Genomic DNA, 57,671 nt, shown 5'->3' with positions numbered 1-57,671 from the left:
TACAATTTCCCGGGCAATCGACAGCCCTAATCCTGTACCGCCCATATTTCGCGATCTCGCCTTGTCTACACGATAAAACCGTTCAAAAATCCGGTCTAGGTCCTTTTTCGGAATACCAATTCCGGTATCCTGTACCGAAATGGACAGCATCCCCTCATTGTTGCGGCGAGCTTCAATCCGAATACTTCCGCCCTCCGGCGTATATTTCAACGCATTGGACATCAGATTGTCCAATACCTGCTCAATTTGATCGCGGTCGATGACGACCTTGCCGATCCCCTGTTCTACGAACATTCCTGAGCGAATGTGCTTTTGCTTCATTTGAAAAGAGAATCGATCCGCCACTTCGTCCAGCATCTCCATCACATCCGCAGGCTGCATCCGCAAGGGCGCTTCATTGGAATCCAGCCGCGACAGATGCAGCAAATCCGTGACCAGCCGGATCATACGCTCCGTCTCGTTGCGAATTACGCCCACGAAGCGCTCCGCAAGCTGCGGCTCACTCAGAGCGCCATCATCCAGCGCTTCGGCATAGCTGCGGATCGTCGTCAACGGAGTGCGCAGCTCATGGGATACATTCGCTACGAATTCCCGTCGTGTCGTCTCCATCTCCTCCTGCTCCGTCACGTCCTGGAGCACGGCAATCGTGCCCGTAATGCCAAATTCACGCCGATGAATCGGCGTGAACGTCACGCGGATCACGATCGGCTCATCCTGACCCGCAGGCTCCAGCTGCAGCAGCGTGGAGGCCGAAGAGCCGCTATACAGGGCCTCGGTTTCCTCCGGATCGATCCCCAGCAGTACCGCGATATGTCTACCGGTCATTTCGTTCTCGTTCACGCCCAGCATAGCGCTGGCCCGGCGGTTAACCAGAATGACCCGGCCATGATCATCTGTAGCGACTACACCGTCGCTCATATTGGTCAGGATGGAGGAGAGCTTCTCCTTCTCCTCCTCATTTTGGGACAGCGCCTCACGCAAGCGGCCTGTCATATAGTTAAAGGCCACGCTGAGCCTGCCGATCTCATCTTCGCCAAACACCGGCATCTGCTGGTCAAACTTGCCCTCTGCGACCTCTGTCGCATGGCGTGTCATCACCTTGATCGGGTGTGTAATGGTATGCGCCAGCACTACGCCCAGCACAGCCGTCAACGCCAGCGCAATCAGCATACCGGACAGAAACACATTGTTAATGCGTTTCATCGTATCGTACAGCTCGGTCATCGAAGCGGCGATATACACTGCGCCAACAATTTTGCCCTGACTGATGACAGGCTTGGCGACGACCTTTTTACGGACGTTATCCTCGTCCACCATGTACTCCTCATTATCGCGAATCCCCTGGAGTGCGCGACTGACGACGGTCTGCGTGTTTTTACGCCCGACATAATCGGCGTGTGAGCCTTGGGAGGTAATCAATACCTTGCCGCTGGCATCCAGCACCTGAATTTCCGCGCCGCTGAAATCGAACAGATTGTTCACCCGCGCGCGCAGACTTTCAACGCTGTCCTCCTCCATTTTACCGTCACTGCCGCTCAAATCCTGCTCTGCCAGCACAGACAGCATTTCTGCCCGTGCCTGTAAATCCTGTGTAAAATTACTCGTCAGAGAGTTCTTCATGGAGCTGACAAAATAGACTCCGATCAGCTGCATCGCCACCAAAATCAGCAGCACATAAATAATAATCAGCTTGGCATGAATGGTGCGAAAGAAAGACAGCCATCTCATGCCCGCAGGCCACCTTTGCTCCCGCTAACAATATATCCGAGCCCACGGCGTGTCAGAATGGTCTCCGGTTTGCTCGGATTTTCCTCGATCTTCTCGCGCAGTCTCCGAATCGTCACATCCACTGTCCGTACATCCCCGTAGTATTCGAACCCCCACACCGCCTGCAGCAAATGCTCGCGGGTCATGACTTTTCCGGTATTCTTCGCCATGTAGTGCAGAAGCTCATACTCTCGGTGTGTCAGATCAAGCGGCGTCCCGTTTTTGTAAGCTGTATACATATCTGTATCAAAAAAGAGGTCCCCCACGCGCAGCCCCTGCTTGTCCTCCTGCGGACGACTTTCCGGCGTACTTGCCCCGCCGCGCTGCTGTCTGCGCATCTGTGCCTTTACCCGTGCCAGCAATTCCCGTGTACTGAACGGCTTCGTCACATAATCGTCCGCACCCAGCTCCAGCCCCAGCACCTTATCAATCTCGCCGTCTTTGGCGGTCAGCATAATAATCGGCGTCTGGAGCTGATGCCCGCGCACCTCGCGGCATACGTCCATGCCGTCCATGCCCGGCAGCATCAGGTCCAGCAAAATCAGGTCAGGCTGCTGCTTGACCGCAATATCCACCGCGCTGATTCCATCAAACGCGCAAATTACCTGGTAGCCCTCTTTTTCCAAATTAAATTTCAAAATATCAGCGATAGGCTGTTCATCATCCACGACCAGAATCGTCCCCTGCATACAGCGTTCACCTCTTCTCACGGATCGTCATTTATATTGATCTTTCGTATGTTAATACCCTATAAGATGCTGATTCTATTCTATCATACCCGCGCGCCATTCCATTACTTCTTCGGACCCTTTTCTTTACGCAGAAAAAACCATGCCTGCACCTGACCTTAGTCATGCAGAAAAACATGGCCTTTCCCCTTGATCTTCATGAATCATGTACATTCCGATATCATCGATAAATCTATCTTAAATACGTCATTGGATTTTGTGCAGTATTATTTTTGCGAATCTCAAAGTGAACATGTGTGCCTGTTGAACGTCCGGTGCTTCCCATGATGCCAATCGCTTCACCCTGCTGTACGACCTGTCCCACACGAACACCAATACTGCTCAAATGCCCGTATACCGTTTGGTAGCCGTTGCGATGGTCAATGATAATGACATTACCGTATCCATTCTGTTGGCCTGCAAATGTGACCACACCATCATCCGAGGCTTGAATCGTATGATTGCCGACCAAATCAACGCCTTCATGCATACGTCCCCAGCGTCCTCCGAAGCTGCTCGTCATGATTGCACCCGCCGTCGGCCAGGCAAATTGCCCCGAGCCTTCTCCCATGACCTTCGTGCCTCTCAGAACCACCTCGGTAACAGACGGCTGCAGCACCTTTTGACCGAGCCATTCCTCTTGCACAACCTCACCGTTCTCCTTGGTCAAACGATAGTCCATCTCTTTAAGACCCGCTTGTCCCGGTCTGACGACTTTGGTGACCCCTGCCTTCAATTCATCACTCTGGCGAATCTCAACCTCAGGCTCGATGGCAATCTGCTCGGCAACCTTCTCTACCGTCCGTACCGTGACTGGCGCCTTGGGTGCAGTGACCTTCAATTCGTCCCCAATTTGCAGATACAGCTCGCGCACGCCAGGATTATTCTGCTTAATATCCCAAGCCGTCATATTGAATTTAGTAGCGATGGACGACAACGAATCGCCTTCCTGTACCGTGTACGTTACAGGCTCCTCGCGCCCCTCGATCAGCACCTTGACCGCTTCTGCCTCCGTCAGCACCTTGTTAGGGTCAGCTTTCACAGGCTCATATGCAATTTTCTCACGGATACTGGCAGACTCCAGCCATGCTTTAGGAGTTTTGGTGCTGGCACTAGCATGACTGCTGCCCACCGACGTCTTGCGAACCAGCCCTTTAATACCTGCAGCCTTACTCTCACCCGCAGGTATGTATTTTTTCTGTACTTGCTTTAACGCCGCCTGTGCCGTAGCTTTATCCTTCACAATGCCAACCGTCTTTCCGTTGACCTTCACTTCAACCCCTTTGGCATATGCTGTCAGCATGCCGTCCAGCTTTTTTAGCGTGGCAGCACTGTCGATTTCCGCTTTATATGCCTTCTCCGTGCTTGTTGTTACCGCACTGGTATTAAGTACCATGTCCACGCCGGGATACTTGTCCTTATACTGTTTGGTCTTGGTAGCATACAGCTGCTTTAGCTGCTGCTCATTCAGGATATTGCCGACCTCGACGCCCTTTACATACACTTTATAATAAGGAACCGTGTTGGCTCCAACATACTGATTGCCAGCAAAAATAAGAATGCCTGCAATCACTACGCCGCCTGCCGTCCAGCTCAGCCATCTTTTCCGTCCGCTCCACAATGCTGCTATTTTCCCTGCTTGTCCAGCAGCATTGCTTTCAACGCTTGAAACCTCATTGCTGTGATCTGGTGAATACTTTCCCTTAGAAACCTCCATGGTCCTCTCCTTTTCAGCATATCCTCTCTCTATTAAATGCGTTCGTTATTGTTCTTTTCCACGATAAAAGTAGTCATTTTGCAAGTCTATATAAGTAATTAGTCGCTATATATCATTACGTAGTTGCGTAAAAGGTTTCAAAATTTTAACCTTTTCGCAACACAGTTTACTTTAACATAGCTTTTACAAAGAATTCAACTGCACCCCAGTTTCTTCCTGACACGCAAAAAAATCCGCGCCAGGCGCGGACTCCTCAGTGTTATGTTGAGCATAAGCTTTGCCCATAATATCATCGTTATTATTTGAGCATACTCATCAGCTTGTTGTACTCTTCTTTCGTCAAATACTTCGCAAGCACCTGCTGAATATCCTGAAGCTCTTGTTCGGTCAGGCCGCCTTCCATGGCGGCTGATATTTTCTGCATCTCCTCCGGCGGCAGCTTATTCATCAGAATCGCAAAAATCTCCTGTTTCTGCGCCGTAGGCAAATTGTTCTTCTTCTCCGTTAAATGATCGGGCGTAATCACCAAGTCATGGCCCTCAATACTGGTCGACTGACCTGTTTCAGGTGTAGCGGCACCTGTACCGCCTCCACCCTCGTCCAATCCCTGTCCCATGACGGGCAGAGCACCATCCGGTGGGGTTGCATTTTCCGAGCTTCCGCCCGTTGCCTTGCTTTTCCCTGTGTCTGTACTTTTACCTGTATCTGTGCTTTTACCTATATCCGTGCTTTTATCTGCGCCCGAGTTCCCATTGAGCCAGCCCAATCCCCATATCGGTTGATGATCGAGCTGAATGTTGAATTGCCGCAGCAGCGATTGAACATAGGCATTCACGACCATACCTGTCACAGCCAGTGTCAGAACGCTGACCAGCACCACCGTCATTCCTTTTTTGAGCAGCCATCCAAGCCATCTCATATCCCGTTACCTCCTTCATACGCAGCTTGCCATGTGTACATCATCATGAAGTGCATATCAATCAGTATTGACGAGATATGACGATTTTTAACCCTTGGAATATGTAAAACTAGCACGCTTGAATAGTAGATGTGACCTAGCAGTGGATCAGCGGGTCCGGCGTACCCAAAAGCGGAAAATATCATTGCGGACATAATCCAGTGAATACAGCACCTGTCTGTTCAGCTCATCGTAATGAAGCTGCTTGAGCAGTAATACCGTAGCCTGTGGCTGTTGGAGCAAACGTGCCGCGTGGGCATCGTGATCATTCGGAACGGTAAGCTCTGAATATGCCCCTACAATTCGTACCCCGGCCTGAAGCTCCAGGCTCTGAAATAAGGACCCTGAAAAAGAGCCGTTATCCAAAATTGGATTCGCTAACTTCTCCGGCATCCAGTTTATAGAGTGCGCCACCGCCTCTCCGTCCGCGGTACGCGTACGCTCCAGTACAATCATCGGCTCATGCTCGGAAAGCTCCATTCGGTCGGCAATATCCGGGGGACACGCCGAAATCCTCTGGATGGATTTCAGCTGCTCTTCCTCCCGCAGCCCTGCAGAACGGATCATATCCCCGATGCTGTACAAGCGATCCAACGAACTGGGAATGCTGGGGAGCGGACGAGTGGCGAACGTACCGCTCCCGTGCTTCACCAGCAGCTTTCCTTCCGCTTCCAGCTGGCGAATGGCTCCACGCAGCGTCGTACGCGACACTCGGAACGATTGAGAAAGCGCGGCTTCCGAAGGCAGCCTGTCACCCGGGCCAATCTGGTTAGCCTCTATATATTCCTCTATGAGCAACTTAATGCTCTCTTGTTTGGTCGACACCGTCCAATGCCCAGCCTTTCTATCATAATGATTGGATTCCAGCGATATAAATCGGATTCGTAAAAGCAATCATAGTAACGCAGTCTTCCATACATCCATATAGCTCAGCTCGTACCCAGCCCTTTTCTGCCGGGTCTTGCAGTGTTATCGTATATTCTCCGGATTGAGCAGGAATGTGGATTTCAGAGCATGTCCCCTGACGGCTGGTCAGCAGCAGACGAAGGCTTTGCGGCTCCAGACGGTAATGGGCGGCTCTGGTCTCTGTATCCAACTGTATCGTCACCGACAGCGAATCTTCCACCATCGGTCCTACACATTCCCCGATACGATAGCGCTTGTCATCCCCCTTAACCTGTGCCTGCATCGTCAGCAACGGCCCCATCGTAACCGATGCAGAGCCATTGCGAATCGCCTCAACGGCCCGGATCGCCAAGGTCCCCTGTTCTCCTGTCTCCTCCTGCACACCCAGATAAGTGACCGCCGGAAGGGCATCATCCGGTTTGGATACGTGCCAGTCCCGACCGCTTACCGCCGTGATGCGATAACCCTGATTCAGCAAATCCGTCCACATCGCGAATGCTCGCTGGCTGTCACGCTTGATCGACGGCATGAGCGTTGACCATACCTCGATATAATCGACCTCATGCCAATCCTGAATGGTATATTCCCAAAAACACCCCGTACAGATCGGACTTCCAATCCGGAACGGATGGGCAATCCCTGCAATCCCTCCCTGCTCATGCACCTTCCGAATCCCCTCGTGAATATCGTCCGGCCCGAGAACACGCCAGTCGATAAAACAGTCTACCCCAAGCGTCAGCATATGCCCGTAAAAGGTGGTCCATTCCATCCCTGAAATGATCGGGACACCAAACTGCTGCTCGACCCACTCCTGATCTACAAGTGCAGATTGGGTATTGTGATCTGTCATGGCGATGCATTCAAGCCCGAGATTGGCTGCGCTTTGAGCCAGCTCCTCCAGTGTTTGCTTGCCATCGCTGTGAAGCGTATGGGTATGAAGCTCCGCTGGAATCCATTTAACCATGTGCAGCGTCCTCCCCCCATACCTGAATGCTGTATGCCAGCTTCTCTGTTACAATGGCATGCAGACTGACGGTTATCCTCCACATTCCTGCGGGATTGTCGCCTGCGACAAATCCCGGCGAAGCCGCGGAAGGACCCAGTCGATGCTCCTGCTGCATCTCGGGGCGGTGCGCATTGCCCCGATGGCGAACAGGATCATCGACAGACAGCGTTAATAAATTTTGCAGTGGCGCATACTTCTTCCACGCATCCTCGGCATGACCCGGTTCATCGTATCCGTATCGGCTCATGCTCGCTTCAATCATGCTTCGAGCCTGCTCCTGATCCTCCAGCAGCTTGGGGGTGTACGAAAATTGAATGCGAATGATGTCTGCCGACTGTGAAATATGAAAAGAGTACGTAATATGGCTTTGGGTACAGGAACGATCAACTGTTCCTTCTACATACAGCAGCTTGCTCATACATGCTCATCCTTGCCTGCCTGGTAATTCTCAGCATTAGCACCTGGGTCTGCCTCATCTGCCGATGCCCATAGAATACCTGCTGGGATATCCCTTGTTAGCTCAAGCACCCGGTTGGTACGAATCCCCGACTGCTGCGGCAAATAATTTTCGTTCAGCATAAAAGCATACAATCCCGCCACCTTCATACGATCGGCACCGCCTTCCAGCAGTACTGCTCTGATTTCCGCTATATCATCCAGCGCAGGCTCTCCCGATAGCTTGATCGTCGTGGAAAAATGTGACTCAGCCCCCTCATAAGCGGCTCTAAAATCTCCGAGTCTCAGATCATGATGGCACGATGAATACCACTGCTCGGAGCCATGCAGGCGAAGCTGGATATCGACACAGGCATCCTCTTCACGTCGATTAAAGCCCGGTCTGGATGGCAAAGCGCGTTCACCGTCGGAACTGGGCACAGGATATTTGGACGTCTGGATAAAGACGTAGCTTCGCTGAGAAGCAAGGGCGATAGATGACGCAAGCGATGGCATTTCCAGCTCCTGCTGGCGCTCCATTTCCCACCCGGTGACCTGATAGGCAAAAGGAAAACGACTCATAACCGCCTCACGCGGCTCTTCCTCTGGCTTCCACTGGAAGGAAGGCGCCAGCATAAAACGGTAGCCTGACGTAATATGATCTGTAAAGTTGCCATTGGTCGTAGCCGATTGAAGAACAGGATGCCCGCCCAAAGCATATTTTCCCTGGAAAGGAGTAGTGATGTGATGAGGGCCTTGGAAAACAGCACTCAGCACATGGCCTTCCGCATCCAGTTCAACCCGATACATCCATTCAATATCTGTTGTTCTTCCCCACTTGCTCATTAACAGCGGTGCTGGCGTTCCTTCATCCTCATGGCTGAACATCATCTGATATTCGATGATCGTTCGTTCTTCCTCCTCTGCCACCGAATAAAACAGAACCAGCGGCGTATCCGTGAAACGATTTTCATAGGGATGGGACAGATTGCGACCATACAAAAGAGGGGTGTGGCGATAGACAAGCGATCTGGCCGAAGAATCAGCCACACAGCGCAGCTCGACCCCGTCGATCCAGGCTCTGGACACCAGCGGAGCAGACTCCAGTTCGCGGAATTCCGCATACACCTCATAATCGCCTTCCTTCAAATACCCCAACAAACGAGTGTACACACCCAGGCTGCTGCCATAATACAAAATAACGTCCTGATTATAGACATCGTTCAGGTAGAGGCGCACGAAGGCTGATTCCCGATCTGCCGCAGCCCAGTCGCTCTCCGAGCGGGCCAGCAAATCCAGCTCTGCGAATCCGTCTTCCGGCATGGAAAACGTAAATCGGAACCCGTTCCCCGTGCTGAGCTCGACCTCGGCTTTGTGTAAGGCAATCCGATACCCGCAATCCAGCAGGTCTTTTTCCTGTAATTCCCCGCGAAACCCGGTCATCTGCACTTCTGCTTGGCTGTTCATCCCTGTAACCTCCTTAGTGTATAGCGGCCCTCTAGCCCGCATCCGCATCCTTCACCATGGTTCGAATATAAAAGTAGCCCATGAAAGAACACAGTAAAAACATAAACACTGCCATAGCGCTTGCCGTATGCGTTTCCTGATAGCTGGAAAATACCTGCTGCATGGCGACACCCAATACCTGCGGCGAGTTGGCACCGATCAGGAACGGAGCTGTGAAGCTGCCCATGATTCCCATAAAAATGAAAGTCACCGCGACCCACATCGTTTTGTAGGAAAGGGGTAAAATAAAGCGCCCAAACAGCTGCATCGTGCTGGCGCCCGCATCTCTGGCACTTTCGACCACAGCGTTCGGAATGCTGGCAAGTGCCGAGCTGAGCAGCATGGTTGCAAACGGGATGTTGAACCACAAATTAGCCAGCACCAGCCCTTTGTAGTCATAAATAATCCTGGGAATGGTTTCAATGCCGAGCGGCAGCAAAAGACGTGCAGCCCAGCCGTGATTGCCATACATCGTAATAATCGCATACGTTGCAATTACTCCGGGAACAAACATCGGAATAAAATACAATCGGCCTATCCATTTCACGACGACCCCTTTGCCAAATCTCAGGTAAATCGCCAAAGCATAGCTGATGACCAGCGTAAGGGCTGTCGAGACTAGCGTGATATTGATCGTATATATGATGTTTCTGCGCATGGCAGGCTCTGTGAACAGCCGAATATAGTTCGCCAGGCCGTAGCCGGTTCCATGCTGATCAATCAAGCTTTCCTTCACGGCATAGAGAATGGGAATAATAACGACCACCAGCAAAATGAGAAAAGACGGGATGACCAGGGCAAGCCCCACCATCCCTCTTTTAGAAGATGAACTCATGATCAGCCGCCTGCGACTTCACTTTGCCAGCGTTTGTAGATTTCCTGCTGAAGCTCGCCGCTGTTGAAGCTGCGGTAGCCTGAAGATACGCTGTTGAATTTCTCTTGCAGCTCACTTGGCATCAGACTCCACTTGATTCCCGGATATCCATACATTTTATTGATAACAACCTTCTGTGCTTCCGGTGTCAGCACATAGTTCAGAAATTCTTGTGTCGCTTCCTTCTTGGAGGAAAGGGAAGGAACCATCAGATAAGACGGGCCGCCTGTAAAAGCAGGATCAATCTGCGTCAGCTTGATTGTGTCAGGAAGCAGTCCTTTCGCCAATTGCTCCAAAGCCATATCGGACCAGGCTGGAATCATATCCACCTCTCCGCTCGCGAGAATATCAAGCGTTCCCTGATTCTTTTTCGGATAGACACCCTTTTGATACATCGAAGGTCCCAGTTCCTTGAGCAGCGAGAAGCCTTGATCCCATTTCTTCATATTAGCCGGATCATTGCTGTTCATGGCCTCTGGCGGGAGGAAGTTATAAATGACGGTATTTACAAACGAACTGCCTGAACCACCCGTGGACGGGTCGTTATAAGCAAACTTGCCGGGATGCTGGCGAATCCACGTATACAGCTCATCCGCTGTTTTGGGAGGCGTAGCCACCTTCGCACTATTATAGGCAAGAACTACCGAAGATGCCCGGTATGGAATAGCCTGATTATTTACTTGCTTCAGGTAGGTTTCATCGACATTGGTCAGGTTCGGAACCTTCTTGGCGTCCATCGTGTCCCACAGTTGTTCACCTGCGCCTCTGGTGATGTCATCCAGACTGCCCTCGTACAGATCGATATCCACATCGGTTTGTCCGCTCTTTTTGGCTGCGATCAGACGATCCAGCGTCGATGCGCCTCCGGTTCCGGCTGGCAAATATACCAGTTTGACCTTAATGCGATCATTTTTAGCTTCAAAATCTTTAATTAAGGTTTCCCATAACTCTTTGACGTTCAAAGATCCGCCAGTGTACAAGGAAATCTCCGTTGTGCCTGCAGCTGCCCCTGCTTTCGTGTCCTTGGCCTCTCCTGTCGTGGTTGCGGCTTTGCCGCTGTTCCCACATCCAGCCAATAACGATAGGCTGAGCACCCCAGCCAAAATCAGACTCATCTTCTTTTTCCCAAACACGTTGTTTCCTCCTTTAGATGGTTGCACAAGTTCGCAACACCGCTAGATGATGCGTTCATGATGGATTGATATTGAAGCAATGTAGAAGGTTGATGGTAGACATTCACTGTGCTGCTGGAAAAGTAACAATTTTATTGAAGCTGAATCTGATTTGCTCTCCACTGCGCAGCTCGGCAGCCCGTTCACGCGGCACAAACATTTTCAGATGATCCGTACCACTGTCCAGCGACACCTCGGCATAATGCCCGAGAACCATCACCTGCCGGATCGTTCCAGACAGAGACGGGTTGTCCTCATTCGTCAGAACAACATCCTCCGGCCTTACACCTACCATGGATTCACCTGTGTATTCATGCTCTTGCGGAAAAGGTATTCCACTCACGGAGACACTGCGGCCTTTGCTCACCCCCCTTAATAAATTGATACGGCCGATAAATCCTGCCACAAACAGCGACTGCGGATGGTCATAAATCTCCTGCGGCGTCGAAAGCTGCTCAATCCGGCCTGCATTCATGACTACAATCCGGTCCGAAATGGACAAAGCCTCTTCCTGATCGTGGGTGACGAACACCATCGTCATTCCCGTCCGCATCTGGATGTCGCGCAGCTCCTCCCGCATCTCCATCCGCAGCTTGGCATCCAGTGCGGAGAAAGGCTCGTCCAGCAGCAATACTTCCGGCTTTAGCAGCAGAGCACGGGCAAGTGCTACCCGCTGCTGTTGGCCGCCTGAGAGCTGACCGGGCGTTTTGCGTTCCGCCGTCTCCAGCCGAACCAGCGCCAGCGCTTCCTTGACCTGGCGGTCGATCTCCGCCTTTTTCACCTTGCGGATCTTCAGTCCGAAGGCCAGATTGTCATACACCGTCATATGCGGCCACAGATTATAGCTTTGGAACACCATGGCTGTCGGGCGCTTTTCGGGAGGCAGCTTCAGTACGCTTTTACCTTGAATCCGGATGTCACCAGCGTCTGGGTCAAGAAAGCCGCCAATCGAGCGAAGCACGGTTGTTTTGCCGCAGCCGGACGGCCCAAGCAGCGTCACCAGTTCCCCCTTCATTACGTCAAGTGAAATGCCTTTGACTCCGTCTCCTGTCTTGAAGCGTTTGGTTAGCTCTTGAATGGATAGTTGAATGGACATGATCTAGGCTCCTTTTGACCAGTTACGTTATTTCACCTGAAATCCGCCTGCCAGTACATCCGCACTTACAAAACGCTTGGCGGCCAATAGCAGAATAATCGTTGGCAGAGTAAGAATGACCGAGAACACAGCACCCGTTGTGCTCGGATAATCGGCAATAATGGAATACATAATGACTGGCATCGTTTTATAGTCCGGTGTTCCGACCAGCAGTGTCCCCTGTGCCTCATCCAGTGAAGCGAGAAAGGTAAAAATGGAAGCAACCACAATACCGGGCAACGCCATGGGAAAGGTGATTTTCCAGAACACCCGAAACGGTCCGGCTCCGGCATCCCGTGCGGATTCCTCCTGTGCGCGATGTACGCTGCGGAACGCAGAGGAAGGAATCCATGTCATATACATGAGCGTGTTCACCATATGGATGAGTACAATGCCTGCAAAGGTGTTCATCAACCCGAATTGGTAAAACAGCACGGCAATAGATACATACAAACCCATTTTCGGAAAAGCATGCGTGAGCAGGAATGAGAATAGAAACCACTTGCTGAGCGGAAAGGAAATCCGGGCAAAGGCATAGGCAGCAGGAACACATACGATAATCGAGCAGACCGTAACGGTAATAGCAATCAGGAAGGATAGGGAAATCGAGCTGAGTACGTCATCCTGGGTAAGTACAAACTTCCACCATTCCAGTGACAAGCTCTGTGGGAGCGGTGCAGGATACTGCCATTTTCCCGAAACCGCCAACAGAAGCAGATTGGTCAGAGGCCCCAGAAAAAAAATGACGAAAACGACAAGCACGATGAATTCCACAATTTTGCGTGTGCCGAGTGAGCGAAGATACCAGTTCATAATTCATCCCTCTCAAGACGTCTAGACGTCCGAATCTCTTTTCAATTTGGATTATAGAGAGGGTTTGTTATCACAAATCGACAAGGAAGATAAGATTATGTAAAGAGGGACGGAAAATGTACACGAAGCGCCACTACGCGAACGGATGGTGCTTCCCATCGCTGTTGTGCCCGGATTTCCTTAAATCAAGCTAAAATGGTTGTAATCCGGGCACAAAGGCGAACGCTATCGCTTGTACAGCACCATTCCGTCCACTTCGTTCTCGTTCTACTTGTTCTATTCTTTAGTTCATTCAGTGCATTCGGGTAAGCATTTTTGAATAGTTCCAATACTGCTTTTGCATATTCTTGAATTTCCTGTTGAGCATCATATGCGATTCTTTGATTCAGAAAATGGCTGACGGCTTGAAGCGTGGATGACTTTCTTTGTTTCCCGAATTTTGTATGTAACAAAACAAAAAGAGAAACCCGTAGTCTTTGAAAAAGACTGGGTTTCTCTTTTGACGTAAGCAACAGCTATATCATTGAACGAGGCAATCGGCTTAACCCATCCCCGTTCATTCTGTCTTACAAGTAAATCGGAAGCACCTGGTTTGTTTGATCACGGTTACGACCCACAGAGAAGATGGCGATAGGAATGCCTGTCAACTCGGATACACGTTGTACATAATTGCGGGTTGCCTCAGGCAGCTCCTCCAATGTTTTCACACCAGTGATGTCCTCGCTCCAGCCTGGCATTTCTTCGTATACCGCCTCGCACTCCGCCAGCATTTTCAGACTTGCCGGATAATGCGTAATGATCTCGCCACGGTATTTGTAGCCTGTGCAGATTTTGACCGTTTTCAGGCCTGTCAATACATCCAGTGAGTTCAGGGACAGACCCGTAAGTCCGCTGACACGGCGGGCATGGCGCACAACGACGCTGTCAAACCAGCCTACACGGCGAGGACGACCTGTAACGGTGCCGTACTCATGACCTGTCTCACGGATATAATCACCGATCTCATCGTTCAGCTCGGTTGGAAACGGGCCATCCCCTACGCGAGTGGTGTACGATTTGGCTACACCGATCACTTGTTGAATTTTGGACGGTCCGACGCCGGAACCGATACATACGCCGCCAGCCGATGGGTTGGAGGACGTTACGTACGGGTACGTACCTTGGTCGATATCGAGCATAACGCCTTGCGCACCCTCGAACAGTACCTTACGGTTCGCGTCAATCGCATCATTCAGCACAACAGACGTATCGCTTACATAAGGACGAATAAATTCTGCATACTCCAGATACTGCTTCAGTATTACTTCTACATCCAGCGGCTCACCGCCGTATACCTGCTGGATCACTTGGTTCTTTTCCTTCGTTAGATGACGCAGCTTCTTCTCGAACTCCTCCGCATCCAGCAAATCAGCAATACGGATACCGTTGCGTGCAGCTTTATCCATATAAGCAGGGCCGATCCCTTTACGCGTCGTACCAATTTTGTTAGGACCTTTACGGTCTTCTTCCAGTACGTCCAGCGTCATATGGTAAGGCATAATCACATGTGCACGGTCACTGATGACCAGATTTTTCGTAGAAAAGCCATTATCATGAATATAATTAATTTCTTCAATAAGAGCGGCTGGATTCACTACCATGCCGTTGCCAATAACACACTTTTTATCTTCATAAAAAACGCCGGATGGAATCAGGCTCAGCTTATACTTTTTACCGTCAATGAGAATCGTATGACCAGCATTGTTTCCGCCTTGGTAACGGGCCACCACTTCAGCACTTTCTGCCAAATAGTCCGTGATTTTACCTTTGCCCTCGTCTCCCCATTGTGTTCCCACAACGACTACAGTTGACATGTTTCATTCCTCCGTGGAGTGCCCACAGACACTCTGATTTTGAGCTGACACACTACGCACATCTGACTTTAACTGTCTTAGCGAACAGATATGGAGCGTTCTCGGACAGCAGGAAAAAACGTCCGTCGCAGACATTCCGTAGGTCGGAAAGCCCCGGGCGTAATGATCTCCCCACTGCGTTGAAGCAGCACTATAAGTGTACCAGTACCATTTTTCAAAGTCAAATAAAAAACGAACAATATATCACATGAAAATAGTATTGTTCGTAATTAGGAGTTTCAATCCTGATATGAAAATATGTAAATAGCCTATGAAAAAGACTCCTTCAACTCGCAAAACACGCGTCGAAAGAGCCATTTTCTAATATATTCATTACATTAGCCCGCGAACGCATCCGAATGGGCACGCTCGTAATTGGCGAATTTATTATAGTTTTTGAGAAACACCAGCTCTACCGTTCCGACCGGGCCGTTACGTTGCTTGGCTATGATAATTTCAATAATATTTTTCTTTTCCGTTTCCTGATTATAGTAATCGTCCCGGTACAGAAACGCGACGATGTCGGCATCCTGCTCGATGGAACCCGATTCCCGCAAGTCACTCATCATCGGTCGCTTGTCTTGACGCTGCTCCACACCCCGGCTCAGCTGGGAAAGGGCAATAACGGGCACTTCAAGTTCACGGGCAATTTGCTTCAATGTCCGTGAAATTTCCGATACCTCCTGCTGCCGATTCTCGCCTGCTTTGCCGCGTCCGTGAATGAGCTGCAAGTAGTCGATTACGATCATGCCAAGTCCCTTCTCCGTCTTGAGACGGCGGCACTTGGCACGGATATCGGCGACAGTGACACCGGGCGTATCGTCGATATAGATTTCTGCCTCGGACAAGGCTGCAATCCCCATCGTCAGCTTGGCCCAATCCTCGTCGCCTTTAAATTCACCTGTCCGCATGACGTTCGCGTCCAGATTAGCCTCGGCGCAGATCATCCGCTGTACGAGCTGAGCCGCCGACATCTCGAGACTAAAGATGGCTACCGTCTCTTTCGCCCGCACTGCAACGTTTTGTGCGATATTCAGGGCGAACGCCGTTTTACCTACAGATGGACGGGCCGCTACAATGATCAAGTCATTGCGCTGAAAGCCTGCCGTCATCTTGTCCAGGTCAACGAAGCCAGATGGAATTCCGGTTGTGTTGCCCTTGTTCTGATGCAGCATTTCGACACGGTCGAACACTTCCATCACGACATCGCGGATGGCGATAAAACCACTGCCTGAGCGCCCGTTGGAGATCTCCATGATCTTGCGCTCGGCATCGCTCAGCATACCGGCGACATCCTCGCCGTTGCTATAGCCTTCGCTCACAATTTGCGTAGCTGTGCGAATCAAGCGACGAAGCATCGCTTTTTCTTCAATAATCTGGGCATAGTAATCCACGTTAGCCGCTGTTGGCACCCCGTGAGCCAGCTTCGCCAGATAACTGACACCGCCGATATCCTCCAGCTGACCTTTGTCCTGAATCTTCGAGGTCAGCGTAACCAAGTCAATCGGCTGCCCGGATTCACCCAGCTCAATCATTGCTTCGTAAATCATCTGATGAGCCTTATCGTAAAAATCCTCGGTCTGCACCCGCTCCATCGCGGTAATCAGTGCTTCGGACTGGAGCAAAATGGACCCGATAACCGCCTGTTCAGCCTCCAGATTTTGCGGAGGAATCCGATCAAAAAATTCGCCGCCCATAATTATTCTTCAGTCACCTGTACCTTCAGCGTAGCTTTGACCTCAGGATGAAGCTTGACGGTCATTTGAGTCACGCCGAGCGTACGAATCGGTTCTTCCAGCTCGATTTTGCGTTTATCCAGCTTGATGCCGGTTTTAGCAACAGCCTCTGCAATTTGCTTGCTTGTAATTGCACCGAACAGCCGTCCGCCGTCTCCAGCCTTCGCTTTGAGCTGAATTGTTGTCTCTTCCAGCTTTTTGCCGAGTACTTGTGCCTCTTCCTTTTCCTCTTGCTTGCGTTTTTCCTCAGCAGCGTTTTGATTTTCCAGCGTCTTCATATTTCCTTCCGTTGCTGGACGGGCAATACCACGCGGCAGCAGAAAATTCGCTGCGTAACCGTCGGATACTTCCTTAACCTGCCCTTTCTTACCTTGACCCTTCATATCTTTAATGAATATCACTTTCATTCAAATAACCCCTCTTCCCCATCAATTTCGGCCAGCACGTCGACCACTCTGCGCTCGGCTTCCTCCAGCGAGCAATCCAGCTGGACCGCCGCATTCGTCAGATGTCCTCCGCCGCCTAGCCGTTCCATGACGACCTGTACGTTCATGCGCCCGAGCGAACGGGCGCTGATCCCCACCAGGCCGTCAGGACGTTCACTGACCACAAAAGAGGCCAGTACATCCGTCATATTGAGTAATGAATCCGCCACCTGAGCAATCAGAAGCTGCGGTATTTTTTGTCCAGGCTCTGTCACCGCAATCGCGATGTGGCCATATATCATTTTAGCATGCTTAATAATTTCCGCCTTAGCAATATATTCATCCAGGTCCTCTTTTAGCATACGCTGGATCATGACTGTATCTGCCCCGCTGCGCCGTAAAAAACCGGCCGCCTCAAACGTACGTGAGCCTGTATGCAGGGAAAAATGCTTGGTATCCACCGTAATCCCGGCCAGCAGCGATGTCGCCTCCAGCGGTGTCAATTGGACTTTCTCATGGATATATTGCAGCAGCTCGGTCACCAGCTCACAGGCCGACGACGCATATGGCTCCAAATAGATCAGAACCGAATCGTTGATAAATTCCTCGCCCCGACGGTGGTGATCTACAACAACCACCCGGCTTGCCGTCTGCACGAGACGCGGCTCAATCGTCATCGAGGCCTTGTGCGTATCCACCACGACCAGCAGGCTATGCTCGGTCATGGCCTGAAGCGACTGCTCCGGCGTCATCAGTGCCTGCGACAGCTTCTCGTCCTTGTTAACCTGCTCCATCATCCGGTCGATGGACGGATTGGATTTATCCAGCACGATATGTGCTTCTACATTGTACAGCGCTGCAGCCTTCCACACGCCGATGGCCGCTCCCAATGCATCCATGTCCGGTATTTTGTGTCCCATGATCAGCACGCGGTCGCTCTCCTGCATCAGATCACGCAGCGCATGGGCAATGACCCGAGCGCGCACCCTTGTACGCTTTTCGACAGCGTTGGACTTGCCTCCATAAAAGGACAGGCGCTGCCCGGCCTTCACTGCTGCCTGATCGCCCCCACGTCCGAGCGCCATATCCAGACTGGACTGAGCCAGCTCGCCCAGCTCCTTGATGCTCTCCGCACCGAAGGACAAACCGATGCTCAGTGTCATGGGCACTTTCAAATCCGCCGTCATTTCCCTTACCGTATCCAGAATGACGAATCGGCTTTGCTCCAGTTCCTGAAGCGCTTTATGATTCAGCATAATGAGATAGCGCTCGGATGACAAGCGGCGCAAATAAATATTGTAATGGTTCGCCCAGGACGTAATCTCGCTTGTCACCTTCGCAATAAGCGCAGTGCGCTGCTGATCGTCCATCCCCTGAGCGGCCTCGTCCATATTGTCGAGCATGACGATACCGAGCGCCAGGCGCTCGTTTTCATACTGCTTGCGCAGCACCGCCAGCTCCGTTACTTCATACAGGTATATCAGGCGCTCATCCAGCACAATCAGGAACTGATAGTAGCGCTCATCATGCTGAAGCTCCACCTTCAGCTCGCGAGTCAGCTCCTTGGTTTCCTTTTTGACACTTAAAGCTCCTGCCAGTTGGGGAAATAGATCCTGCAGAGGCTCGCCGATCAGCGACTGCTCCTCGAACATTTCCCCGACAAACCGATTATGCCATTCTACCGTTCGATGTTCACTGTATAAAATGATCCCAAACGGCAGTGTGCTGATGGCTTCCCCCTCTACCCGCTTGACCCGGAAGGAAAGACCGCTGATATATTGATTCATCTCCCGACGAAAATCCAATTCCGTCTTCAGCATCAGCCCGCCAAGCAAGAATGACAGCAGCAGTCCTATCACACCCAGTTCCCAATTGTACATGGAAATACATATGACAAGCACCAGCAGCAGCAAAAACGCCCAGGCAGTTTGATAGCCGTGCCAGCGTTTTTGTAGAAATTTAGGCATGACTGTTCACCTTATTTCTTTGATCTTGTAATAGCTTCACGCAGCGGAAAGGCCAAATCAATAATACCTATAATGCGGAGCGGTGGGACAATCAGGACGACGAGCGACAGCAGCAGTGCAATCACCGAACTCATTTTACGGCTATGCATCCAGAAGTAAACAAAACCAATCGTCTGAATGGTGAAGCATGCATGGACTAGCGGCAGCATACTGATGGAAACCATTTGAATCCAGCTGCCATTGGAGGAACTTGCTATCCATTCAATCACAATAGCCAGCAGATAATACCAGATTAGCGCTCGCGGCAGCCTCCACTCTCGAGCAGGCTTCATTTTGCGCACAGGCACATCGAGACTACTCAATGCCGGACGTACCAAAGCGTGTGTAATTACAGCCAATAAGAAGGAGGTTACAATCAGCACATATGGCACTCTACCGATAAGCATCGTACCGAGCTGCTGTGTATCCTCCGCAGTCCAATTTGTGCCCGAAAGCATCGGGTTGGCGCTTAAAATCTGCTGTACAATATTTTCCGTTATCGCCGCCTGATCGCGAAGATACTGCGAAAGATCGAATCCGAATGAATACGTAGCGATAAGCAATACAACCAAGAACTCGGCTAAAATAACACCCATTCCTGTCATCAAAGCCTGAAAAGAAGATCCTCCCCTTTTATATATCCGTCCCATCAACATGGAAGGAATCAGAAAATAAATCGCAAGGAGCAATGAATACACGTCTAGTAGCGCCAAAATCAACAACGCCGGCATGACGTGAATTAAGAATCCTTTGAAATGCAGCGATGAAAACAGTACAGCGCCAGGCACAATTAGCAAAAATACGGTAATGATTTTCAGTGGTGTCAATAAAGTCAGCAGCAGAAGCAAATAAATAACGCTCCATGCTACAGTTGCCAAGCGGAATTTCAACATTTTCACCTCTTACGCATATGTTCTTCCAGTGCAGAGATATCCTGATACCAATCCTCCAACTGGTGTCCTTCTTTTCTGTGTCTTCTTAGCTTGTCGATGAGTAGATCATCCAATTCACGGTAAGACACTCCAAGACGCCTTCCCAAAATATAACTGCTCATCATTAAGCTCGCCAGACAATCGCCAATACGGGCTGTACTGCCTTCCCACATCGCTTTAAACAGACGGGAAACTTGGTCAAGAACTTCTGTTTTGAGCCATTCAATAACCTTGGCCCTTTTCACAACATCCATTTCCTTAGGCATATGATGAAGAGTCACACTCCTCTGAAAAAGCTTTATTCTCCATTATAGCATATCCTATTTTGAAAATAACTGTTGCCCCATAGGAGAAATCGTTATTTTCAAAAGCAGCTATGCGCTTATTTTAAGATGATGTATTAAATGATTCTCTGGACACAAACTTTTCACAATACTCTATAATTTGGCTGCGGCGCACGATACCGATAAACCGTTCCATATCATCCACAACGGGTACAAAGTTCTGTACTTTAGCCAAATTAATTAAATCCTCCATATTCGCATCAATAGACACCGGCTTCATCGAAACCCGCAGCGGAACGTCCTTGAGCATAAACTTAGAAGCGTTTTCGAAGGTGATTTTCCCCTCAGACTCTTTCATATGCCACAACAGATCACCTTCTGTAACCGTACCCGTATATCTACCTTCCTTATCTAAAATGGGAACCGCTGTGAAACGGTGATATTCCATCCGCTCCAACGTTTGCCGCAAAGTAGCATCCGCCGTTACACAAGCGACTTCCTGTTTGGGAAGCAAGAAAAAAGCGATATTCATGAGAAACGAATCCCCCTCAAAATCAAATGTAAATCAAATGATTACTCACTGAATGTCCTGCTTGTCGGAAAGCTTCAGCGTCTGCGGGGTTGTACCGGAATCCAGCCAATTCGCGATCAGAAGTCTGGCATATTCCAGCTCTTGTTCATTGGCACGATCATAATACACGCCCTTTTTCTTGAACCCTTCCCCCGTAATCGTAAAACTTGAGATCTGTGGTTCACCCTGCGTAATAGCCTGCTTGCCGAGCCCTGTAATAAAAGCAGGCTCCATATCGGTCTTGAAATTGGTCCCCATAATATCGAGCAGCTCCGGAATTTTGGAAATTCCGTTGATATTCAGCAGCTTATCTGCCATAGCATTCAGAAAAATTTGCTGTCGCTTCGTACGGTTAAAGTCGCTATCTTCCCGATATCTAACATAATACATGGCTTCTTCACCATTATAAAGCGGCTTCCCCGCCTCTATGCGAAACTGGATATGCAGCGGATTTTTGTTCTCAATCGGCTTGTCGATTGGAAGCACAACTCCGCCCACTGCATTCACGGCATCCTGAATACCCTGGAAATTAATCGTAGCATAATAATCGGCCTTATGCTCCATCAGCTTCTCTACCGTAGCCATGGACATATCTTCGCCTCCGAACGCATAAGCGTGTCCCAATTTATCAAAATCATCCTCACCATCGCGATTCGGATCATGTCCGGCAATCTGTACATACGTATCCCTGGGGATGGAAATCAACAGCACACGCGATTCCGCAGGCCGTACTACCGCATACATAACCGTATCCGAGCGACCGCGCGCCTTTTCGTCTGGCCTTTGATCGGTGCCCAGCAGCAGCACCGAAAACGGTTCCTGATGGTAAGCCACCGTCTCCTGTTGCTTCTGTTCTCCAGACAGGCGCGGCTGATAGGACTTCTCCAATTTTCTTTCCAACGTCGGAGATACAAACCAGTCAAAAGCCACCAGTGTTAACTGTTTGCGGAATAGATACCCTCCCACTGCGACCAGAAATAAAACAATACATGAAATATATAGGGCGGTAAACCTTTTTTTCTTTTGAGGCTTGCCGCTGGTCCTTCTCTTATGTCTTCTCTCCATAACAGGTTCTTCCTTCCTTCTCTCCTTCACAAATCCCATCTTTTCATTAAACCGAATAGATCCCTCATGAAGCGGAGGCTTCCCCTCAAAGCATAAAAGGTCTGCTGCCTTGTTGTCAAAAGTGCCATGGCGCATACGCTCAAAACCATACCAAAAAGGCTTCGCCCTCACGGTCAAAGCCTCATGCCTCATTTCAATTTTGTAGCCTGTATCCTATGTAGCCCTTCAGATTCCTTCCTTGCCCTAGTGCAGCGACAGCTTCACCAAATTTTGCAGCCGTATCGGAAAAGAAGCTGACAGCGAAAAACCATAATCGAACAGCTTCCGTGTCTGTTCAAATCGCTCCTCCTTACTCGGCGCACCGAGTACCACAGCAATTAACCGTCTGCCATGCTGCTCTGCGGTACCCGTGAAGCAATATCCAGCATCACTCGTATATCCGGCTTTCAGGCCATCCGTTCCGGCGTAAGAGTACGGTCCAGCCAGGGAAGGCAGCATCCAGTTCGTATTACTAATGTAGAGTCCCTTATCTTTTAACTCCATTTGCGTACGGCTGGACGTTCTTAGAATCTCCGGATGTGACGCAATCAGGTAAGAAGCCAGCCTTGCCGTGTCGCTTGCTGTCATTTTCGTTTCTCCGCGAATATCCTCGGGATGATTCGGTCCCAGTTCACTCTGCCCTGCTCCAGATGCATTGGTAAAGCGGCTATCGGATGACAGTCCAATTTGGGCAGCCTTCTCATTCATACGCTTCACAAAAGCCGCTTCATTGCCTGCCGAGCGCTCTGCCAGTGCCACAGCGGCGTCATTGGCTGAATATACAACCATACTCTGGAACAGTTCGGATACCGTCATCCTTTCGCCATACCGTAGAGATAGATTTATACCCCCCACCGTACTCGCGTAACGGCTAATTTGCACCTCGTCATTCCAGCCTAACCGTCCAGTCCGAATATCCTCCAGCACTAACAGCTCGGTCATGAGCTTGGACATATTGGCGGAGGGCATAGGCGTATTGCCGTTCACATCCATCAGCAATTCCCCGGTATGCATGTCCATCAGTACCGCAGCCTCTGCATCCACATCCGGCTTCCCGACCAACAGGCGGGGTCCAAGCGTAATAAAAATCAATATGATAAGTACCGGGACAATAATAGCCCAACGTAACCAGTGTTTTTTCATCATCATCATAACCCCCATACTTATTAGACGATGAAAAAATCATTTTGTCTGCAATTTTTCGAAAAAAAAATACAATTTTCTTGCTTTTTTTATTCTATAGCAAAATGGCAGGCTACAAAATGCTGGTCGCCCGCATCCCGATATACTGGAGCCTCTGTTTTACAGCGCGCTTCCGCCATAGGACAGCGCGTATGAAACTTACAGCCAGACGGCGGATTGGCCGGAGAAGGAATGTCCCCTTTCAGGACAATTCGCTGTCTCTTGACCGTCGGATCGGGAATCGGAACCGCCGATAGCAGCGCCTTCGTATACGGATGAAGCGGATTGCGGAACAGCTCCTCCTTGGAAGCCAGCTCTACCATTGAGCCCAAATACATTACACCAATGCGGCTGCACAGATGCTCAACCACACTCAGGTCATGCGAGATAAACAGATACGTCAATTGACGTTCCTGCTGCAGATCGCTTAGCAAGTTAATAATCTGGGCCTGAATGGATACATCCAGCGCAGACACAGGTTCATCTGCCACGATAAAATCAGGATTCAAGATCAAAGCCCGTGCAATCCCGATCCGCTGGCGCTGACCGCCAGAGAACTCATGCGGATACCGATCATAGTGATACGAGGACAGACCGCAAATGTTCAGCGTTTCGTTAACCTTCTTCCGCAGCTCGCCACGGTCAATCAGTCCGTGATCCAGCAACGCCTCCCCGATGGCTTCACCGACCTTGATTCTTGGATTCAAGGAGCTAAAAGGGTCCTGAAAGACGATTTGCAGCTTGGGACGAAGCGCTCGGATTCGCTCCTTGCTTAACCCGTGCAGGTCTTCTCCTTTGTATCGCACTGATCCATCCGTTTTATCCATCAGCCTGAGAATGGTCCGCCCAATCGTACTTTTTCCACAGCCCGATTCCCCTACCAGACCGAAGGATTCGCCCTTATGAATGTCAAACGATACATCATCGACCGCTTTCACATATCCTACAGTACGCTGAAATACGCCGCCTGTGATCGGAAAATATTTTTTCAGCCCTTCCACCTGAATTAAAGGCTCGCTCATATCTGTTGCCCTCCTTCTTTCTCATATAGCCAGCAGGCAACCTTATGACCATCCTCCTTTTCGTTCAAGGGAGGAGCCTGATCCTTGCAAATTTGCATACAATGCGCACACCGATCATGAAAATGACAATTTTCTTCCAGCTCAATCGGATTGGGAACCTGACCAGGGATGGAGTACAGTCGATCCATTTTCTGATTAATGACAGGTTTCGCCTTTAATAGCCCTTGAGTATACGGATGCTGCGGGTTTTTGAACAGCTCAATGACAGGAGCCTCTTCAATGACATTGCCGGCATACATGACGACCACATAATCAGCCATCTCTGCCACAACACCCAAATCGTGTGTAATCAGCATAATGGATGTTTTCAGCTTATCCTTCAAGTCCCGCATTAGATCGAGAATTTGTGCCTGAATCGTCACATCCAGAGCCGTTGTCGGTTCATCTGCAATCAACAGCTTCGGATTACAGCTTAATGCGATGGCAATCATGATCCGCTGGCGCATACCGCCACTCAGTTCATGGGGATAGGAATGGAATATTTCCTCCGACCGCGAAATGCCTACCAGGCTAATCAGTTCAATCGCTCGCGCACGTGCTTCCTTTTTACTCATTAATGTATGCATGAGCAGCGGTTCCGTAATCTGTTCTCCAATCGTTAGCACCGGATTCAGAGAAGACATCGGCTCCTGAAAAATAATCGAAATGTCATTGCCGCGAATTTGCTGCATTTGACCTTTATTAAGCGTTAAGAGGTTTTTGCCCTCAAACCAGATTTCACCGTCTGAAGTGTGGGGAGAATCAATCAACCGCATCATCGTCATCGCCGTTACACTTTTACCACAGCCGGATTCCCCTACCACACAGAGCGTTTCACCCTCACGAATTTTAAAACTGACGTCATTGACCGCTTTGACAGTTCCGCTAGAGGTATGAAAGTGGGTTTTCAGGTTACGAAATTCAATCAAAGCATTTTCCATAAACGTTCGTCTCCTACTTCTTCATTTTAGGGTCCAGTGCGTCGCGCAAACCGTCGCCAATCAGGTTAATGGCTACAACTGTAATGAGAATACACATGCCCGGCGGAACCCATATCCAAGGCCGTTTGCGGAAGTCGATCAGGTTATTCGCCGCCGAAATCATATTCCCCCACGAAGGTGTAGGCGGCACCACGCCAATTCCCAGATAACTGAGCGCAGACTCTGTAATAATCGCACCCGCCACCCCGAGCGTAGCCGTAACAATAATGGTAGGAATGGTGTTCGGCAGCAAATGACGGAATATTTTTCGGCGATCCCTCAAGCCCAGAGCTTCTGTGGCCTGCATGAACTCCTGTTCACGCAGTGTAAGAATCTGCCCTCTGACCAGACGGGACAAACTCGTCCAGCTCAAGGCTCCGATAATGAGCATCAGAAAATAAATCCGGTTCGACGGGTCAACCTTCAAATCGGATAACACCGCACCTAAAATAATAAGCAGCGGCAACGTAGGCAATGCCATAAAAATATCGGCAATCCGCATAATAATCGTATCCACGCTTTTACGGTAAAATCCTGCCAGCGCCCCTAACGTCGCACCAATTGCAACCGAAATAAACGTGGCAACCAGCCCCACCGTCAAGGAAATACGACCAGCCAGCATCGTACGCAACAAAATATCTCTACCAAACTTATCCGTACCGAGCCAGTACTGAGCATTAGGCGATAAATTTTTGTCAGATAGCTTGTAATCATCTAAATGATAAGGTGAAATCATCGGCCCAAATGTACAGATGATCACCATCAGAATCAAAATAACAAGTCCGGCTAAAGCTAGGCGGTTTCGGTTAAAACGGCGAACGGCGATTCTCCATGGAGACGCTTCAGGACGGATCGCCGCCTTTTGATTGGGTTCAATCGTGACAGTTTCTGCGGACAATAGTATCCCTCCTATTTCAAGCGAATTCTTGGATCTGCCATGCCATACAATACATCAGAAAGTAAATTTCCAATGAGCGTAAGGACCGCCAGGAAAATGGTAAAGCCCAGCATAAACGGGTAGTCCCGCATGCTGATTGACTCCAGATAAACCTGCCCCACACCCGGCCACACAAATACCTTCTCCAGAATCATGGCCCCGCCAAATAAGGCAGGGAGCTCGAAGCCAAGCAGCGTGATTGCCGGAATCAGTGCGTTGCGCAGAGCGTGCTTGAAAATAACCGTCCGTTCCTTCAAGCCTTTGGCACGTGCAGTACGAATGTAGTCCTGACGGATAACCTCCAGCATGCCTGTACGGAAATACCGGGTTAGGCTGCCTGTACTCAACATCGTAAGTACGAGTGTCGGCAGGAACATATGCTTGAGAATATCCACCATATAAGCCCACGAGCCTGGCTCCATCCCTGCTGTGGTCATGCCCCCAACCGGGAGAATCCCCCATTCGAGTGCAAATATTTTGATCACCAAAAGACCTATAAAGAATGATGGCAGTGACATACATAAGAAAATGAATAATGTGACAAACTTATCGAACAAGGAGTATTGAAACTTGGCTGAAAACACTCCAGCAATGATCGCAATCAGCCAGCTAAAAATAAGGCTAAAAAAAGCGATAATAAAAGAGTTCCATACATAATTGCCAATGACCTTCGTTACCGGCTGCTTATGCTGTAATGAATCTCCCATATTTCCCTTCAGCATATTACCGGCCCATATAAAATAGCGTTGGTACTCCGGCTTATCCAACCCGTAGATATGTCGTAGCTGCTGCGCCTTTTCGGCGGTCATATTCGGGTTCTGCTTGGCTGTAATATAATCACCCGGCACCATGGCTGAAATCGCAAATACGATAATGGATATGCCAATAAGTGTAGGGATGAGCTGCAGCAGTCGGCGAATAATGTACTGCTTCATAATCATTCCTCCAGACGAATAAAGTGATATGCCCAGCCCGTGAGAGCTGAGCATACGATTGGCAACCCTTATTGAGCGATCTGAACGTCATGCAAAGTGAATTCAAAATCCTTGTATGGCGAGATATCAAAGCCGGTCAAACGTCCATTAATCGGCCACATATCTCTGCGTTGGTACATAAAGATAACTGGCAAATCTTTGTTCAATTCTTGATAGAGCTGTTTGTAAATCTCCTTGCGCTTCTCTTGATTCAATTCATGCTTACCGGCAAACGACAACTCATCGACCTTTTTGTTCGAATAGCCGATATCATTTTGTGCACCATTTGTAATATAAACCGTTGAATCCGGATCAGGTGTCAAGCCCCAAGCTGCAAAGAACATATCGTACTTGCCCGTATCCTTTTTATCCATAATTGCGTTAAAATCCAATGTTTCAGATGTCAGCTTAATGCCCAGTTCCTTGTAGTTGTTGGTCATAATCGGCAGCAACGCTTCTACTACGGGATTATCTGCGGTCGCAGAGAAGTTAATGGTCAGTTTCTCTCCGTCCTTCTCACGGATACCGTCCGCACCAGCCTTCCATCCTGCCTCATCCAGCAAAGCCTTCGCTTTAGCCATATCAAATTCATACTTGTTAATGCCTTCATCCGTGTAAGACCAAGATTCTGTAGACTGTGGAATGTTAATCACGTTCGCATATGGGCCATATACGCCCTGTACAATCTCCTTGCGGTTCAAGCCGATGGTCAGAGCCTGGCGTACCTTAGGGTCCTGAAATTTCTTTTCTTTGTGGTTAAACGCGATATATCCATAGCCGTTCGTCGGCATAATATGCACATCCAGGAAGCCCAGAGCCTTCAATTCTTCTACGTTATCCTCGGTAACCGTAACGTTATCCATATCTGTTTCACCTGTTTGCAGCATGGACAGGTTAGTCTCTTCCGTCGTTGTTTTGAAAATAACCGATTTCACCTTCGGTGCGCCTTTGAAGTAGTTTGGATTCGCTTCAAATACGACCTGCTGGCCCGGAGAAAAGCTCTTCAGCACATACTGTCCAGAGCCGATTGGCTTGTTATTAAGCGCCTTGATGCTATCCAGACTACCCTTTTTGTAGCCTTTTCCGTAATAAGCTTCTGGCATGAAGTATAGCTCACCCAAGAAATCCTTAGTATAGGCTGTTGCTTCTGTGACTGTTACTTCTACCGTGTTATCATCAATAACTTTGATACCGGAAATATCATTGGCTTTGCCATCGTGGTATTCTTTACCGCCTTTAATTTTGAACGACAGAACGTCCGTTTCACCGTCGTAATTTGGATCATGCAGCACCTTGAGAACAAAGGCATAATCCTTCACCGTTACCGGCGTGCCGTCGCTATACTTTACACCTGGTTTCAGATGGAATGTATATTTCAGACCATCTTGCGATACATCAACCTTGTCAGCCAGACTATTTTCATATGTACCATCTGCTTTCACCTGCAAAAAGGAATCAAACACCGTTCTGACTACATATAAATCATAACTTGTTTGCCAGAAAAACGGATTAAATACCCCTTTAGGTGATGTCATACCTACCACTATATTATCTTTTCGATTGGTTGCTCCCGGCGGATTTTGTGCCAGATCAGTCGCTTTAATGACACCCTCCGTCACTTGTGTACTGGATTCATTACCCTCTGTTTTATTTTCCGCATTGCCCTGCTGTTGCTGTGCCTCATTAGCACCTCCACTGCATCCTGCAAACAGAACACCAACCATCGTAAGCACCATAAGCAAAGAAACCCATTTCTTCGTCATTACCATTCTGTTAATCCCCCTTAGTCGGTTCTTTATTTAACAGCTTGACTCATTCATGCGGTAATCCATTAAAGCTTTAGGTTTAAAAATGTAAGTCTGTACATCCTCCTTACTGTCACACATGATAGCGTAAACACGTGTTTTAGACCCTTGGTCAATTCTGTGAACTGGTAACCATTACATTTTTATTAAGGTTTATCTTAAGTGTAAAATAACATCACGTCAATATCTTTTTTTATGTAATCTAAAAAATTTTAGATATCTATTTATGTGAATTTTATGGATTTAATTTGTATGAAATGAAAAAATATAGAACTTGATGTAATATAAAATAACATTATGGAGTATCGGGATGTTTGCTCTGGTGAGTTGGGGAACTTGTAATCTTACAAGTAAATAAAAGATAAACTTACGTGCTATGGTTAAACATGGATTGTATTATTAGTAAGTTACAATAGATGGCACTTGTTGTCAATATAAAAAGTCACAAAAAAAGAGACGCTCCCAGCATCGGGAACATCTCTTTTTTATTCCATCACGCTACTATTCAGTAGTGTAAGGAAGCAATGCGATTTGACGGGAACGTTTGATCGCGATTGTCAACATACGTTGATATTTCGCGCTTGTTCCAGTCACACGACGAGGAAGAATTTTTCCACGCTCGCTGATGAATTTTTTAAGCAGGTCTGTATCTTTATAGTCAATGTGAGTAATTTTGTTCACAGTGAAGAAACATACTTTACGACGTTTGTTGCGACCACCACGACGAGCTGGTCTTTTGTTATCGTCTCCGCCTTCTCTTTGTCTGAAGCCCATTCTTTGTCAGTCCTTTCCCAATTAAAATGGTAAATCATCATCCGAAATATCGATCGGTTTTCCGTCATCGGAAAAAGGATCCTGATTGTTTCGCGAGTTATTATTCCCGCGTCCACTATTGCTGCTACCGCCTCCAAAAGGAGACTCCTCACGCATACCTCCACCGCTATTGCCGCCACCGTTGCCGCTATCGCGGTTAGATTCCAAGAAACGTACATTATCAGCTACAATTTCAGTCACGTATACACGTTTTCCTTCATTGTTCTCATAATTACGCACTTGAACACGGCCTTCAACAGCCGTCAGACGACCTTTGCGAAGATAGTTAGCGCATGTTTCAGCAAGCTGACGCCAGGTTACGATCGGCAAGAAATCCGCTTCCCGTTCGCCGCCTTGACTTGTAAACGGACGGTCTACAGCCAGGGTGAACTGGGTTACTGCTACACCCGACGGTGTATAGCGCAGCTCCGGATCTTTGGTCAAACGACCGATCAGAATGACACGGTTCAACAATCCAATCCCCTCCTTTGAGCGTTGTTCATTACATAATCACGTACAATAATTAAGCTACGTCGTTCGTAATGAGATAACGAATTACTTCGTCAGAAATTTTCATGATACGCTCAAGCTCAGTAACAACAGCAGGCTCTGCTGTGAAGTTAACCAGAACGAAAGAACCATCACGGAATTTCTTGATCTCATACGCAAGACGGCGTTTAGTTACATCGTGATTCGTAATTTCGCCACCGCCGTTAGAGATGATACCTTGGAATTTGTCGACTGTCGCTTGAACAGCTTCTTGTTCAATGTCAGGACGAATAATGTACATCACTTCATATTTGCGCATTCTTTACACCTCCTTATGGACATAAGGCCCTCAATCTTGGTTGAGAGCAAGGAACGAGCCTAAACTCGCACTAAAACAGTTTACCAAATCGAGCGACTGAATGCAACCTGCTGGAACAAAAATTACGCATCTATATCGCTTCCGCATGTTTCTGTTCAGGACAGCGCACAATAACCGTTGCAGTCCAAATTCATTTATCTAAAGGAGGTACAATTCATGGGTGAAAAAACCGAATTCGAGCCAGGTGACAAAGTCCCAAATGATGGCGTATATATGGAAGTGGGCGAAAAAAGCTTTCACACCGAAATTCAAAATCCGCAGTCAATATCGCTGGAAAGAGGCGATTTTTTTCCGGAAACCACCAACCATAACCGCAAGTGGAAGAAAAAAACGAAAGCCCGCGTTCACTAATGTATATTTCTTCGGAATCTGGGCCATATTATGATTAGGCGGTACAACAGAGAGGTGTGGTTCCGTTGGACAACGTAGCCGGACAAACTGTTAGGAGATCCATTCAAGGCATTAGAAGCGTTAGGTTTGTGTAAAAGGACACTGTCTTTTCAACACTGGTATTGCTTGTCAGTACACCGGGTTTCATGATGTGATTGGACAGATCGTATCCTGTTAAAAATGTACCGCCTACGATGGAGGACCTTTGGGGTCCTCCTTTGTTGCATTATCGTACTTTTTGCATATACTGGTAAAATGCAGATTAATTCAGCTCCTTCTGCTAGAATATATCCAAATACAAAGACCTACTATTACGGAGGTTTTAAGATGAGCTATTCTCGAATACTAAAATGGATATCAGGTATATTCGAATTGGTGCTTGCCATACCGATTGTGGGAGGAGCCATTGTCATAGGGACGGGTTATTCGGCTCTGGGCTTCATGCTAATCCTGCATGCAGTGACACTCATCCTGTCCTTACGCAATCAGGAAGCGATCTACGGCTCTGTATGGGGGATACTCACCTCCTTGCTTGCCTGGATTCCCATCATCGGCTGGGTCCTCCATTTGATTGCTGCCATTCTTCTGATGATCTCCGGCTCGAAAAAAACAAAACGCTATCATTATCCGCCAAACCAACTCTAACCACCCCAAATACTCCTGACAGCACTGATCTTTTCTGCTGTCGGGAGTATTTTTTGCTGTAACGGATATACCTCTCAGAAGTAACAACTTAAGCCTTGTTTTTTACAAGATCGAGCTGTAGGTCTCCCCTTCCCTAATGAAAATAAAGTTATCCTTTTTCGATATACGAAAAAAGTTTTACGATGCAGGTAGTGTAGGATATAATAACAAATAACTAATTTAGTTTTCTACAATATGTTTCTAAAGGAGGCTCATTAGCTTGGGTCAAATTCATTTTAAATTGAATGAAACACTAGAAATGATTGGAGCTACACGTAACAAGATCGCAGTGGAGTCGAAAACGAGACCTGCTACTATTCTTGATTTAGCAAGTGGCGATACAAAAACCATTAAGTTGGAAACCTTGGTCAGTATCTTAAATGCAATAAACGAAATCGCCCACAGCCATGGATTGGAAAAAACATTTGGTATTGAAGATATCATTCAGTTCGTCCCTCAAAGCACAGAAAATACGCGCTAATCCACTTTGGGATAGCGCGTATTTTTTCAAATATTTGATTCTGTCCTTCAAAACCTTTTCCAAAAATCAAAAAATCCCCTACGCCCATAAGCGTAAGAGATTGGTTTAATTATTCAATGAAGTTAGTGGCGGAAAGAGTGGGATTCGAACCCACGCACGCCTCGCGACGCCTAACTGATTTCGAGTCAGCCCCCTTGGACCTCTTGGGTACCTTTCCGCAGCAAGGATTATTATATCATCATTGCAGCCACGACGCAAGCTGATTCTTGTCCATCATGATTCACTTTCTCGGCTCAGATGGTTTCCGAATTCTGCTCGTCAGCATTGGACTTCGAGCGCAGCACCTTCTTCATATTCTTTTCGAACTTGGCACGTGGGATCAGCACACTATGCTGGCAGCCGACACACTTGATTCGAATATCCATCCCCATACGGATAATTTCCATTTCATTTGTCCCGCAGGGATGAGGCTTCTTCATCTGCACAATGTCCCCTAGCTCAAACGACTTACGCTCCATCCTTCTCTCCCCCTTTTCCTTCCTCGTAATCCTCTTTCTCAAGGGTTACCGACGTCTCCAACACGGCCTGACGATATTCCTCATCCTCCAGAGCCCTCTTGATGTTATTGTGGATATCACGCTCGACCACAGCCGCTGTATTCGGCATACACTCCGCTACAACACGTACAATATACTCTGCTGTAGTCATGGACTGGACCCCCAGCACATCCGGTATATTCAGCACCTGTGCATTGGACTCCTCAATCCCCTGGATTGCCTGCTTGACCAAGCCAACCGCTTCTTCCAAACTACGCTCCGCCTTCATCGGTACGTCGACTACCGCCAATGCGTTGGACATGGAGAAGTTCGTAACTGTCGTAATGGAGCCGTTCGGCAAAATGTAAACCTCTCCTTTCCAGCTCACCAGTCTGGTTGTACGCAGCCCAATCATTTCTACCGTTCCTTTGAAGGTTCCTGTCTGAATGACGTCTCCTACGGCAAACTGATCCTCAAAAATAATAAAAAATCCGGTGATTACATCCTTAACCAGGCTCTGTGCCCCAAAACCGACAGCCAATCCAAGCACTCCGGCCCCGGCAATCAGCGGTCCAAGATTAATCCCCATTTGCGACAATACCAGCATAATCAAAATGAAATTGAAGACAATATTGGTTACATTCTTTAGAAGCTCCCCAACAGTTGTTAACCGTCGCGCATTTAATCGGAACCTGCCGTTATCTCCCTTTTGCTGCATCGACTTATCTATAATTTTATTAATAACCCGAATAAAGATACGTGTAATAATGAAAATGATAGCAATTTTTAGAATGACAAACAAAAAGGCCGACCACATCTCACCATCTGTAATAAACTTCCACACAATATCCTTCAAGTGAATTGCGCCATTCACTACCTCTTCTGTGCTTGTGTCGCCCTCCAGCCAATGCATAAAGGTCATGCTGTATTCCTCCTTAAACCAGGGAACTTCTCTTCCATCTTCCCACATTCTATTTCCTACAATATAAACTCATCAACTGATGTTATTCATCCGCCTATGAATAATCTACTTTCCCAAGTATAAAAACACAAACTTATCCATATACTAGCTACTATCTAAAGAATAAATGTTACCCGCATAACGATCTATATAAAGCGAGCGCAACCGGCACACTCCATTACAGAGCGAAAGGAAGATACCATGTCTCATCCATCTGACTTCATTCCGGGGCAAGAACCCCTTAGCCTAAAAATATCGCACACCGATCCCGGGATCCAATCAGCCATCATCCATCGTCTGCTGTTCCATCTGCATCAGGCACCGAGTCTACAGAATATCGTCATCATTTGCATCGGCACCGACCGTTCTACTGGAGATTGTCTCGGACCGCTCGTAGGTACCCATTTATCACGCTACAAAAGCCCCCTATTTAACCTATATGGTACATTAGAGGAGCCTGTACATGCTATGAATCTGCAAACGACGCTTAATGACATATATGCACGGTATGAACAGCCTTACATCATCGGCATCGATGCATGCCTTGGACAAACCTCCAGCGTTGGATGCATCCAGGTCGCCGAGGGTCCGCTAAAGCCTGGAGCAGGCGTAAATAAAGAATTACCGCCGGTCGGCGATATCCATTTGACAGGTATCGTTAACGTCGGCGGCTTCATGGAATACTTCGTGTTGCAAAATACAAGGCTAAATCTGGTAATGAAATTATCAGATATCATTGCTAGCAGCTTATACTCAGCGATTAAGGAGTGGCATTACCGTTCTGTCCTGCTTGCTGCGCAAGAATAACGGCTTCTTTCTCTTCAGGTGATAAGGAATAGGTTGATTGTCCAGCCTCCAGAGGCTTGGCATACACATAAGAACCATCCCGGTTATAAATGCCGGTTAACACGATGCCATCCCGATTGTCATCTACAATAGCCAGAGAGAAACTCAGGTCGCTTCCTCTCTCGCCAAAGGCATTATAACGCTTGATGCCTACATTCCCCTTCAATCCAGTCAGTTTGCTACGTAGAGATTTCATGCTTGCACGATGGGTCGCCTGCTCATCCTCAATCGTATCCATTTGTACTTTCAAATCAATCAGCAGCGTTTCTAAATTTTCAACACCGCTGCCTGCCATCATGGTCTCATACTTGCGCCGCATTTTCTTCAATTTTGCACCCTGTACAATAATAACAATCAACAGTAAGAGCAAAATGAACACGATCCCTGCAACGATTCCAGCAAGCTGTTCCATGATTAGTCCATTCAATTCAGCCATATGCTTGTTTCTACTCCTCTACCTCGAAAATCATGTACCTGTATATCTTATATTTTATACGCTTGAGAACAGCGAAACAAATAACAGAAGGCTATTAGTTTACCCATCCATACCATTCTGATTCTTACAGATTCAGACAAAGCAAAGACATATCTCACTTTCCATTTTGCTCAAGGAGACATGTCCATATTGTTACAGACTACTGCAGTAACTCCAGTAATCGTTCCAAATCCTGCTGGCTGTAATAATTTAATTCGATTTTGCCTTTATCCTTATTGTGCTTAATTTTCACAGTCGTTTTAAAACGCTCACGCAGGGACTCTTCCATATGGTCAATATAGGGGTCCCTTTTTCGCACCTTGGCTTTGGCCTTCGTCTCTCCAGGTTTGTGATCCAGCTGTTGTACAGCTTCCTCCAGTTCGCGAACACTCCACTGCTGCTCAATACATTGCAGTGCTAGCTGCTTCACTATACTTGGATCCTTGAGTCCAACAATGGCTCTGGCATGCCCCATAGACAATGTTCCACGTGAAACATGATCTTTAACTTCCTCTGGTAATGCAAGCAAACGAAGAAAATTGGCAATATGAGAACGTGATTTTCCAACCTTCATGGACAACTCTTCCTGTGTTAAGGAAAATTGATCCATTAATCCCTGATAAGCTACTGCCACTTCCATCGCATTCAAATTTTCACGTTGCAAGTTTTCAATCAAGGCAATTTCCATCACCTGCTGATCCGTAAAATTGCGAACGACCACAGGTATGGTTGGATTCCCACAAAATTGGGACGCCCGAAAACGTCTTTCCCCTGCTATAATTTCGTATCCTCTCAATACACTACGCGCAATAATAGGTTGGATAACACCATGCTGACGTATGGATTCCGCTAACTCTTTAATGGATTCATCATCAAATGTTTTTCGAGGCTGGTACGGGTTCGCACGCAACTGGCTAAGCGGAATATCAACAACCTTGTCCTCTTCATTGACTGTAAGGGAGGGAATGAGTGCATCCAGTCCTTTTCCCAACCGTTTACTCATAAGATACCACTTCCTTTGCCAACTCAATATATACCTCTGCCCCACGTGAGCGGGGATCATACGTAATAATGGACTGGCCATGCGATGGGGCTTCGCTAAGTCTTACATTGCGTGGAATAATCGTCTGATAGACCTTGCTTTGAAAATACTTTTTCACTTCTTCAATCACCTGAATACCCAAATTCGTACGGGCATCAAACATCGTCAACAACACACCTTCAATTTGCAATGAGGTGTTCAGATGCTTTTGTACTAATCTTACGGTATTTAATAGCTGGCTTAATCCTTCCAATGCATAATATTCACACTGAATCGGAATAATGACCGAATCAGAGGCTGTCAATGAATTGAGCGTCAAAATACCCAACGATGGAGGGCAATCAATTAATATATAGTCATAATTATGCTTCACAAGCTGGAGCGATCTCTTTAATCTCAGCTCACGAGATATGGTCGGCACCAGCTCGATCTCCGCACCGGCTAGCTGAATGGTTGCTGGAATAATATCCAGCCCCTCAATCTGTGTGCTGACAATCGCCTCACTAGGATCAACCTCATTAATGAGTACATCATAAATGCAATTTGCCACATCCGCCTTATTGATACCCACACCACTGGTTGTATTACCTTGCGGGTCGATATCCACGAGCAATACCCTTTTGCCGAGGGAAGCAAGTCCGGCGCCCAAATTCACGGAAGTAGTTGTTTTGCCCACTCCGCCCTTTTGATTGGCTACGGCTATTATTTTCGACACTTCATTCACCTCATAATTTAATCGGAATTCTGCTACATTCTATGATGCAAAATGCTCTATGGAGACGTTACTTAATCCTTAGCTTACGGATAACGGCAATTTTATAAAATAGAATACGAGTATGCTGCGGTTTTATTGGGCGTTAGACAGAAAAAGCGGCAATTGCTGCCGCCTGTACGCTGCATCCCTTACTTACGTTTGGGAATTTGAATGACAATCTCATAGTGATCCTCGTGATCGGATTCCTTGGTTTTGATATCCAGGCCTGAGCCAGACACCATATCAATGGATTGACGAATCGTATTCAGCGCAAGCCGGACATCCTTGGTAAAGGAAATCCGCTTGGATTTCTTAATCGTTGACACTTGTTTATAAAAGGCAACTCGTGCCTCTGTCTGCTTTACATTGAGTTCCTTAGAAATGACTTCATCTAAAACCTTATACTGTAGCTCTTCGGTCTCTAATGACAATAACGCACGAGCATGACGCTCGGACACCTTCCGTTCCATTAAAGCTTCTTTCACTCTCTCTGGCAGATGAAGCAGTCTTATCTTGTTGGCAATGGTGGATTGACTTTTACCCAGTCGCTGAGCAAGGCTTTCCTGAGTAAGCTGATGGAGATCAATCAACTTCTGATAAGCCACTGCTTCTTCAATCGCAGTCAGCCCTTCCCGTTGAAGATTCTCAATCAACGCGATGGATGCAGCTTGCGAATCATTAAACTCACGAACAATGGCTGGAATGGTGTCCATTCCCAGCTTGGTAACAGCTCTCCAACGACGTTCCCCTGCTATAATTTCATATTGTCCATTACGGAAACGAACGACAATCGGTTGAATTACACCATGCGTCTTAATGGTCTGGCATAGCTCATCAATCTTCTCGTCGTCAAATATGGTGCGGGGCTGATAAGGACTGCTGACAATATCCCGAACAGGAAGTTGCTTTATTTCGTCCCCATTGGATCGCTCCGTCAAACCAAATAGCCTGGAAAATTGTTCTTTCATTCCGTATAATACCACCTAATTTCATAATAGCACCATACTTACAGCGCTTCGTGAAAAACAGTTCCTTACGCGGATCATAGACCCCTTTTATATGAGAAAGCCCCGTAAGTGGATACACTTCGTGTGCTCTCCCGGCCTTGTTGCCCCACTTCCCTATATGTATGGCTGAAAGAGGATTTTGCAAAATCCCCGGATAAATGAGTACGGGAAGTAGTCAACTGACATTAAAACGATTATCTCTATTCTATCACTTTTTCAGCCATAATCCTATCGCCTCTACCAGCTTTTCGGAAGGATCAGATAATAAATTGTCCTCCCATCCCGCTGCCTATTTAGCCATTTTCCTTTTCGCTACAAAGTAAATCCCCCGTATCTACAATTTTTCGATAGAGAGAGCCTGCTTAGCCATAAAAAAAGTGAATGTTTCACGTGAAACACTCACTTTCTTTCAAACATTTACACTAACGGTGATTTCAAAGGCGTACCCGGCTTGCGCGGATATTTTCGTGGGGTAGCTGCCCTTTTTTCAATAATGATCATATGTCTGGCTGCATCTTCAACAGGTAGATGAAAGGCTTGAACATGCTTGATTTTCCCTTTTAGCTCTTTCAGGCTGTAGGAAGCTTCCTTGATTTCCTCCGTTGGATCACTGCCCTTCATCGCAGCAAAGTGACCTCCTTCACGGACAAATGGCAAACAAAATTCATTCAGTACTGCAAGACGGGCAACAGCTCTGGCTGTAACCAGATCGTAGCTATCGCGGTAGCCTGTTTTACGTCCTAATTCCTCTGCCCTGCTGTGAATCAGTTCAACATTTTCCAACCCCAACTGCTCTACTACATGTGCTAAGAATTGAATGCGTTTGTTCAACGAGTCTACAATGGTCAGTCGAATATGTGGAAAGCAAATTTTCAAAGGAATACCAGGAAAGCCTGCGCCTGACCCAATATCAGCAAGGCTTCCCACATCCTTTAACGGAACATAGAAGGCAAGTGAAAGAGAATCGTAAAAATGCTTGGTGTACACCGCATCACGCTCTGTAATCCCCGTCAGATTCATTTTTTCATTCCACTCCACCAGCACGCGGTAATACGTTTCAAACTGCTCTAGCTGACTATCATTAATCACAATGCCATGCTCGGCCAGTCGCTGCTTAAATTGCTGTTGTATGGCGTCCATTATGATCCCCTTGCTGCCGTTACGCGGTTATAGTGCTCCAGATAAACCAGCAAAATGGAAATATCCGCAGGAGTCACGCCCGAGATACGGGATGCCTGACCAATGGACATCGGACGGATTTTTTCGAGCTTCTGCTTCGCTTCAATAGCCAAGCCTTGAACCTCATTGTATGCAATATTTTCTGGAAGCTTCTTTTTCTCCATCTTTTGCAGACGTTCTACATGCATCAATTGCTTTTCGATGTAGCCCGCATACTTAATTTGAATTTCGACCTGCTCCTGCTCTTCCTCAGTAAGAACGACAGGTGAAGGTGAAATCTGCGCCACTTGTGAATAGCTGATCTCTGGTCGACGCAGCACCGTTAACAAATTACTGCCATCTTGTATCGGTGCCGAACCGCCTTGCTCCAGCATTTCATTGACATCAACTGGACGAACCTTCGCCAAGCGAAGACGCTCAATTTCCTGCTCTACCTTTTGCTTTTTATCCAAAAAGCGCTCGTACCGATCGTCCGTAATCAGGCCAATCTCATGCCCAATCGGTGTCAACCGCAAATCTGCATTATCATGACGCAGCAACAGACGGTATTCTGCACGTGACGTCAGCAGACGGTAAGGCTCATTTGTACCTTTGGTCACCAGATCGTCGATCAGAACCCCGATGTAGCCTTGAGAGCGGTCCAAAACAACAGGCTCTTTGCCCTGCACCTTGCGAGCAGCATTAATCCCTGCCATAATTCCTTGGCCCGCAGCTTCCTCGTAACCGGAGGTACCGTTTATCTGACCTGCTGTGAACAAGCCAGGAACCTTTTTCGTTTCCAAAGTAGGCCACAACTGGGTAGGCACCATCGCATCATACTCAATAGCGTAACCGTTACGCATCATTTCTACCTTTTCCATCCCTGGAATGGTGCGCAGCACAGCTAGTTGCACATCCTCTGGCAGACTGGTTGACAAGCCTTGAACATAGTATTCAGATGTGTTTTTACCCTCAGGTTCCAAGAAGATTTGGTGCTTTGGCTTATCGCTGAAACGTACTACTTTATCTTCAATAGATGGACAATAGCGTGGCCCTGTTCCTTCGATCAGACCGGAAAACATCGGCGCACGATGCAAATTGTCATTAATAATCTGATGTGTTTCTACAGAAGTATATGTCAGCCAGCAAGGGAGCTGCTCATTATCCGAAGACTTCGTCTCATAGGAAAAAAACTTCGGCTGGTCATCACCCGGCTGAATTTCCGTTTTGCTAAAATCAATCGTGTCCTTATGCACCCGCGGTGGTGTTCCTGTTTTGAATCGAACGAGATCGAAGCCCAGTTCTTTCAAATGCTCAGCCAATCTCACTGAAGGCTGCTGATTGTTGGGACCACTCTCATACATCAGCTCACCCATAATGATTTTTCCACGCAAATAGGTGCCAGTCGTCAGCACAACTGCTTTACTCCGATACTCTGTGCCCGTCTTCGTAATCACGCCCACGCAATGGCCGTCTTCTATAATCAGTTCTTCTACCATACCTTGACGCAGGGTCAGATTGGGTTCCTTTTCCATCGTTTCCTTCATCGTATGCTGATAAGAGAACTTGTCAGCCTGTGCACGCAAGGCGTGAACCGCAGGTCCTTTACCTGTATTCAGCATACGCATTTGGATAAAGGTCTTGTCGATGTTGCGACCCATTTCACCGCCCAAAGCATCGATTTCCCGCACCACATGACCTTTTGCAGGACCGCCAATAGACGGGTTGCAGGGCATAAACGCGACCATATCCAGGTTAATTGTAATCATCAACGTACGACAGCCCATCCGGGCTGCGGCCAAGGCGGATTCTACGCCCGCATGGCCCGCGCCTACGACAATAACATCATAGTCGCCTCCTTGGTATCCCATACCTCTCTTACCTCCTTATGCACTCCGGTCTTCCGCCGAATATGCTCTTGTATATCTATAACGATAGCAGGGCTTATACCAGCCATGCTTGAATGTCCTATTTGCCCAGACAAAATTGTGAAAATATTTGATCTATTAACGCATCATGCGCAGTATCGCCCACGATCTCGCCCAAATGCTCCCACGCCAGCCTTACATCAATCTGAATCATGTCGATCGGTACAAATTGATCAGCCGCTTCATAGGCATCCACCAGTGATTGGCGCGCCTTCTTCAACAAAGCAATATGCCGTACATTGCTGACATATGTCATATCGGCTGATTCCAGCTTGCCGCTGAAGAACAAATTCGATATCGCCTGCTCCAGTCGGGCCGCGCCCTCATGCTCCTTGACGGACATCGGTACGATGAGCTCCTCAGGTACATAGCGCAGCAGCAAATCCCGGTCAACTTGGGCCGGTAAGTCCATTTTATTCATAATGACAATCGCTTGTCTACCGCGGATTTGTTCCAGTAATGCCATTTCATCCTCATGTAATGGTTCGTTGGCATTAATCACAACGAGCAACAGATCCGCTTCACTGACCGCCGTTCTTGAACGCTCTACTCCGATCCGTTCCACCACATCCATCGTTTCACGAATGCCGGCTGTGTCCAGCAGCTTGAGCGGGATGTTATTCACCGTCACATATTCCTCAATCACATCACGGGTGGTGCCCGGAATATCGGTCACAATCGCCCGTTCACCCTGGGCCAGTGTATTCAACAGCGAGGATTTGCCCACATTCGGTCTGCCGACAATCGCCGTGGTCAGACCCTCACGCAAAATTTTCCCCTGCTCCGCCGTATGCAGCAGCCGATCAATCTCCGCCATAACCTGACTGCTCTTATCCTTAATTAACTCAGACGTAAAAGATTCCACGTCATGCTCGGGATAATCAATGTTCACTTCAATGTGAGCGAGTGTCTCTACCAAAACATTACGCAAGCGACGAATATTCTGTGACAGCTGTCCATCCACCTGCTTCAGAGCTACCGAAAAAGCTTTATCCGACTTCGAGCGAATGAGGTCAATGACCCCCTCAGCCTGACTCAGATCAATACGACCATTCAAAAAGGCGCGCTTCGTGAATTCGCCCGGCTCGGCCAAGCGTATATTTTGCAGCAGCAATAGATCCATAACCCGTTTGACGGCTACTACTCCGCCATGAGTACTGATCTCTACTACATCTTCTGTTGTAAAAGAGCGTGGCGCCCGCATCACCGTAACTAAAACTTCCTCCACCTTTTCCTGGTTGTGAGGATCTATAATATGTCCATAGTGTACTGTGTGAGATGGAGCCTTGCTTAGAGGCGTTTTGCTACGGAACAAAGCCTCCACTTCCGTGACAGCCTCCGGACCGCTGACCCGTATGACGGCAATGCCGCCTTCGCCGACTGCCGTTGCAATGGCAGCTATGGTATCACTCAGCATATCGTTTCTACCTCCTATCAAGTAGAAACGGCTTTGCCGTCCTTGATTAAGGACGGCATCCGTTTCAGTCAGAAATATAAGAAAAAAAGCAATGGCTTCTGCACCATGCAGAGAGCCATTGCGTCGGATTATTTTTTGGCAATGACGACGCGCCGATTCGGCTCGTCCCCCTTGCTGTATGTTCTAACCTGCGCATGCTGTTGAAGCTTGGCGTGAATCAGCTTTCGCTCCTGTGACGGCATTGGCTCCAACACGACTTCCTTGCCATAACGAATAGCCTGGTTGGCCAACCGATCCGCCAAATCCTCCAGCGTTTTTTGCCGACGTGCGCGAAATTGCTCGGCATCCAGAACAATTCGGATGAATTTGTCAGAATGACGGTTGGCAACAATATTCGTCAGATACTGCAATGCATCCAAGGTCTGTCCCCGACGACCGATCAGCATCCCGAGCGACGGACCGGAGATATCCAGTATACTTTCATCCTTGCGGTGGTGGACATCAACTTCAACGTCCAATCCCATTCCTGCTGCTGTTTCGCGGATAAAACGCACCGCCTCCTCATAGGGATCAGCTTGTCCCGTAGAGGTCGGGTTGATGTGTGGTTCCCGCGTGACAGGTTCAGCTTCCGTAACAGCCTGTCCCGCACGAAAAGGCGCTTGAGCCGATACATGAGGTTCAGCCGTGTGTATGGTTTCGGGTGACGGCTCAGACAGCAGCGTAAGCTCCACCTTCGCCTTCTTGACCCCTAGCCATCCCAGGAATCCTTTTGACGGCTGTTCCAACACGTTTACGGTTACCCGTTCACGGCTTACTCCCATTTGGGAGAGTCCTTGTTTTACAGCATCTTCAACGGTTTTTCCTGATGTCACGACCTTGGTCATCTCGACTTTTTAGCCCCCTTCGTGTTTCTGTTACTTTTTTTCTTGTTATTGGGTGAGCCCGTCTTCGTATGACTGGCTGTTTTCACATTCGCCAGTGCAGCTTCTTTATCATTATTGCGATAAAGGAAATAGTTTTGGATAATCGTGTAAATATTACTGTAGAACCAGTACAACGGCAAAGCAGATGGGAAGTTATACGACATGAACAGAATCAGCACCGGATAAACGTACAGCAAAAACTGCATCGGTCCCTGCTGCGGTGTCGGATTCAATTTCATCATCATCCAGGTTTGGACAAATGTCGTAATTGCTGCCAGAATCGGCAGGATGAAGAAATGATCCGGTTTACCTAACTGGAGCCATAAAAAGTCATGATCCCGTAATGCCGAGTTATAGTAAATGGCATTATAAAGCGCGATAAAAATCGGCATTTGTACGAGCAAAGGCAGACAGCCCGCCATCGGGTTGACCTTGTTTTCCTGAAACAATTTCATCGTCTCTTGCTGAACTCTCTCAGGTGTATCCTTGTATTTCGCTTGAATTTCTTTTAATTGTGGCTGAATAGCCTGCATAGCTTTGGAACTGCGTACTTGCTTAAGTGTAAGCGGCAAAATAATCGTCCGCACGATGATCACCAGAATCAATACGGCCAGGCCATACTCTCCAGAGAACCATTGGGCAAATGTATCCAGCGCATACGAAAACCAGTAAACGACATATCTTTGCCACCACGATCCGTTGGCCAAGTCTGCCGTCGTGTAAGAATTGTGGGCCGTCGGGGCACACCCGGACAGCACGGCAACAAGTGCCAATAAGGCAATTAGAAGGAACCATTTCCCTCGTTGAGTCTTCAAACGCGACACTTCATAACCCCTTTCTTAACCAATCCATTCCAACGTAAATCATACCATATCCTGTAGGACAAAGATACTGACTATCGGCGTGAAGACTTGAGCAGCGAGGCTTTGCGCAGAACGTGCAGCACGCTTTTCTCCAGCTCTTGATACGACATCGCAACCGCACCCTTACGGACGATAAAAATCAGATCAATCTGCTCCACCAGTTCATGCTCATGATGACGCACAATTTCCTTGACGATTCTGCGCATCCGGTTACGCACAACTGCGTTGCCGATCTTCTTGCTGGCCGAAATTCCGACACGGAACTGCTCTACCTCTCTACGGCGGAACCAGTACACCACAAACTGATGGTTGGCAAAAGATTTGCCATGGCGGTATACGCGCCCAAAGTCCGCCCGGTTTCGAAGACGCAATTTTTTTCGCACGGCGCTTCTCCTTGCTCATCTCTTTTACACACTTCGGTAAGCCAATCCTTACCTCTTATATAGTAAGAAGTATGGACAACATTCCGTCATGGTAATCTCGCTTATTTTACATCCATTTTCAAAAAGCTTCATCTAATATAGGGTAGGAATCGGCACTTCACCCTCTTTTTCACTGCATTTCTACAGATTAGAGGAAGTGGTCCGGTCCGTTAATACCTCAATTATGAAAAAAAAGACCACCGTAGTGGTCTTTATGCACGCATTACGCACTCAATACTTTTCTACCTTTTTGGCGACGAGCCGCCAAAACTTTACGGCCATTCTTTGTGCTCATTCTTTTACGGAAGCCGTGAACTTTTTTACGTTTGCTGACATTCGGTCTGAAAGTCGGTCTCATTGTGCTGCACCTCCTTACAAGGAATACGTTTTATATGGAATATACCTAACATAGCAATCTCCACAAAAAACACCTTTGTACATTTAACCACAAATAGCGGTCAAAGTCAATGTGATTATGAATCCTCTCCCTCTTTTTCGTGTTCAGGATTCAATCCTTCTCATTCATTTACTACTTCATTCTCGTTCACCCTGAGTTTAACGACAATTTTTGGGTTTCTCCTTCTTCTTATCCAGCATCCCAGCTGTATTCCCTCCCAGCCAAGACCGCTCGTATCCACCTTCTATCCATTCTGCCACTTCAATCCGCTCTTTCTCAGATCGTCGTCGCCAATTCATTCAAAAATAATGTCGGAAACGTTACCGGAAATTTTCAACAGAAAAATAAGCCCCTGTGACCAAAAGGCAACGGCCGTTATACACAGATTCACAAAAAGAACGGTATTGTGATTTAAATGGTCATAACCTGTGCATAACATTTTAGAGCAAAAAAGAGTTATTGTCGAAAACTGAACAAATTATAAACAATATCTTGTGTTGTGAATAAAAATTGTACACAACAGATTGAATTTGTGGATAAATAACCACGAGTCATTGAAATACAAGGCTTCTTTTGCTATGATGATATTACTTTTGAATGTGAATATGTTGTTTTGCCCTCCATATTATCAACACCCTGTGGATAAAGTTGTGAACAAGTTCAATTTATCCATCTTTTTATTTTTGTGCGGATTCGGGATTCTGGGGATATATTCTACATTTTTCATTTGATTTCGACATATTGCAGTCCCGTTTTGGCCTGCGGGATAAAGAGAACGGATCGTGCCGCACATTCCCTCCTGAGAAATATCGCCTTTCTTCTGCCCAGCGGCAGTGGAATTTTCCATCAGTTATTTTTCAGGGTCATTTTGTGCTGCGTTCTCTCATCACACTGCCGCATGATTTAGGCGGCGGTATGTCTTTTTATGGCCTTCAACAAATATTTTTGGGATTTTAGGCGTTTTGCCGAAGCGCCGGGAGCAGCTCTCAGTTCATCGGCAAAATGTCAGGATTTAAAAGGAGTGACGTCTGTGGACAGCCATATCTCTGAACTATGGCAGCAAATTTTATCCATTATACAAACCAAGCTGAGTAAGCCGAGTTACGACACTTGGTTTAAGGCTACCAAGGCAGCGAAACTGAATGACCACTCCATTGTGATTTCTGCTCCGACAACCTTTGCTGTGGAATGGCTTGAAAGCCGCTATACCAAGCTAGTCGGAGCAACGGTTTATGAAATTTTGGGGAAGCAACTGGAGGTCAAGTTTGTCATCGAGGAAAACAAGCCCCCCGAGGTCGATCTTCAGCAGCAACCTCAGCAGCAGCCGGTCGTACATGAAGAAGCCGTGTCCCATATGCTAAATCCCAAATATACATTCGATACATTCGTCATCGGATCGGGGAACCGTTTTGCTCACGCAGCATCGCTGGCCGTCGCCGAGGCGCCGGCCAAAGCGTACAATCCGCTGTTTCTTTACGGCGGCGTAGGTCTGGGCAAAACGCATCTGATGCATGCCATCGGGCACTATATTTTGGAGCACAATCCGACCAGCAAGGTCGTATATTTATCGTCGGAGAAGTTTACGAACGAATTCATTAATGCCATCCGGGACAACCGCGGGGAGAGCTTCCGCAACAAATATCGCAACATTGATATTTTGCTCATTGACGATATTCAATTCATTGCCGGCAAGGAATCGACACAGGAGGAATTTTTCCATACGTTTAACGCGCTTCATGAGGAACGCAAGCAGATTATCATTTCCAGTGACCGGCCTCCCAAAGAAATTCCGACGCTGGAAGAACGACTGCGCTCCCGCTTCGAGTGGGGACTCATTACGGACATTCAGCCGCCGGATCTGGAGACCAGAATCGCTATTCTTCGGAAAAAGGCCCGTGCGGAAAACCTGGACATTCCCAATGAGGCCATGATGTATATCGCCAACCAGATTGATACAAACATCCGTGAGCTGGAGGGGGCGCTGATTCGCGTTGTCGCCTATTCTTCCTTAACCAATCAGGATGTATCAAGTCATCTTGCGGCCGAGGCGTTGAAGGATATTATCCCGTCCAGCCGCCCCAAAATGATCACCATTCAGGATATACAGCATCAAGTCGGGGAATTTTACAATCTGCGTCTGGAGGATTTTAAAGCGCGCAAGCGGACAAAGGCTGTGGCCTTCCCACGACAGATTGCCATGTACCTGTCGCGTGAGTTAACCGACTATTCTCTGCCTAAAATTGGCGAGGCCTTCGGTGGGCGTGATCATACAACAGTCATCCATGCGCACGAAAAAATCTCCAAATCCATTCAAGTGGATCAAGATCTGTTCAAAGTTATCAACAACCTAATAGAGAAAATCAAAAATCCAACCTGAACAAGTTCGGAGCCTATACACAATTTATACACATGTGGATAGGCTTGATTTTATTAGGTTTACTGCTACTTATCCACATATTCAGTGCGCCTATTACTATTACTACTATATTTTAAAGATATTCATCACCTAAATAAGGCCCGCGTCAACGCGTGCTTGAAGGACTAAAAGCCGTAGGAGGAACTTATGAAGATCAGCATTCTGAAAAACGTTTTGAACGAGGCTATACAACATGTATCCAAAGCGATATCAAGTCGTACTACAATTCCAATTCTTAGTGGTATCAAGCTGGATGTGAATCATCAGGGTGTAACGCTGACTGCCAGCGATACAGACATCTCTATTCAATCCTTTATTCCAATGGAGGATGGAGACCAGACTGTCGTTCAGGTTGAACAACCCGGAAGTGTAGTCCTGCCAGCCAAATTCTTTGTCGAAATTATCAAAAAACTGCCGTCTCAGGAGATCCGTATGGAGGTAAAGGATCAGTTCCAAACCTTCATCTCGTCCGGTGCCACTGAAATTCAAATCGTTGGCCTGGATCCTGAGGAATTCCCTGTGCTCCCCAACATTGAAGAAAATCAGGTTATCTCTGTGCCAGGTGATTTGCTCAAAAATATGATCAAACAGACGGTTTTCTCCATTTCCACCCACGAAACAACACCCATTTTAACCGGGGTATTATGGAATTTGGCTGAGGGAGAATTAAAGTTTGTAGCAACGGACCGCCACCGCCTGGCCACTCGCAGCGCTCGTTTGGAATCGTCTGAAGGCTTGCGTTTTAGCAATGTTGTCATTGCAGGCAAAACGTTGAATGAGTTAAGCAGAATTATTCCGGATCAAAATATGCTTGTGGATATCGTCGTAGCGGACAATCAGGTGCTTTTCAAGGTTGACCGGGTACTATTTTATTCCCGCATCCTGGATGGAACCTATCCTGATACTTCTAGAATTATTCCAACCTCCTACAAAACAGAACTGATTGTGGACACAAAAAGTTTGAGCGAGTCTATCGACCGTGCTTATTTGCTGTCCCGTGAGGAAAAAACGAATATTGTAAGAATGCAATCGTTGGAAAATGGCGGTCTGGAGATCTCCTCCAGTTCCTCTGAGCTTGGTAAGGTGCGTGAGGAAGTGAATGTGTCCAAATTTGAGGGAGAGCCACTCAAAATCTCATTCAACTCCAAATATATGCTCGACGTGCTGAAGGTAATTGACAGTGAGCAGCTGACGATCGCTTTCACCGGCATCATGAGCCCGATTATTTTAAAACCGGCAGATTCCAGCAATGCGCTGTACATCATCCTGCCGTATCGCACAACCAACTAACATGTAGCGTTACCTGCCTGAGAACAAGCGAAAGGATGAACAACCCTTGAAACGGATATCGATACAAACCGAGTACATCAAGCTCGATCAATTTTTAAAACTGGCTGACTGTGTATCAACAGGTGGAATGGCCAAAGCCCTCCTACAGGAGGGACAAGTCCGCGTCAACGGCGAGACGGAAGAAAGACGGGGAAGAAAGCTGTACCCTGGCGATACTGTAGAAGTAGAGGACAACGGAAGTTTCGAAGTTACGGCAGGAGCATAATCGCCTAGTCGGCAAGGACTCCTTTTAGGTACGGAGTAGCAAGGGGGACCCTACGTGTTTGTGAACAACATTGCTTTGCAGCAGTACCGGAACTATGAACAGCTGGAGCTGAATGAATTTGGGCCCGTTAATTTGCTGATTGGACAAAATGCCCAGGGCAAAACGAACCTTGTAGAGGCGATTTTTGTACTGGCTTTGACCAAAAGCCACCGAACGTCGCGCGATAAGGAGTTAATCTCTTTCGGAGCTGCTTCTACTCATCTGGCTGCGGATGTGGATAAAAAATACGGAAAAATCAGGCTGGATCTGTCGTTATCCACACAAGGCAAAAAAGCGAAGATCAACGGACTGGAGCAGCGAAAGCTGAGTGATTTTATCGGTTCGTTAAACGTGGTCATGTTTGCCCCCGAGGATCTGGAAATTGTCAAAGGAACACCGGGGGTCCGCCGCCGGTTTCTTGACATGGAAATTGGACAGGTAGCTCCGGGCTATCTGTATCATTTGCAGCAATATCAAAAGGTGCTGGTTCAGCGAAACAACCTGCTCAAGCAAGCTTGGGGGAAAGATATGGCCTCGGTGCAGCTAATGCTGGAGGTATGGAACGAGCAACTTGTTGAGCATGGTGTTAAAATTGTTAAAAAGCGGAAACAATTTATAACGAAGCTGCAAAAGTGGGCTCAGGCCATTCATGAAGGGATCGCGGGGGGGACTGAAGAGCTAAAATTAACCTATGTTCCCTCCTTCAGTGAGCCAGAGGAAGAAGATGAAGCTGTCTTATTGGAGCGATTTATGATAAAGTTATCCCAAATGAGGGAACAGGAAATCCGCCGTGGCATGACTTTGGCGGGACCCCATCGTGATGATTTGGCCTTTGCCATTAATGGCAGAGAAGTGCATACGTATGGCTCTCAGGGGCAGCAGCGGACGACGGCCCTGTCCTTGAAGCTGGCTGAAATTGAATTAATTCATGAGGAAATCGGTGAATATCCGGTCCTGCTACTGGATGATGTTTTGTCTGAGCTGGATCCCTATCGTCAGACTCAGCTGATCGAAACTTTCCAGAGCAAGGTACAGACCTTTATCACCGCAACCGGGATTGAGAGTTTGAACGCGGAGCGACTCAAGGATGCGAGTATTTATCACGTCCATGACGGGCATGTGGAACACTAAGGAGTGAGTAACCGATATGTATATTCATTTGGGTGGAGAAAAAATCATCCGCTCGTCAGAGCTTGTGGCTATTTTCGATATCTCGATTGAAAAATCCTCTAAAATCTCCAAGCAATACGTGAACCATGCCCAGCAGCAAAAGCATGTCGAGATGATTGGCGAAGAGGAAGCCAAGTCCATCGTAGTGACTCAGAATACGGTGTATTATTCCCCCATCTCCTCAACAACACTCAAAAAGCGGGCAAACCAGTTTGTTGCCAATGCTTAACCATAGAAATCTATAGAAGTAGGTGAAAGGCATGTCTATGAATCAACCGTCTTATGATGCGAGCGAGATTCAGGTCCTGGAGGGCCTGGAAGCGGTTCGGAAACGTCCCGGGATGTATATTGGCTCCACGAGTGTCAAAGGTCTCCATCATTTGGTCTGGGAAGTTGTGGACAACAGCATTGACGAAGCGCTGGCAGGTTATTGTAACAGCATTCAGGTTATCGTTCACAAGGATAATAGCATTACCGTTACAGACAACGGTCGCGGTATTCCGGTAAGTGAGCACGCCAAAATGAAAAAATCAGCGCTGGAAGTCGTTATGACTGTACTTCATGCAGGTGGTAAATTCGGAGGCGGAGGGTACAAAGTCTCCGGCGGTCTGCACGGGGTTGGTGTATCCGTAGTGAATGCTCTATCCAGCAAAGTGATCGTTCATGTCAAACGGGACGGACATGTGTATGAACAGGAATATCATCGCGGTGTACCGCAATATGATGTGAGAGTTATCGGTGACACAGATGAGACGGGGACCCAAACGACATTTTACCCGGATGAGCAAATTTTTACAGAAACAACCGTATATGACTATGATACGCTGCAAACGCGGATTCGTGAGTTGGCTTTTCTGAATAAAGGGATTGCCATCAGCCTGACTGATGAGCGGACGGGTGCCAGCGATACATTCCACTACGAGGGCGGAATCAGTGAATACGTACAATTTTTGAATCAGCAAAGAGAAGCACTTCATGAGCAGCCGATTTATGTCGAAGGCTCACGCGATATGATTCAAGTCGAGGTTGCGCTGCAATATAACGACAGCTACACCGAAAATATTTATTCTTTCGCCAACAATATCAACACGCACGAGGGCGGAACGCACGAATCTGGCTTCAAGAGTGCATTAACCCGGATTATTAACGATTATGCACGCAAAAACGGCCTGATTAAGGATAGCAATGCCAACCTGACTGGCGATGATGTGCGTGAAGGTCTGACGGCGATTATCTCCGTCAAAATTCCGGAACCGCAATTTGAGGGTCAGACCAAAACAAAGCTCGGTAACAGCGAGGTGCGAGGGATTGTCGAATCCCTGTTCGCGGAGAAACTTCAGGAATTTCTGGAGGAAAATCCATCTGTTTCTCGCCGCGTAGTTGATAAATCCTTACAAGCAGCACGTGCCCGCGAAGCAGCGCGCAAAGCGCGTGAGCTGACGCGTCGTAAAAGTGCGCTGGAAATCAGCTCTCTTCCCGGCAAGCTAGCGGACTGCTCCTCCAAGGATGCTTCGATTAGTGAGCTGTACATCGTCGAAGGTGATTCAGCAGGTGGATCGGCCAAACAGGGCCGTGATCGCCACTTCCAAGCTATTTTGCCGATTCGCGGTAAAATCCTGAACGTGGAGAAGGCACGTCTGGATCGCATTTTGTCCAGTGATGAAATCCGCTCGATGGTAACTGCAATGGGTACAGGGATCGGAGACGATTTTGACATCTCCAAAGCACGTTACCACAAGGTCATTATCATGACGGATGCAGATGTCGACGGTGCTCACATTCGCACGCTGCTGCTGACGTTCTTCTATCGGTATATGCGTAAAATTTTAGATGCAGGCTATGTTTACATTGCCCAGCCACCGCTGTTCAAGGTAGAGCGCAACAAGGTCATACGTTATGCGAATTCGGAAGCAGAGCGTGATGAGATCATCAGGGAATTTGGGGAAAATGCGAAGTACAATGTACAGCGCTATAAAGGTTTGGGTGAGATGAACGCGGCACAGCTATGGGAAACGACGATGGACCCTGAAAGCCGTACTATGCTTCAGGTAACCATTAATGACGCGATGCTGGCAGATACACTGTTCAACACCCTAATGGGGGATAATGTAGAACCTCGCCGCGACTTTATTCAGGAACATGCTAAGTATGTGAAAAATCTCGATTTTTAATGTGTGATATTTTCATCTTAGCTAATGTACTATTTGCTCGCTATGATTTGAGTTCAACACCAAGGGGCGCCCAAACGGCGTCCCTTTTCTTGTTCATTAACCAGCTAGGGTGAATTTGAATAGTTAACGTCATTGCCCTAGGTCTTTCTCTTAGAGTGTGCAGGCTTGCCCGTGGACGCTGAATAACGGCCATAGCCTACAGCATACCTGAATATTTTATGATAAAGGCTTTTGTTGGGAAGGAAAGAAAAGACTTTAATGGCTGGTCTCGTATTAACCTCCAAAATCCACGGATAGATTTGCTGATCCAATCCCACATCCAATCCAATTTCCTTTAGCCGAGGGTATCTTTTTTGCAGCTGCCAGGCTACTCGCTCGCCTAATTTTGATAGTTTTTGCTCTAGGTGTACTGCTTCCTTTTCATCCAGATAGGGTGCTACAAGTTCATTGAAAAAGCGTACTGTACCACCGCTATGGTGATTAGTGACGACTTTGTCAGGAGCAGCTATGCGTCCTATGATAAGCGTCGTTTCCCAATGTTTCCTCAGGTTCATCTGGGTTAATACCCGCAGGTCAAAGGGACGCGTCTCATGTTGAAGAAGGTCAATCCCGCGTTGGATCAGATATGGACGCTTCTTTATGCGGTTAGAAATCACCTTGTTCAGTTCTTCCAGACTGTCAAAAGTAAGGGTATCTACTTCATAACGAAGGACGTACCAGATTCTCTCTCCGATGATTCCTTCTTCTGTTGGAGGAAGCGGCTCTGTGAGCCTTTCTGCACGCATAACCCCTTTTCCATAAGTACCGTTGTCCGGCTTAATATAGACAGTTCCATACACCGCTAACATTTCGTTCAAGTGCTCGAATGTGTACAAACGTGTCTCCGGTATATAAGGGGCCAACGTTGGATTGGGGAGAATGGCATTTGTTTTGGTCCACTTACTGGCTACTCGCTGAATAGACAAGTATTCTCATTCCTTTCTTTTCGTAATATGAGTCGCGTCCATGGAATTCACAACACTTTAATAAAACAAGGGAAACTAAAGGACAAGCGCGGAAAACAATGATATAATAGAGAAATACGGCGTTTTTCGGAATCTTGCTATATTAGCCCTGACCGTATACGTATTGTATGTGGAAAAGGCCCTTAGGGTGGGGGCTAATCCCCAACTCAGGGGAATTTGTTATAATCAGGGCTTGTTAGTGGTGTAAGGGAATAGCTATCTGCTTCTACCAGAAGGGGTAAGACGAGGGATTTACGCTGTAAAGGGGACAGAGGCGTTTAATTGTGCTCTTTTTGTGAAAGTAATATAATTATACAGATGGGTTTTTAGCCAAAATCCTGCGCAGAGAGCGGAGTATATAGGCAGTGTCTTGTTAGGCTTTTCACATAGAGAGCAATGTATTGAAGGACGAGAAGGAGGACCAGCATGGCCGATCAAAATAACCCGCAGATCATTAACAGGGATATCGGAGTGGAAATGCGCGAATCCTTTATGGATTATGCCATGAGTATTATTGTTAGCCGTGCCTTGCCTGATGTGCGGGACGGACTAAAGCCGGTACACCGTCGTATTTTGTACGCGATGTCCGAGCTAGGCATGTCGCCAGACAAACCTTACAAGAAATCAGCAAGAATCGTCGGCGAAGTTATCGGTAAATATCACCCTCATGGTGATACGGCTGTATATGATACGATGGTGCGGATGGCGCAGGATTTTTCCTTGCGTTATATGCTGGTGGACGGACACGGCAACTTTGGCTCCGTAGATGGAGATATGGCGGCTGCGATGCGTTACACCGAAGCACGGTTGTCGAAGATTGCAATGGAAATGCTGCGTGATTTGAACAAAGAGACCGTTGATTTCATGCCGAACTACGACGGTGAAGAGAATGAACCTGTCGTGTTGCCTGCACGTTATCCTAACTTGCTGGTCAATGGTGTCGGCGGAATTGCAGTCGGAATGGCTACCAATATTCCTCCGCATAACTTGGGAGAGGTTATCGACGGTGTACAAGCACTAATCGAAAACCCTGACATTACGCCAATGGAACTTATGGATTATATCCAAGGGCCGGATTTCCCGACAGCAGGCTATATCTTAGGTCGTTCTGGTATTCGCCAGGCGTACCAAACGGGCCGCGGTTCTGTGACCATGCGTGCAAAGACCACCATAGAGGAAATTGGCAATAAAGCACGGATTATCGTGCATGAGCTGCCTTACCAAGTGAATAAGGCTCGTCTGGTCGAGAAGATTGCTGAATTGGTGCGTGACAAACGCATTGAGGGCATTACAGATCTGCGGGATGAATCGGACCGTACAGGTATGCGTGTCGTTATCGAGTTGCGTAGAGATGTGAACCCGAACGTCGTTCTGAATAATTTGTTCAAACATACGGCTATGCAGTCCAATTTCGGTATCAATATGCTTGCCATTGTGAACAACGAGCCGAAGATATTGAATCTGAAGGATGTCTTGTATCATTATCTCAAACATCAGGTTGAAGTTATTCGTCGTCGGACAGAATTCGACCTGAAAAAAGCCGAAGCTAGAGCACACATTTTGGAAGGCTTGCGCATTGCTCTTGATCATCTGGACGAAGTTATTGCCTTGATCCGTTCCTCTCAAACTGCAGAAGCAGCTCGAGAAGGGCTGATTGAGCGGTTCTCACTTACTCTTGAGCAGGCTCAAGCTATTCTCGATATGCGTCTGCAACGCTTAACCGGTTTGGAACGTGAGAAGATCGAGAATGAGTATAACGAGTTACTACAAAAGATTGCCGAATACCGCGAAATTTTGGCCAACGAGCATTTGGTGCTTAACATCATTAGCGAAGAGCTGAATGAGCTTAAGGAACGCTTCGCTGATGAGCGTCGTACTGAAATTACAGTAGGTGAAGAGAGCATTTTGGATGAGGATCTTATTCCTCGTGAAGATGTTATTATTACCGTAACCCATACCGGGTATATTAAACGCCTTCCCGTTACTACCTATCGCAGTCAAAAACGCGGTGGTCGTGGTGTAGTGGGTATGGATACCAAGGATGAGGATTTCGTAGAGCATCTGTTTATTACGAATTCACATCATCACTTGTTATTCTTCACCGACAAGGGCAAAGTATATCGGATTAAGGCTTATGAGATTCCAGATCTCAGTCGGACAGCCCGGGGGACACCGATTATTAATCTAATTCAGATTGAGCAGGGCGAGTCGATCAATGCGGTTATTCCCATTGAGGAGTTTGTTGAGGATAGCTATCTGTTCTTTGCGACCCAACAAGGGATTATCAAGAAGACGCCGCTCGACGACTATGCTAATATTCGCAAAGGTGGCCTGATCGCCATTAACCTGCGTGAAGATGATGCCCTGATCGAAGTAAAACTGACGGACGGACAGCAGGAAATGATTATTGGTACGGCAGAAGGCATGTCTATTCGTTTCCCTGAGAGCGATGTACGGTCTATGGGCCGTAGCGCTACGGGGGTTAAAGGGATCAGTCTCGATGAGAGTGATGCTGTAATAGGTATGGATGTTGTTGATACCGACCTGGATATCCTGATTGTAACAGCCAAAGGCTATGGCAAACGTACCCCTGTAGCGGATTATCGTATTCAAAGCCGCGGAGGTAAGGGAATTAAGACAATTAATGTTACGGATAAAAATGGTCCGGTTGTCGGCCTTAAGGTTGTAAAAACTGAAGAGGATTTGATGATCATTACAGCCAGCGGTACCGTAATTCGGACCAGTATGGACGAAATCTCTACAATGGGCCGTAATACACAAGGGGTAAGGCTGATTAACATCCGCGAGGATGATTCGGTTGCTACTGTATGTCGTGCGAACAAGAATGAGGAGCAGGAAGAACTACTTGAAGAGCTATTAGAGGGCGGGGAAGCCAGCGAAGGTGCATCTCCATCAGGTGCTGAGCCTGTTCTTGATATGGATACAGAAGGTACGGAAGGTAGCGATTCAGAGTCTTCTGAGAACGAATAAGAAGCCACCTATACTATACAAGTGGTTACTGGATTTTTAAGTGATGAGGAAGACTCCTTGACTATTGTGGTCAGGGAGTCTTTTTCTTATTCTGGTTTGAATTCAGAAGGCCAAGCTTTAAATGGTATAAAATGAATGTACAGGATCATTTCCAAGTAATATAATGACATCATAAACTGGCAGCTGGAGCAGCTGTTGTGAGAACAGAGAGGTTGACCATGACAACTGTACCCGTATCCGAATTAAAAGCAGGGCTTAAATTGCAAAGCGATGTATTTACTGAAATGGGTAGCTTGCTGCTGCCGAAAGGGCGCATTCTACTGCCCCGGGACCTGGAAATTTTACAGGCGTTCCTGATCCAGCAAGTGGAGGTAGGGATGGAGGATGATGCAACTTCCGGCGGTGATCATGCTACTGTTCGATCCGGAGCAGCTGAGTCACAAGCCCCCTTAGATGAGCGGGATGAGTTTACACAATTCCAGGATGAGTATGACAAAATGGTGATGCTTGTTAAGAGTGCATTCCAATCAGTACTTGTCTCTAGTTTATCTATATTTGAGCTACGAAGTCAGCTGGAGTCCTTATTGGCGCACATACAGCGCTATAACGTAATGACATTTATTCCGCGATCCATGATCGAAGTTGATTATATTTTTCATAATGCTGTATTGACCTCACTTACTTCGTATTCCATTGCGCAATGGATTGGTTTGCCCCAAAAGGACTGGATGCAGGTTGCCTTTGCCGGATTGCTTCATGATATTGGCAATGCCAAAATGGACCCGGTCATCCTCTACAAGCCTTCCGCATTAACAGGGGAGGAGCAAGAGGAGATCCGTCGTCATACTTCACTGGGATATCAGTTGCTCAAAAATGTGAAGGCCATTAACGAAGGCGTGCGTCTGGCTGCTCTTCAGCATCATGAAAAAGTGGATGGTACCGGATACCCATTGCGTCTCAAGGGGGAGCAAATCCACATATACGCTAAAATTGTCGGAGTGGCTGATGTATTTCATGCCATGACGCTGGAGAAGACATATCGACCTGCCCAATCACCATACCTGGTGCTGGAGCAAATTAAATCAGAATCGTTTGGTAAGCTGGACCCAAGCGTAGTACAGGTTTTCATTCACAAGCTCACCCAATTTAACAACGGGACCAAAGTACGTCTTAATGATAATCGCATAGGGGAAATCATATTTGCTGATCGAGATCATCCGACTCGTCCGTTGGTTCAAGTAAATGGGGAAATCGTTAATTTGATGCTTCACAGAGAGCTTTATATTGAATGTATTGAGACTTAATTTTTTTTTTGAAAAAAAGAGTTGCAAATTATAATAAAAGTATGATATATTCTTTCTTGTCGCTTCAAGTGTTGTCGAAAAAGAGCAAAAACACTTTCGAAAAAAAAGTGTTGACATAACTCTGAGAAATATGATACACTATAAAAGTTG

Annotated in this window: 56 protein-coding genes and 1 tRNA gene (1 of these 57 only partly in view); 12 read left to right on the top strand and 45 right to left on the bottom strand. The window is 47.5% G+C overall.

What is annotated here, in order from left to right; translation table 11 throughout:
- The 30 genes from walK to rpsF all read right to left on the bottom strand — a co-directional run.
- Nucleotides 1-1,653, bottom strand: the 5' portion of a protein-coding gene (gene walK / locus B4V02_RS25450) for a cell wall metabolism sensor histidine kinase WalK (RefSeq protein ID WP_425270797.1). Its footprint begins 102 nt before the window's first position; the window shows 1,653 of its 1,755 coding nt (coding positions 1-1,653); the start codon lies at nucleotides 1,651-1,653; the stop codon falls past the left edge of the window.
- Between the two features lie 71 nt (nucleotides 1,654-1,724).
- Nucleotides 1,725-2,456 (bottom strand): response regulator YycF, encoded by a 732-nt coding sequence (gene yycF, locus B4V02_RS25445; protein ID WP_007433193.1) that lies wholly within the window; start codon nucleotides 2,454-2,456, stop codon nucleotides 1,725-1,727.
- Nucleotides 2,457-2,688: 232 nt separating this feature from the next.
- Entirely contained in the window at nucleotides 2,689-4,212 is a 1,524-nt protein-coding gene (locus tag B4V02_RS25440; protein ID WP_094156867.1) for a M23 family metallopeptidase, read from the bottom strand.
- A 298-nt stretch (nucleotides 4,213-4,510) separates the two neighbouring features.
- Nucleotides 4,511-5,131, bottom strand: coding sequence for a hypothetical protein (locus B4V02_RS25435; protein WP_094156866.1), 621 nt, complete (start codon nucleotides 5,129-5,131; stop codon nucleotides 4,511-4,513).
- Nucleotides 5,132-5,278: 147 nt separating this feature from the next.
- Nucleotides 5,279-5,995 carry a GntR family transcriptional regulator gene (locus B4V02_RS25430; protein ID WP_094156865.1) on the bottom strand — a complete coding sequence of 239 codons (717 nt, stop codon included), beginning with the start codon at nucleotides 5,993-5,995 and terminating at the stop codon, nucleotides 5,279-5,281.
- Between the two features lie 22 nt (nucleotides 5,996-6,017).
- A complete protein-coding gene (locus B4V02_RS25425; protein WP_094156864.1) occupies nucleotides 6,018-7,040 on the bottom strand; it encodes a CehA/McbA family metallohydrolase in 1,023 nt (340 codons plus the stop codon).
- Nucleotides 7,033-7,500: a hypothetical protein gene (locus tag B4V02_RS25420; protein ID WP_094156863.1), complete on the bottom strand. Its 468-nt coding sequence runs from the start codon at nucleotides 7,498-7,500 to the stop codon at nucleotides 7,033-7,035. The genes B4V02_RS25425 and B4V02_RS25420 overlap by 8 nt, the downstream gene beginning before the upstream one ends.
- Nucleotides 7,497-8,984, bottom strand: coding sequence for a hypothetical protein (locus tag B4V02_RS25415; RefSeq protein WP_094156862.1), 1,488 nt, complete (start codon nucleotides 8,982-8,984; stop codon nucleotides 7,497-7,499). The genes B4V02_RS25420 and B4V02_RS25415 overlap by 4 nt, the downstream gene beginning before the upstream one ends.
- 31 nt (nucleotides 8,985-9,015) lie before the next feature.
- On the bottom strand, nucleotides 9,016-9,858 hold the full coding sequence (locus B4V02_RS25410) for an ABC transporter permease (RefSeq protein ID WP_094156861.1): 843 nt from the start codon (nucleotides 9,856-9,858) through the stop codon (nucleotides 9,016-9,018).
- A gap of 2 nt (nucleotides 9,859-9,860) precedes the next feature.
- Entirely contained in the window at nucleotides 9,861-11,030 is a 1,170-nt protein-coding gene (locus tag B4V02_RS25405; protein WP_094156860.1) for an extracellular solute-binding protein, read from the bottom strand.
- A gap of 103 nt (nucleotides 11,031-11,133) precedes the next feature.
- Entirely contained in the window at nucleotides 11,134-12,165 is a 1,032-nt protein-coding gene (locus tag B4V02_RS25400) for an ABC transporter ATP-binding protein (protein ID WP_007433202.1), read from the bottom strand.
- Nucleotides 12,166-12,192: 27 nt separating this feature from the next.
- Nucleotides 12,193-13,017: an ABC transporter permease gene (locus tag B4V02_RS25395; RefSeq protein WP_094156859.1), complete on the bottom strand. Its 825-nt coding sequence runs from the start codon at nucleotides 13,015-13,017 to the stop codon at nucleotides 12,193-12,195.
- A 185-nt stretch (nucleotides 13,018-13,202) separates the two neighbouring features.
- Nucleotides 13,203-13,469, bottom strand: a complete 267-nt coding sequence (locus B4V02_RS26025) for an FAD-dependent thymidylate synthase (RefSeq protein WP_244188405.1) — start codon at nucleotides 13,467-13,469, stop codon at nucleotides 13,203-13,205.
- A gap of 114 nt (nucleotides 13,470-13,583) precedes the next feature.
- A complete protein-coding gene (locus B4V02_RS25390) occupies nucleotides 13,584-14,870 on the bottom strand; it encodes an adenylosuccinate synthase (protein WP_094156858.1) in 1,287 nt (428 codons plus the stop codon).
- Nucleotides 14,871-15,247: 377 nt separating this feature from the next.
- A complete protein-coding gene (gene dnaB / locus B4V02_RS25385) occupies nucleotides 15,248-16,606 on the bottom strand; it encodes a replicative DNA helicase (protein WP_007433205.1) in 1,359 nt (452 codons plus the stop codon).
- Between the two features lie 2 nt (nucleotides 16,607-16,608).
- Nucleotides 16,609-17,052, bottom strand: coding sequence for a 50S ribosomal protein L9 (gene rplI, locus B4V02_RS25380; protein ID WP_007433206.1), 444 nt, complete (start codon nucleotides 17,050-17,052; stop codon nucleotides 16,609-16,611).
- Nucleotides 17,049-19,037 (bottom strand): DHH family phosphoesterase, encoded by a 1,989-nt coding sequence (locus tag B4V02_RS25375; RefSeq protein ID WP_007433207.1) that lies wholly within the window; start codon nucleotides 19,035-19,037, stop codon nucleotides 17,049-17,051. Before B4V02_RS25375 ends, rplI begins: the two co-directional genes overlap by 4 nt.
- A gap of 11 nt (nucleotides 19,038-19,048) precedes the next feature.
- Entirely contained in the window at nucleotides 19,049-19,966 is a 918-nt protein-coding gene (locus B4V02_RS25370) for a DUF2232 domain-containing protein (RefSeq protein WP_094157088.1), read from the bottom strand.
- 5 nt (nucleotides 19,967-19,971) lie between these two features.
- Complete coding sequence (locus tag B4V02_RS25365; RefSeq protein WP_007433209.1) at nucleotides 19,972-20,274, bottom strand: MazG-like family protein; 303 nt, start codon at nucleotides 20,272-20,274, stop codon at nucleotides 19,972-19,974.
- A gap of 121 nt (nucleotides 20,275-20,395) precedes the next feature.
- Nucleotides 20,396-20,824: a CBS domain-containing protein gene (locus B4V02_RS25360; RefSeq protein WP_007433210.1), complete on the bottom strand. Its 429-nt coding sequence runs from the start codon at nucleotides 20,822-20,824 to the stop codon at nucleotides 20,396-20,398.
- Between the two features lie 45 nt (nucleotides 20,825-20,869).
- The gene (locus tag B4V02_RS25355) at nucleotides 20,870-21,928 is read right to left on the bottom strand and encodes an LCP family protein (protein WP_094157087.1); all 1,059 of its coding nucleotides are present in this window, start codon (nucleotides 21,926-21,928) and stop codon (nucleotides 20,870-20,872) included.
- A 243-nt stretch (nucleotides 21,929-22,171) separates the two neighbouring features.
- A complete protein-coding gene (locus tag B4V02_RS25350; RefSeq protein WP_094156857.1) occupies nucleotides 22,172-23,113 on the bottom strand; it encodes a D-alanyl-D-alanine carboxypeptidase family protein in 942 nt (313 codons plus the stop codon).
- An 86-nt stretch (nucleotides 23,114-23,199) separates the two neighbouring features.
- Complete coding sequence (locus B4V02_RS25345) at nucleotides 23,200-24,171, bottom strand: ABC transporter ATP-binding protein (protein ID WP_094156856.1); 972 nt, start codon at nucleotides 24,169-24,171, stop codon at nucleotides 23,200-23,202.
- Nucleotides 24,168-25,151: an ABC transporter ATP-binding protein gene (locus B4V02_RS25340; protein WP_094156855.1), complete on the bottom strand. Its 984-nt coding sequence runs from the start codon at nucleotides 25,149-25,151 to the stop codon at nucleotides 24,168-24,170. Before B4V02_RS25340 ends, B4V02_RS25345 begins: the two co-directional genes overlap by 4 nt.
- A gap of 13 nt (nucleotides 25,152-25,164) precedes the next feature.
- Nucleotides 25,165-26,088: an oligopeptide ABC transporter permease gene (opp4C, locus tag B4V02_RS25335; protein ID WP_007433225.1), complete on the bottom strand. Its 924-nt coding sequence runs from the start codon at nucleotides 26,086-26,088 to the stop codon at nucleotides 25,165-25,167.
- Between the two features lie 11 nt (nucleotides 26,089-26,099).
- Entirely contained in the window at nucleotides 26,100-27,062 is a 963-nt protein-coding gene (locus tag B4V02_RS25330; RefSeq protein ID WP_094156854.1) for an ABC transporter permease, read from the bottom strand.
- A gap of 68 nt (nucleotides 27,063-27,130) precedes the next feature.
- Nucleotides 27,131-28,870, bottom strand: a complete 1,740-nt coding sequence (locus tag B4V02_RS25325; RefSeq protein ID WP_094156853.1) for an ABC transporter substrate-binding protein — start codon at nucleotides 28,868-28,870, stop codon at nucleotides 27,131-27,133.
- A gap of 537 nt (nucleotides 28,871-29,407) precedes the next feature.
- Entirely contained in the window at nucleotides 29,408-29,680 is a 273-nt protein-coding gene (gene rpsR, locus B4V02_RS25320) for a 30S ribosomal protein S18 (protein WP_007433228.1), read from the bottom strand.
- Between the two features lie 21 nt (nucleotides 29,681-29,701).
- Nucleotides 29,702-30,193: a single-stranded DNA-binding protein gene (gene ssb / locus B4V02_RS25315; RefSeq protein WP_094156852.1), complete on the bottom strand. Its 492-nt coding sequence runs from the start codon at nucleotides 30,191-30,193 to the stop codon at nucleotides 29,702-29,704.
- A gap of 49 nt (nucleotides 30,194-30,242) precedes the next feature.
- Nucleotides 30,243-30,527: a 30S ribosomal protein S6 gene (gene rpsF / locus B4V02_RS25310; protein WP_007433230.1), complete on the bottom strand. Its 285-nt coding sequence runs from the start codon at nucleotides 30,525-30,527 to the stop codon at nucleotides 30,243-30,245.
- A gap of 216 nt (nucleotides 30,528-30,743) precedes the next feature.
- On the opposite strand from rpsF, the gene B4V02_RS25305 reads away from it, so the two are divergent.
- The 3 genes from B4V02_RS25305 to B4V02_RS25295 all read left to right on the top strand — a co-directional run bounded on the left by B4V02_RS25305 (nucleotide 30,744) and on the right by B4V02_RS25295 (nucleotide 32,142).
- Nucleotides 30,744-30,938, top strand: coding sequence for a YjzC family protein (locus B4V02_RS25305; RefSeq protein ID WP_007433231.1), 195 nt, complete (start codon nucleotides 30,744-30,746; stop codon nucleotides 30,936-30,938).
- A 366-nt stretch (nucleotides 30,939-31,304) separates the two neighbouring features.
- Nucleotides 31,305-31,622 carry a hypothetical protein gene (locus B4V02_RS25300; protein WP_007433232.1) on the top strand — a complete coding sequence of 106 codons (318 nt, stop codon included), beginning with the start codon at nucleotides 31,305-31,307 and terminating at the stop codon, nucleotides 31,620-31,622.
- Between the two features lie 259 nt (nucleotides 31,623-31,881).
- A complete protein-coding gene (locus tag B4V02_RS25295) occupies nucleotides 31,882-32,142 on the top strand; it encodes an XRE family transcriptional regulator (protein WP_094156851.1) in 261 nt (86 codons plus the stop codon).
- 126 nt (nucleotides 32,143-32,268) lie between these two features.
- On the opposite strand, the gene B4V02_RS25290 is transcribed toward B4V02_RS25295, so the two are convergent.
- The 3 genes from B4V02_RS25290 to B4V02_RS25280 form a co-directional block, all read right to left on the bottom strand.
- Nucleotides 32,269-32,359: transfer RNA gene (locus tag B4V02_RS25290), tRNA-Ser, on the bottom strand.
- A 76-nt stretch (nucleotides 32,360-32,435) separates the two neighbouring features.
- On the bottom strand, nucleotides 32,436-32,660 hold the full coding sequence (locus B4V02_RS25285; RefSeq protein WP_007433236.1) for a DUF951 domain-containing protein: 225 nt from the start codon (nucleotides 32,658-32,660) through the stop codon (nucleotides 32,436-32,438).
- On the bottom strand, nucleotides 32,650-33,600 hold the full coding sequence (locus B4V02_RS25280) for a mechanosensitive ion channel family protein (RefSeq protein WP_094156850.1): 951 nt from the start codon (nucleotides 33,598-33,600) through the stop codon (nucleotides 32,650-32,652). Before B4V02_RS25280 ends, B4V02_RS25285 begins: the two co-directional genes overlap by 11 nt.
- A 240-nt stretch (nucleotides 33,601-33,840) precedes the next feature.
- Here B4V02_RS25280 and yyaC point away from each other — a divergent pair, with 240 nt between their 5' ends.
- The gene (gene yyaC / locus B4V02_RS25275) at nucleotides 33,841-34,446 is read left to right on the top strand and encodes a spore protease YyaC (RefSeq protein WP_043891429.1); all 606 of its coding nucleotides are present in this window, start codon (nucleotides 33,841-33,843) and stop codon (nucleotides 34,444-34,446) included.
- Here yyaC and B4V02_RS25270 read toward each other — a convergent pair.
- From B4V02_RS25270 to rpmH, 11 genes are all read right to left on the bottom strand, one after another.
- The gene (locus B4V02_RS25270) at nucleotides 34,400-34,921 is read right to left on the bottom strand and encodes a DUF4446 family protein (protein WP_094156849.1); all 522 of its coding nucleotides are present in this window, start codon (nucleotides 34,919-34,921) and stop codon (nucleotides 34,400-34,402) included. The genes yyaC and B4V02_RS25270 overlap by 47 nt on opposite strands.
- A 199-nt stretch (nucleotides 34,922-35,120) precedes the next feature.
- Nucleotides 35,121-35,963 (bottom strand): ParB/RepB/Spo0J family partition protein, encoded by an 843-nt coding sequence (locus B4V02_RS25265; RefSeq protein WP_007433241.1) that lies wholly within the window; start codon nucleotides 35,961-35,963, stop codon nucleotides 35,121-35,123.
- Nucleotides 35,956-36,717: a ParA family protein gene (locus B4V02_RS25260; RefSeq protein ID WP_007433242.1), complete on the bottom strand. Its 762-nt coding sequence runs from the start codon at nucleotides 36,715-36,717 to the stop codon at nucleotides 35,956-35,958. The genes B4V02_RS25265 and B4V02_RS25260 overlap by 8 nt, the downstream gene beginning before the upstream one ends.
- 188 nt (nucleotides 36,718-36,905) lie before the next feature.
- The gene (gene noc, locus B4V02_RS25255; protein ID WP_007433243.1) at nucleotides 36,906-37,724 is read right to left on the bottom strand and encodes a nucleoid occlusion protein; all 819 of its coding nucleotides are present in this window, start codon (nucleotides 37,722-37,724) and stop codon (nucleotides 36,906-36,908) included.
- 456 nt (nucleotides 37,725-38,180) lie between these two features.
- Nucleotides 38,181-38,903, bottom strand: a complete 723-nt coding sequence (gene rsmG / locus B4V02_RS25250; RefSeq protein ID WP_007433244.1) for a 16S rRNA (guanine(527)-N(7))-methyltransferase RsmG — start codon at nucleotides 38,901-38,903, stop codon at nucleotides 38,181-38,183.
- A complete protein-coding gene (gene mnmG, locus B4V02_RS25245; RefSeq protein ID WP_094156848.1) occupies nucleotides 38,903-40,792 on the bottom strand; it encodes a tRNA uridine-5-carboxymethylaminomethyl(34) synthesis enzyme MnmG in 1,890 nt (629 codons plus the stop codon). The genes rsmG and mnmG overlap by 1 nt, the downstream gene beginning before the upstream one ends.
- A 97-nt stretch (nucleotides 40,793-40,889) precedes the next feature.
- Nucleotides 40,890-42,266: a tRNA uridine-5-carboxymethylaminomethyl(34) synthesis GTPase MnmE gene (mnmE, locus tag B4V02_RS25240; RefSeq protein ID WP_094156847.1), complete on the bottom strand. Its 1,377-nt coding sequence runs from the start codon at nucleotides 42,264-42,266 to the stop codon at nucleotides 40,890-40,892.
- Nucleotides 42,267-42,394: 128 nt separating this feature from the next.
- Nucleotides 42,395-43,150: an RNA-binding cell elongation regulator Jag/EloR gene (jag, locus tag B4V02_RS25235; protein ID WP_094156846.1), complete on the bottom strand. Its 756-nt coding sequence runs from the start codon at nucleotides 43,148-43,150 to the stop codon at nucleotides 42,395-42,397.
- Nucleotides 43,147-44,013: a YidC/Oxa1 family membrane protein insertase gene (locus B4V02_RS25230; RefSeq protein ID WP_007433248.1), complete on the bottom strand. Its 867-nt coding sequence runs from the start codon at nucleotides 44,011-44,013 to the stop codon at nucleotides 43,147-43,149. The genes jag and B4V02_RS25230 overlap by 4 nt, the downstream gene beginning before the upstream one ends.
- A 71-nt stretch (nucleotides 44,014-44,084) precedes the next feature.
- A complete protein-coding gene (rnpA, locus tag B4V02_RS25225; RefSeq protein WP_007433249.1) occupies nucleotides 44,085-44,435 on the bottom strand; it encodes a ribonuclease P protein component in 351 nt (116 codons plus the stop codon).
- A gap of 262 nt (nucleotides 44,436-44,697) precedes the next feature.
- Nucleotides 44,698-44,832: a 50S ribosomal protein L34 gene (gene rpmH / locus B4V02_RS25220; RefSeq protein ID WP_007433250.1), complete on the bottom strand. Its 135-nt coding sequence runs from the start codon at nucleotides 44,830-44,832 to the stop codon at nucleotides 44,698-44,700.
- A 1,069-nt stretch (nucleotides 44,833-45,901) separates the two neighbouring features.
- Here rpmH and dnaA point away from each other — a divergent pair.
- The 6 genes from dnaA to gyrB all read left to right on the top strand — a co-directional run bounded on the left by dnaA (nucleotide 45,902) and on the right by gyrB (nucleotide 52,222).
- Nucleotides 45,902-47,248 carry a chromosomal replication initiator protein DnaA gene (dnaA, locus tag B4V02_RS25215; protein WP_010346796.1) on the top strand — a complete coding sequence of 449 codons (1,347 nt, stop codon included), beginning with the start codon at nucleotides 45,902-45,904 and terminating at the stop codon, nucleotides 47,246-47,248.
- Between the two features lie 186 nt (nucleotides 47,249-47,434).
- Nucleotides 47,435-48,577 carry a DNA polymerase III subunit beta gene (gene dnaN, locus B4V02_RS25210; protein ID WP_007433252.1) on the top strand — a complete coding sequence of 381 codons (1,143 nt, stop codon included), beginning with the start codon at nucleotides 47,435-47,437 and terminating at the stop codon, nucleotides 48,575-48,577.
- 46 nt (nucleotides 48,578-48,623) lie between these two features.
- Nucleotides 48,624-48,842 carry a S4 domain-containing protein YaaA gene (yaaA, locus tag B4V02_RS25205; protein ID WP_010346794.1) on the top strand — a complete coding sequence of 73 codons (219 nt, stop codon included), beginning with the start codon at nucleotides 48,624-48,626 and terminating at the stop codon, nucleotides 48,840-48,842.
- A 54-nt stretch (nucleotides 48,843-48,896) separates the two neighbouring features.
- Complete coding sequence (gene recF, locus B4V02_RS25200) at nucleotides 48,897-50,012, top strand: DNA replication/repair protein RecF (protein WP_010346793.1); 1,116 nt, start codon at nucleotides 48,897-48,899, stop codon at nucleotides 50,010-50,012.
- Nucleotides 50,013-50,028: 16 nt separating this feature from the next.
- Entirely contained in the window at nucleotides 50,029-50,280 is a 252-nt protein-coding gene (remB, locus tag B4V02_RS25195) for an extracellular matrix regulator RemB (RefSeq protein WP_007433255.1), read from the top strand.
- Between the two features lie 31 nt (nucleotides 50,281-50,311).
- Complete coding sequence (gene gyrB, locus B4V02_RS25190) at nucleotides 50,312-52,222, top strand: DNA topoisomerase (ATP-hydrolyzing) subunit B (RefSeq protein ID WP_094156845.1); 1,911 nt, start codon at nucleotides 50,312-50,314, stop codon at nucleotides 52,220-52,222.
- A 137-nt stretch (nucleotides 52,223-52,359) separates the two neighbouring features.
- On the opposite strand, the gene B4V02_RS25185 is transcribed toward gyrB, so the two are convergent.
- Nucleotides 52,360-53,187, bottom strand: a complete 828-nt coding sequence (locus B4V02_RS25185) for a YheC/YheD family protein (protein ID WP_094156844.1) — start codon at nucleotides 53,185-53,187, stop codon at nucleotides 52,360-52,362.
- A 465-nt stretch (nucleotides 53,188-53,652) separates the two neighbouring features.
- Between B4V02_RS25185 and gyrA the strand changes: the two genes are divergently transcribed.
- Both gyrA and B4V02_RS25175 read left to right on the top strand, forming a co-directional pair.
- A complete protein-coding gene (gene gyrA, locus B4V02_RS25180) occupies nucleotides 53,653-56,217 on the top strand; it encodes a DNA gyrase subunit A (protein WP_094156843.1) in 2,565 nt (854 codons plus the stop codon).
- Between the two features lie 218 nt (nucleotides 56,218-56,435).
- Entirely contained in the window at nucleotides 56,436-57,521 is a 1,086-nt protein-coding gene (locus B4V02_RS25175) for an HD-GYP domain-containing protein (RefSeq protein WP_007433259.1), read from the top strand.
- Nucleotides 57,522-57,671: the final 150 nt, after the last annotated feature.

The organism is Paenibacillus kribbensis (assembly GCF_002240415.1).
In the GTDB taxonomy this organism is placed as follows: Bacteria; Bacillota; Bacilli; order Paenibacillales; family Paenibacillaceae; genus Paenibacillus; species Paenibacillus kribbensis.
This window is presented reverse-complemented; position numbering and strand designations above follow the sequence as displayed.

Bases quoted from the DNA above. Each gene is read 5' to 3' on its own strand.
- B4V02_RS25425 (WP_094156864.1), bottom strand. From the start codon at position 7,040: ATGGTTAAATGGATTCCAGCGGAGCTTCATACCCATACGCTTCACAGC.
- mnmE (WP_094156847.1), bottom strand. From the start codon at position 42,266: ATGCTGAGTGATACCATAGCTGCCATTGCAACGGCAGTCGGCGAAGGC.
- B4V02_RS25305 (WP_007433231.1), top strand. From the start codon at position 30,744: ATGGGTGAAAAAACCGAATTCGAGCCAGGTGACAAAGTCCCAAATGAT.
- B4V02_RS25300 (WP_007433232.1), top strand. From the start codon at position 31,305: ATGAGCTATTCTCGAATACTAAAATGGATATCAGGTATATTCGAATTG.
- B4V02_RS25410 (WP_094156861.1), bottom strand. From the start codon at position 9,858: ATGAGTTCATCTTCTAAAAGAGGGATGGTGGGGCTTGCCCTGGTCATC.
- dnaN (WP_007433252.1), top strand. From the start codon at position 47,435: ATGAAGATCAGCATTCTGAAAAACGTTTTGAACGAGGCTATACAACAT.
- B4V02_RS25345 (WP_094156856.1), bottom strand. From the start codon at position 24,171: ATGAGCGAGCCTTTAATTCAGGTGGAAGGGCTGAAAAAATATTTTCCG.
- noc (WP_007433243.1), bottom strand. From the start codon at position 37,724: ATGAAAGAACAATTTTCCAGGCTATTTGGTTTGACGGAGCGATCCAAT.
- B4V02_RS25325 (WP_094156853.1), bottom strand. From the start codon at position 28,870: ATGGTAATGACGAAGAAATGGGTTTCTTTGCTTATGGTGCTTACGATG.
- mnmG (WP_094156848.1), bottom strand. From the start codon at position 40,792: ATGGGATACCAAGGAGGCGACTATGATGTTATTGTCGTAGGCGCGGGC.
- B4V02_RS25435 (WP_094156866.1), bottom strand. From the start codon at position 5,131: ATGAGATGGCTTGGATGGCTGCTCAAAAAAGGAATGACGGTGGTGCTG.
- B4V02_RS25340 (WP_094156855.1), bottom strand. From the start codon at position 25,151: ATGGAAAATGCTTTGATTGAATTTCGTAACCTGAAAACCCACTTTCAT.
- rpsF (WP_007433230.1), bottom strand. From the start codon at position 30,527: ATGCGCAAATATGAAGTGATGTACATTATTCGTCCTGACATTGAACAA.
- B4V02_RS25265 (WP_007433241.1), bottom strand. From the start codon at position 35,963: ATGAGTAAACGGTTGGGAAAAGGACTGGATGCACTCATTCCCTCCCTT.
- remB (WP_007433255.1), top strand. From the start codon at position 50,029: ATGTATATTCATTTGGGTGGAGAAAAAATCATCCGCTCGTCAGAGCTT.
- jag (WP_094156846.1), bottom strand. From the start codon at position 43,150: ATGACCAAGGTCGTGACATCAGGAAAAACCGTTGAAGATGCTGTAAAA.
- rplI (WP_007433206.1), bottom strand. From the start codon at position 17,052: ATGAAAGTGATATTCATTAAAGATATGAAGGGTCAAGGTAAGAAAGGG.
- rpmH (WP_007433250.1), bottom strand. From the start codon at position 44,832: ATGAGACCGACTTTCAGACCGAATGTCAGCAAACGTAAAAAAGTTCAC.
- B4V02_RS25365 (WP_007433209.1), bottom strand. From the start codon at position 20,274: ATGCCTAAGGAAATGGATGTTGTGAAAAGGGCCAAGGTTATTGAATGG.
- B4V02_RS25330 (WP_094156854.1), bottom strand. From the start codon at position 27,062: ATGAAGCAGTACATTATTCGCCGACTGCTGCAGCTCATCCCTACACTT.
- B4V02_RS25440 (WP_094156867.1), bottom strand. From the start codon at position 4,212: ATGGAGGTTTCTAAGGGAAAGTATTCACCAGATCACAGCAATGAGGTT.
- dnaB (WP_007433205.1), bottom strand. From the start codon at position 16,606: ATGGGCGGCGAATTTTTTGATCGGATTCCTCCGCAAAATCTGGAGGCT.
- B4V02_RS25350 (WP_094156857.1), bottom strand. From the start codon at position 23,113: ATGATGAAAAAACACTGGTTACGTTGGGCTATTATTGTCCCGGTACTT.
- B4V02_RS25395 (WP_094156859.1), bottom strand. From the start codon at position 13,017: ATGAACTGGTATCTTCGCTCACTCGGCACACGCAAAATTGTGGAATTC.
- B4V02_RS25175 (WP_007433259.1), top strand. From the start codon at position 56,436: ATGACAACTGTACCCGTATCCGAATTAAAAGCAGGGCTTAAATTGCAA.
- B4V02_RS25285 (WP_007433236.1), bottom strand. From the start codon at position 32,660: ATGGAGCGTAAGTCGTTTGAGCTAGGGGACATTGTGCAGATGAAGAAG.
- B4V02_RS25420 (WP_094156863.1), bottom strand. From the start codon at position 7,500: ATGAGCAAGCTGCTGTATGTAGAAGGAACAGTTGATCGTTCCTGTACC.
- B4V02_RS25355 (WP_094157087.1), bottom strand. From the start codon at position 21,928: ATGGAGAGAAGACATAAGAGAAGGACCAGCGGCAAGCCTCAAAAGAAA.
- B4V02_RS25270 (WP_094156849.1), bottom strand. From the start codon at position 34,921: ATGGCTGAATTGAATGGACTAATCATGGAACAGCTTGCTGGAATCGTT.
- rpsR (WP_007433228.1), bottom strand. From the start codon at position 29,680: ATGGGCTTCAGACAAAGAGAAGGCGGAGACGATAACAAAAGACCAGCT.
- B4V02_RS25280 (WP_094156850.1), bottom strand. From the start codon at position 33,600: ATGACCTTTATGCATTGGCTGGAGGGCGACACAAGCACAGAAGAGGTA.
- yycF (WP_007433193.1), bottom strand. From the start codon at position 2,456: ATGCAGGGGACGATTCTGGTCGTGGATGATGAACAGCCTATCGCTGAT.
- B4V02_RS25375 (WP_007433207.1), bottom strand. From the start codon at position 19,037: ATGCCTAAATTTCTACAAAAACGCTGGCACGGCTATCAAACTGCCTGG.
- B4V02_RS25390 (WP_094156858.1), bottom strand. From the start codon at position 14,870: ATGTCAACTGTAGTCGTTGTGGGAACACAATGGGGAGACGAGGGCAAA.
- gyrA (WP_094156843.1), top strand. From the start codon at position 53,653: ATGGCCGATCAAAATAACCCGCAGATCATTAACAGGGATATCGGAGTG.
- B4V02_RS25360 (WP_007433210.1), bottom strand. From the start codon at position 20,824: ATGAATATCGCTTTTTTCTTGCTTCCCAAACAGGAAGTCGCTTGTGTA.
- B4V02_RS25415 (WP_094156862.1), bottom strand. From the start codon at position 8,984: ATGAACAGCCAAGCAGAAGTGCAGATGACCGGGTTTCGCGGGGAATTA.
- B4V02_RS25400 (WP_007433202.1), bottom strand. From the start codon at position 12,165: ATGTCCATTCAACTATCCATTCAAGAGCTAACCAAACGCTTCAAGACA.
- yyaC (WP_043891429.1), top strand. From the start codon at position 33,841: ATGTCTCATCCATCTGACTTCATTCCGGGGCAAGAACCCCTTAGCCTA.
- rsmG (WP_007433244.1), bottom strand. From the start codon at position 38,903: ATGGACGCCATACAACAGCAATTTAAGCAGCGACTGGCCGAGCATGGC.
- gyrB (WP_094156845.1), top strand. From the start codon at position 50,312: ATGTCTATGAATCAACCGTCTTATGATGCGAGCGAGATTCAGGTCCTG.